The sequence below is a fragment of the Pseudomonas sp. ADAK2 TE3594 genome (assembly GCF_053628675.1).
Window position 1 is genome coordinate 4671979 of the sequence record NZ_JBRJGV010000001.1, and the last position, 57671, is coordinate 4729649.

General features: G+C 58.7%; 50 protein-coding genes (2 of these 50 only partly in view). 19 read left to right on the top strand and 31 right to left on the bottom strand.

Going from position 1 to position 57671, the window contains the following annotated elements; all coding sequences use genetic code 11:
* Both fghA and AB7M22_RS20835 read right to left on the bottom strand, forming a co-directional pair.
* Window positions 1-205, bottom strand: partial view of an S-formylglutathione hydrolase gene (fghA, locus tag AB7M22_RS20830; RefSeq protein ID WP_454187656.1) — the start only. It extends 641 nt beyond the left edge of the window; 205 of the gene's 846 nt are visible here — the first part of the coding sequence; its start codon is at window positions 203-205; the stop codon falls past the left edge of the window.
* Between the two features lie 8 nt (window positions 206-213).
* The gene (locus tag AB7M22_RS20835) at window positions 214-1326 is read right to left on the bottom strand and encodes an S-(hydroxymethyl)glutathione dehydrogenase/class III alcohol dehydrogenase (RefSeq protein ID WP_454187657.1); all 1113 of its coding nucleotides are present in this window, start codon (window positions 1324-1326) and stop codon (window positions 214-216) included.
* A gap of 106 nt (window positions 1327-1432) precedes the next feature.
* On the opposite strand from AB7M22_RS20835, the gene AB7M22_RS20840 reads away from it, so the two are divergent.
* The gene (locus AB7M22_RS20840; RefSeq protein WP_007907183.1) at window positions 1433-2329 is read left to right on the top strand and encodes a LysR substrate-binding domain-containing protein; all 897 of its coding nucleotides are present in this window, start codon (window positions 1433-1435) and stop codon (window positions 2327-2329) included.
* A 4-nt stretch (window positions 2330-2333) separates the two neighbouring features.
* Here the strand turns inward: AB7M22_RS20840 and ispD are convergent, their stop codons facing one another.
* From ispD to rpsB, 23 genes are all read right to left on the bottom strand, one after another.
* The gene (gene ispD, locus AB7M22_RS20845; protein ID WP_454187658.1) at window positions 2334-3041 is read right to left on the bottom strand and encodes a 2-C-methyl-D-erythritol 4-phosphate cytidylyltransferase; all 708 of its coding nucleotides are present in this window, start codon (window positions 3039-3041) and stop codon (window positions 2334-2336) included.
* Window positions 3038-3316, bottom strand: a complete 279-nt coding sequence (gene ftsB, locus AB7M22_RS20850) for a cell division protein FtsB (RefSeq protein WP_007907178.1) — start codon at window positions 3314-3316, stop codon at window positions 3038-3040. The genes ispD and ftsB overlap by 4 nt, the downstream gene beginning before the upstream one ends.
* A 171-nt stretch (window positions 3317-3487) precedes the next feature.
* Window positions 3488-4777 carry a phosphopyruvate hydratase gene (eno, locus tag AB7M22_RS20855; RefSeq protein ID WP_007907175.1) on the bottom strand — a complete coding sequence of 430 codons (1290 nt, stop codon included), beginning with the start codon at window positions 4775-4777 and terminating at the stop codon, window positions 3488-3490.
* A 155-nt stretch (window positions 4778-4932) separates the two neighbouring features.
* Window positions 4933-5778 carry a 3-deoxy-8-phosphooctulonate synthase gene (gene kdsA, locus AB7M22_RS20860; protein WP_007970708.1) on the bottom strand — a complete coding sequence of 282 codons (846 nt, stop codon included), beginning with the start codon at window positions 5776-5778 and terminating at the stop codon, window positions 4933-4935.
* A 5-nt stretch (window positions 5779-5783) separates the two neighbouring features.
* Window positions 5784-7415 carry a CTP synthase gene (locus AB7M22_RS20865; protein ID WP_007907172.1) on the bottom strand — a complete coding sequence of 544 codons (1632 nt, stop codon included), beginning with the start codon at window positions 7413-7415 and terminating at the stop codon, window positions 5784-5786.
* 274 nt (window positions 7416-7689) lie between these two features.
* Complete coding sequence (gene tilS, locus AB7M22_RS20870) at window positions 7690-9018, bottom strand: tRNA lysidine(34) synthetase TilS (protein ID WP_454187659.1); 1329 nt, start codon at window positions 9016-9018, stop codon at window positions 7690-7692.
* Window positions 9019-9151: 133 nt separating this feature from the next.
* On the bottom strand, window positions 9152-10099 hold the full coding sequence (locus AB7M22_RS20875; RefSeq protein ID WP_008010221.1) for an acetyl-CoA carboxylase carboxyltransferase subunit alpha: 948 nt from the start codon (window positions 10097-10099) through the stop codon (window positions 9152-9154).
* Between the two features lie 151 nt (window positions 10100-10250).
* Window positions 10251-13772, bottom strand: a complete 3522-nt coding sequence (gene dnaE / locus AB7M22_RS20880; RefSeq protein WP_008010222.1) for a DNA polymerase III subunit alpha — start codon at window positions 13770-13772, stop codon at window positions 10251-10253.
* An 82-nt stretch (window positions 13773-13854) separates the two neighbouring features.
* Window positions 13855-14496: a ribonuclease HII gene (gene rnhB / locus AB7M22_RS20885; protein WP_007907164.1), complete on the bottom strand. Its 642-nt coding sequence runs from the start codon at window positions 14494-14496 to the stop codon at window positions 13855-13857.
* Window positions 14496-15623 (bottom strand): lipid-A-disaccharide synthase, encoded by a 1128-nt coding sequence (gene lpxB, locus AB7M22_RS20890; protein WP_007907162.1) that lies wholly within the window; start codon window positions 15621-15623, stop codon window positions 14496-14498. Before lpxB ends, rnhB begins: the two co-directional genes overlap by 1 nt.
* A 2-nt stretch (window positions 15624-15625) precedes the next feature.
* Entirely contained in the window at window positions 15626-16402 is a 777-nt protein-coding gene (gene lpxA / locus AB7M22_RS20895) for an acyl-ACP--UDP-N-acetylglucosamine O-acyltransferase (RefSeq protein ID WP_454187660.1), read from the bottom strand.
* Window positions 16399-16839 (bottom strand): 3-hydroxyacyl-ACP dehydratase FabZ, encoded by a 441-nt coding sequence (fabZ, locus tag AB7M22_RS20900; protein WP_007907157.1) that lies wholly within the window; start codon window positions 16837-16839, stop codon window positions 16399-16401. The genes lpxA and fabZ overlap by 4 nt, the downstream gene beginning before the upstream one ends.
* 108 nt (window positions 16840-16947) lie before the next feature.
* On the bottom strand, window positions 16948-18003 hold the full coding sequence (gene lpxD, locus AB7M22_RS20905) for a UDP-3-O-(3-hydroxymyristoyl)glucosamine N-acyltransferase (protein WP_007907156.1): 1056 nt from the start codon (window positions 18001-18003) through the stop codon (window positions 16948-16950).
* 3 nt (window positions 18004-18006) lie between these two features.
* Window positions 18007-18510 carry an OmpH family outer membrane protein gene (locus AB7M22_RS20910; RefSeq protein ID WP_007907155.1) on the bottom strand — a complete coding sequence of 168 codons (504 nt, stop codon included), beginning with the start codon at window positions 18508-18510 and terminating at the stop codon, window positions 18007-18009.
* A 45-nt stretch (window positions 18511-18555) separates the two neighbouring features.
* Window positions 18556-20946, bottom strand: a complete 2391-nt coding sequence (bamA, locus tag AB7M22_RS20915) for an outer membrane protein assembly factor BamA (RefSeq protein ID WP_454187661.1) — start codon at window positions 20944-20946, stop codon at window positions 18556-18558.
* 72 nt (window positions 20947-21018) lie between these two features.
* Window positions 21019-22371 (bottom strand): sigma E protease regulator RseP, encoded by a 1353-nt coding sequence (gene rseP, locus AB7M22_RS20920; RefSeq protein WP_454187662.1) that lies wholly within the window; start codon window positions 22369-22371, stop codon window positions 21019-21021.
* Between the two features lie 52 nt (window positions 22372-22423).
* Entirely contained in the window at window positions 22424-23614 is a 1191-nt protein-coding gene (gene ispC, locus AB7M22_RS20925) for a 1-deoxy-D-xylulose-5-phosphate reductoisomerase (protein ID WP_008015047.1), read from the bottom strand.
* Window positions 23611-24417 (bottom strand): phosphatidate cytidylyltransferase, encoded by an 807-nt coding sequence (locus AB7M22_RS20930; protein ID WP_454187663.1) that lies wholly within the window; start codon window positions 24415-24417, stop codon window positions 23611-23613. The genes ispC and AB7M22_RS20930 overlap by 4 nt, the downstream gene beginning before the upstream one ends.
* Window positions 24417-25172, bottom strand: a complete 756-nt coding sequence (gene uppS / locus AB7M22_RS20935) for a polyprenyl diphosphate synthase (RefSeq protein WP_008015050.1) — start codon at window positions 25170-25172, stop codon at window positions 24417-24419. Before uppS ends, AB7M22_RS20930 begins: the two co-directional genes overlap by 1 nt.
* A 13-nt stretch (window positions 25173-25185) precedes the next feature.
* Complete coding sequence (gene frr, locus AB7M22_RS20940; RefSeq protein ID WP_007907979.1) at window positions 25186-25743, bottom strand: ribosome recycling factor; 558 nt, start codon at window positions 25741-25743, stop codon at window positions 25186-25188.
* Window positions 25740-26483: a UMP kinase gene (gene pyrH, locus AB7M22_RS20945; RefSeq protein ID WP_003172271.1), complete on the bottom strand. Its 744-nt coding sequence runs from the start codon at window positions 26481-26483 to the stop codon at window positions 25740-25742. Before pyrH ends, frr begins: the two co-directional genes overlap by 4 nt.
* Window positions 26484-26692: 209 nt before the next feature.
* Complete coding sequence (gene tsf, locus AB7M22_RS20950; protein ID WP_007907988.1) at window positions 26693-27556, bottom strand: translation elongation factor Ts; 864 nt, start codon at window positions 27554-27556, stop codon at window positions 26693-26695.
* Between the two features lie 192 nt (window positions 27557-27748).
* Window positions 27749-28486, bottom strand: a complete 738-nt coding sequence (rpsB, locus tag AB7M22_RS20955; protein ID WP_007907989.1) for a 30S ribosomal protein S2 — start codon at window positions 28484-28486, stop codon at window positions 27749-27751.
* A gap of 372 nt (window positions 28487-28858) precedes the next feature.
* Here rpsB and map point away from each other — a divergent pair, with 372 nt between their 5' ends.
* From map to AB7M22_RS21000, 9 genes are all read left to right on the top strand, one after another.
* Complete coding sequence (map, locus tag AB7M22_RS20960) at window positions 28859-29641, top strand: type I methionyl aminopeptidase (RefSeq protein ID WP_007907990.1); 783 nt, start codon at window positions 28859-28861, stop codon at window positions 29639-29641.
* A gap of 45 nt (window positions 29642-29686) precedes the next feature.
* On the top strand, window positions 29687-32389 hold the full coding sequence (locus AB7M22_RS20965) for a [protein-PII] uridylyltransferase (protein WP_008015051.1): 2703 nt from the start codon (window positions 29687-29689) through the stop codon (window positions 32387-32389).
* Window positions 32390-32519: 130 nt separating this feature from the next.
* On the top strand, window positions 32520-33719 hold the full coding sequence (gene dapC, locus AB7M22_RS20970) for a succinyldiaminopimelate transaminase (RefSeq protein WP_454187664.1): 1200 nt from the start codon (window positions 32520-32522) through the stop codon (window positions 33717-33719).
* A 335-nt stretch (window positions 33720-34054) separates the two neighbouring features.
* Entirely contained in the window at window positions 34055-34780 is a 726-nt protein-coding gene (locus tag AB7M22_RS20975) for a hypothetical protein (protein WP_454187665.1), read from the top strand.
* Between the two features lie 92 nt (window positions 34781-34872).
* On the top strand, window positions 34873-35613 hold the full coding sequence (locus tag AB7M22_RS20980) for a M12 family metallopeptidase (protein WP_454187666.1): 741 nt from the start codon (window positions 34873-34875) through the stop codon (window positions 35611-35613).
* A gap of 315 nt (window positions 35614-35928) precedes the next feature.
* A complete protein-coding gene (locus AB7M22_RS20985) occupies window positions 35929-36291 on the top strand; it encodes an ArsC family reductase (protein WP_007907995.1) in 363 nt (120 codons plus the stop codon).
* 33 nt (window positions 36292-36324) lie between these two features.
* Window positions 36325-37359: a 2,3,4,5-tetrahydropyridine-2,6-dicarboxylate N-succinyltransferase gene (gene dapD, locus AB7M22_RS20990; RefSeq protein WP_007908005.1), complete on the top strand. Its 1035-nt coding sequence runs from the start codon at window positions 36325-36327 to the stop codon at window positions 37357-37359.
* Window positions 37360-37529: 170 nt separating this feature from the next.
* Window positions 37530-38735, top strand: a complete 1206-nt coding sequence (locus AB7M22_RS20995; RefSeq protein ID WP_454187667.1) for an aminotransferase class V-fold PLP-dependent enzyme — start codon at window positions 37530-37532, stop codon at window positions 38733-38735.
* The gene (locus AB7M22_RS21000) at window positions 38732-39142 is read left to right on the top strand and encodes a SufE family protein (protein ID WP_454187668.1); all 411 of its coding nucleotides are present in this window, start codon (window positions 38732-38734) and stop codon (window positions 39140-39142) included. The genes AB7M22_RS20995 and AB7M22_RS21000 overlap by 4 nt, the downstream gene beginning before the upstream one ends.
* A gap of 80 nt (window positions 39143-39222) precedes the next feature.
* Here AB7M22_RS21000 and tcdA read toward each other — a convergent pair whose 3' ends face one another.
* A complete protein-coding gene (tcdA, locus tag AB7M22_RS21005; protein ID WP_454187669.1) occupies window positions 39223-40035 on the bottom strand; it encodes a tRNA cyclic N6-threonylcarbamoyladenosine(37) synthase TcdA in 813 nt (270 codons plus the stop codon).
* Window positions 40036-40322: 287 nt separating this feature from the next.
* Here tcdA and AB7M22_RS21010 point away from each other — a divergent pair, with 287 nt between their 5' ends.
* From AB7M22_RS21010 to AB7M22_RS21025, 4 genes are all read left to right on the top strand, one after another.
* Window positions 40323-42914 carry a glycosyltransferase gene (locus tag AB7M22_RS21010; RefSeq protein ID WP_007897143.1) on the top strand — a complete coding sequence of 864 codons (2592 nt, stop codon included), beginning with the start codon at window positions 40323-40325 and terminating at the stop codon, window positions 42912-42914.
* Between the two features lie 198 nt (window positions 42915-43112).
* Window positions 43113-44264, top strand: a complete 1152-nt coding sequence (gene dapE / locus AB7M22_RS21015; RefSeq protein ID WP_454187670.1) for a succinyl-diaminopimelate desuccinylase — start codon at window positions 43113-43115, stop codon at window positions 44262-44264.
* Window positions 44264-45073: a putative RNA methyltransferase gene (locus AB7M22_RS21020; RefSeq protein WP_447788527.1), complete on the top strand. Its 810-nt coding sequence runs from the start codon at window positions 44264-44266 to the stop codon at window positions 45071-45073. The genes dapE and AB7M22_RS21020 overlap by 1 nt, the downstream gene beginning before the upstream one ends.
* Window positions 45074-45157: 84 nt before the next feature.
* Window positions 45158-45535, top strand: a complete 378-nt coding sequence (locus AB7M22_RS21025; RefSeq protein ID WP_038979139.1) for a hypothetical protein — start codon at window positions 45158-45160, stop codon at window positions 45533-45535.
* A 79-nt stretch (window positions 45536-45614) separates the two neighbouring features.
* Here AB7M22_RS21025 and AB7M22_RS21030 read toward each other — a convergent pair whose 3' ends face one another.
* On the bottom strand, window positions 45615-45824 hold the full coding sequence (locus tag AB7M22_RS21030; RefSeq protein WP_010462862.1) for a cold-shock protein: 210 nt from the start codon (window positions 45822-45824) through the stop codon (window positions 45615-45617).
* 165 nt (window positions 45825-45989) lie between these two features.
* Here AB7M22_RS21030 and plsB point away from each other — a divergent pair, with 165 nt between their 5' ends.
* From plsB to AB7M22_RS21050, 4 genes are all read left to right on the top strand, one after another.
* Window positions 45990-48488 (top strand): glycerol-3-phosphate 1-O-acyltransferase PlsB, encoded by a 2499-nt coding sequence (gene plsB / locus AB7M22_RS21035; protein WP_454187671.1) that lies wholly within the window; start codon window positions 45990-45992, stop codon window positions 48486-48488.
* A gap of 97 nt (window positions 48489-48585) precedes the next feature.
* Entirely contained in the window at window positions 48586-49272 is a 687-nt protein-coding gene (locus AB7M22_RS21040; protein WP_454187672.1) for a hypothetical protein, read from the top strand.
* A 51-nt stretch (window positions 49273-49323) separates the two neighbouring features.
* Complete coding sequence (locus AB7M22_RS21045) at window positions 49324-49722, top strand: YbaY family lipoprotein (RefSeq protein ID WP_454187673.1); 399 nt, start codon at window positions 49324-49326, stop codon at window positions 49720-49722.
* A 54-nt stretch (window positions 49723-49776) separates the two neighbouring features.
* Window positions 49777-50466: a DUF4197 domain-containing protein gene (locus AB7M22_RS21050; protein WP_008015064.1), complete on the top strand. Its 690-nt coding sequence runs from the start codon at window positions 49777-49779 to the stop codon at window positions 50464-50466.
* 106 nt (window positions 50467-50572) lie between these two features.
* Here the strand turns inward: AB7M22_RS21050 and AB7M22_RS21055 are convergent, their stop codons facing one another.
* The 3 genes from AB7M22_RS21055 to AB7M22_RS21065 form a co-directional block, all read right to left on the bottom strand.
* The gene (locus AB7M22_RS21055; RefSeq protein ID WP_454187674.1) at window positions 50573-51919 is read right to left on the bottom strand and encodes a Fic family protein; all 1347 of its coding nucleotides are present in this window, start codon (window positions 51917-51919) and stop codon (window positions 50573-50575) included.
* 535 nt (window positions 51920-52454) lie between these two features.
* A complete protein-coding gene (locus AB7M22_RS21060) occupies window positions 52455-55526 on the bottom strand; it encodes an efflux RND transporter permease subunit (RefSeq protein WP_454187675.1) in 3072 nt (1023 codons plus the stop codon).
* A gap of 6 nt (window positions 55527-55532) precedes the next feature.
* On the bottom strand, window positions 55533-56633 hold the full coding sequence (locus AB7M22_RS21065) for an efflux RND transporter periplasmic adaptor subunit (protein WP_454187676.1): 1101 nt from the start codon (window positions 56631-56633) through the stop codon (window positions 55533-55535).
* A gap of 93 nt (window positions 56634-56726) precedes the next feature.
* Here AB7M22_RS21065 and AB7M22_RS21070 point away from each other — a divergent pair, with 93 nt between their 5' ends.
* Window positions 56727-57371 (top strand): TetR/AcrR family transcriptional regulator, encoded by a 645-nt coding sequence (locus AB7M22_RS21070; RefSeq protein WP_454187677.1) that lies wholly within the window; start codon window positions 56727-56729, stop codon window positions 57369-57371.
* A 135-nt stretch (window positions 57372-57506) separates the two neighbouring features.
* On the opposite strand, the gene AB7M22_RS21075 is transcribed toward AB7M22_RS21070, so the two are convergent.
* Window positions 57507-57671, bottom strand: the final stretch of a protein-coding gene (locus AB7M22_RS21075; protein WP_008012270.1) for a class I SAM-dependent methyltransferase. It continues 618 nt past the right edge of the window; the window shows 165 of its 783 coding nt (coding positions 619-783); its start codon lies beyond the right edge, outside the window; the stop codon is at window positions 57507-57509.

The window sequence follows — 57671 nt, forward strand, 5'->3', positions numbered from 1 at the left end:
TGGCGCCGGCCTTTTGCATGAAGTTCTCGTCGGTGCAGGTCAGGCCAGACAACCAGTACAGCACCGGCAGTTTGCCGCCCTGCTCTGCTTGTGGCGGCAGGTACACGGCAAACACCATGTCGCAACCGAGCACGTCGGAGCGGTGCCGGTAGCGCTTGTGCCAGCCACCGAAGCTTTTCTGGCAGGAGATATTTTCCAGGCTCATGACCGACCTCAGAAATGGATGACGCTACGGATGCTTTTGCCTTCATGCATCAGGTCAAACGCCTTGTTGATATCTTCCAGGCCCATCGTATGGGTGATGAAGGTATCCAGCGGAATCTCGCCGGTCTGGGCCATTTCAACATAGCTCGGCAACTCGGAACGCCCGCGCACACCACCGAACGCCGAGCCGCGCCAGACGCGACCGGTCACCAGTTGGAATGGACGGGTGGAGATTTCCTGACCGGCACCGGCCACGCCGATGATCACCGACTCACCCCAACCTTTGTGGCAGCACTCAAGTGCAGCACGCATCAACTGGACGTTGCCGATGCACTCGAAGGAAAAGTCGACGCCACCATCAGTCATGTCGACGATCACTTCCTGAATCGGACGATCGAAGTCTTTCGGGTTTACACAATCGGTCGCGCCCAATTGCTTGGCGATCTCGAACTTGGCCGGGTTGATGTCAATGGCGATGATCCGCCCTGCCTTGGCTTTGACCGCGCCAATCACAGCCGACAGACCGATACCGCCCAGACCGAAGATGGCGACGGTATCGCCCGGCTTGACCTTGGCGGTGTTGATTACCGCGCCGATGCCAGTGGTGACGCCACAACCCAGCAGGCAGACTTTTTCCAGTGGTGCTTCTTTCGGAATTTTGGCGACGGAGATTTCCGGCAGCACGGTGTACTCGGAGAAAGTCGAGGTGCCCATGTAGTGGAAAATTGTTTCGCCCTTGTAGGAAAAACGCGAAGTGCCATCTGGCATCAGGCCTTTACCCTGAGTCGCACGAATCGCCTGGCAGAGGTTGGTTTTGCCCGACAGGCAGAATTTGCACTTGCCACATTCCGGGGTGTACAGCGGGATCACATGGTCGCCGACCGCAACCGAAGTCACGCCCTCGCCGATCGCTTCGACCACCGCGCCACCTTCGTGCCCCAGGATCGACGGGAAGATACCTTCCGGGTCCGCGCCCGAGAGGGTGTAGGCATCGGTATGGCAGACACCGGAGGCGACTACGCGCAGCAAGACTTCACCGGCCTTGGGCATGGCGACATCGACTTCAACGATTTCGAGGGGTTTCTTGGCCTCGAAGGCAACGGCGGCGCGCGACTTGATCATGCTGACTCTCCAGTGAATAAAAACGAGACAAAGAGTGTAATACAGCGCCCAGCGATGAATAATCAGGGCAAATGCAAAATATTATTGCTGTACAGGGACAATCTTCATGTCAGAGAACCGCTGGGAAGGCATCGATGAATTCGTCGCCGTGGCCGAGTGCAGCCAATTCACCGCCGCGGCTGAGCGTCTTGGGGTGTCTTCCTCTCACATCAGTCGCCAAATCGTACGGCTGGAAGAGCGCCTGCAAACCCGTTTGCTCTATCGCAGCACCCGCCGGGTCACACTGACCGAGGCCGGGCAAACCTTTTTGCAGCATTGCCAGCGTTTGCAGGACGGTCGCGAAGAAGCCTTGCGCGCTGTCGGCGACCTGACCAGCGAACCCAAGGGCATGCTGCGCATGACCTGCGCCGTGGCCTATGGCGAACGATTCATCGTGCCACTGGTGACTCGCTTCATGGGGCTGTATCCACAACTGCGCGTCGACATCGAGCTGAGCAACCGACCGCTCGATCTGGTGCATGAAGGGCTGGACCTGGCCATCCGCCTCGGTCGCCTGCAGGATTCAAGATTGGTCGCGACGCGCCTGGCGCCACGGCGCATGTACCTGTGCGCCTCGCCGTCCTACCTGGAACGGTATGGGCGCCCACACAGCTTGTCGGAACTGAGTCGCCATAATTGCCTCATTGGCAGCTCGGATATCTGGCAGCTGGAACAGAACGGGCGGGAATTTTCCCAACGCGTACAGGGAAACTGGCGCTGCAACAGTGGGCAGGCGGTGCTGGATGCCGCGCTACAAGGGGTTGGGTTGTGTCAGTTGCCGGATTACTACGTGCTGGAACACCTGAAAAACGGCGAATTGATTTCGCTACTGGAAGCCCACCAACCGCCGAACACCGCCGTATGGGCGCTTTACCCACAGCAACGGCATCTGTCGCCGAAAGTGCGCAAGTTGGTGGATTATTTGAAGGAAGGGTTGGCTGAACGGCCGGAGTATCGGGTTTGAGATTTTAGCGGCGGTTAGCCCAACGCTGGCGCAACCATTCAAGATCTTCGGGTCGAGTGACTTTGATGTTATCGGATCGCCCTTCAATCAGGCGCGGCGCCTGGCCCGACCATTCCATGGCCGAGGCTTCATCGGTGATGACAACATCCGCCACCAGACTGTCCGCCAATGCCCGATGCAACGCGCCAAGGCGAAACATTTGCGGCGTATAGGCCTGCCAGATCACACTGCGATCCACCGTTTCCAGCACGCGCCCATGCTTGTCGACCCGCTTGAGGGTGTCGCGCGCAGGCACCGCCAATAGACCGCCAACCGGATCATCAGCCAGCTCACTGAGCAATTTATCGAGATCATCACGCGCCAGATTCGGTCGTGCAGCATCGTGAACCAACACCCAATCCTCATCGTCAGCGCCCAGCGCATGCAAATGCAGCAACGCATTGAGCACCGACCCGGAACGTTCGACGCCGCCTTCAACCCGCTGAATACGCGGATCGGCAGCACAGGCCAGGTTCGGCCAGTAAGGATCGTCGATAGCAAGACTGACCACCAACCCCTTCAGGGCAGGATGATCGAGGAAACAGCCGAGGCTGTGTTCGAGAATAGTGCGCCCGCCCAACTGCAAGTATTGCTTGGGACGGTCCGCGGCCATACGGGCACCGACGCCCGCGGCAGGAATCACGGCCCAGAAGGCCGGTAACGAATTAATCATTGGGCCAACTGGTAAAGGGTTTCACCGTCCTTGACCATGCCCAACTCATGACGAGCCCGTTCTTCAACGGTCTCCATGCCCTTTTTCAATTCGCTGACTTCGGCGTCCATCACCCGATTGCGCTCCAGCAACGCCTCGTTCTCGGCGTGTTGATCCGCAATCTGCTGCTTCAGCTCGGCGACTTGCGCCAGACTGCCATTACCCACCCACAGGCGGTACTGCAGGCCGGCCAGCAGCAAGAGCAAGACGAGGAACAACCAATTGGGACTGCGCATCGAATATCAGGTATCCAGTGAAAAAAGACAGCCATGCCAAAACTTTGAAGCTTCTGATAGCACGAAGCCTGGAAGAACCAGGCTTGTGCTCTTAAGGCATCAGATTAGTGGCAAATCCATCGCTGCTGCGATTTTTCCGACACAATCCGGTGTCTTTTTATCGTTTACCACTCAGCCGCGGAATTCGCTACGACCGTTGTACTTGGCTTTGCCATTCAACTGCTCTTCGATACGCAGCAGTTGGTTGTACTTGGAAACGCGGTCGGAACGGCACAGGGAGCCGGTCTTGATCTGGCCAGCCGCAGTGCCCACAGCCAGGTCGGCAATGGTCGAATCTTCGGTTTCGCCGGAGCGGTGCGAGATCACGGCGGTGTAACCAGCGGCCTTGGCCATCTGGATGGCTTCCAGGGTTTCGGTCAGGGTGCCGATCTGGTTGAACTTGATCAGGATCGAGTTGGCGATCTTTTTATCGATGCCTTCTTTCAGGATCTTGGTGTTGGTCACGAACAGGTCGTCGCCCACCAGCTGAGTCTTCTCGCCGATCTTGTCGGTGAGGATTTTCCAGCCAGCCCAGTCGGACTCGTCCAGACCGTCTTCGATGGAGATGATCGGGTAACGCTCGGTCAGACCTTTCAGGTAATCGGCGAAACCTTCAGCGGTGAACACCTGGCCTTCGCCGGACAGGTTGTATTTACCGTCTTCGTAGAATTCGCTGGCTGCGCAGTCCAGCGCCAGGGTCACGTCGGTGCCCAGCTTGTAACCGGCGTTGGCCACGGCTTCGGAGATCACTTTCAAAGCGTCTTCGTTGGAGGCCAGGTTCGGCGCGAAACCACCTTCATCACCAACGGCAGTGCTCAGGCCACGAGCCTTCAGTACAGCTTTAAGGTGATGGAAAATCTCGGTGCCCATACGCAGACCTTCCGAGAAAGACTTGGCGCCTACTGGCTGAACCATGAATTCCTGGATGTCGACGTTGTTATCGGCGTGCTCGCCACCGTTGATGATGTTCATCATCGGAACCGGCATCGAGTAAACACCCGGGGTGCCGTTCAGGTTAGCGATGTGAGCGTACAGCGGCAGGTCCTGGTCCTGTGCTGCTGCCTTGGCCGCGGCCAGGGAAACGGCGAGGATCGCGTTGGCGCCCAGGGTCGCTTTGTTTTCGGTGCCGTCCAGCTTGATCATCGCGTGATCCAGCGCTTTCTGGTCGCTTGGGTCTGCACCCAGCAACAGGTCGCGGATCGGACCGTTGATGTTGGCGACGGCTTTCAGAACGCCTTTGCCCAGGTAACGGCTCTTGTCGCCATCACGCAGCTCGAGCGCTTCACGCGAGCCAGTGGAAGCACCGGATGGCGCGCAAGCGCTGCCGATGATGCCGTTATCGAGAAGCACGTCTGCTTCCACAGTGGGATTGCCACGGGAGTCGAGAACTTCACGACCTTTGATGTCGACGATTTTTGCCATTGTTGTGAACACTCCAAAGTTGACGAAAACGACGCAGCTGAAGGAAATCTTTATCGTCGGCAAGTGACAGACAGGAGGCAGGCTTGCGGACGACAAGGCTCAAGCCCGAGGGCCTGAGCGTTAAACCGTGCAGTACTTTACCGGAGAATCGGGGTTTACGCGGTTTCTACCGTCGGAAAACTTTTAACCAATTCGTCCAGTGCTTTGAGCTGGGCCAGGAATGGCTCCAGTTTGTCCAGACGCAGGGCGCAAGGGCCGTCGCATTTGGCGTTATCCGGATCCGGGTGGGCTTCAAGGAACAGCCCGGCCAGCGACTGGCTCATGCCGGCCTTGGCCAGGTCGGTGACCTGGGCACGACGACCGCCAGCGGAATCGGAGCGACCGCCAGGCATTTGCAGCGCGTGGGTCACGTCGAAGAACACCGGGTATTCGAACTGCTTCATGATGCCGAAGCCAAGCATGTCGACGACCAGGTTGTTGTAGCCGAAGCTCGAACCACGCTCACAGAGGATCAACTGATCGTTACCGGCTTCTACGCACTTGTTCAGGATGTGTTTCATTTCCTGAGGCGCAAGGAACTGGGCTTTCTTGATGTTGATCACCGCACCGGTCTTGGCCATCGCGACCACGAGGTCGGTCTGGCGCGACAGGAAGGCCGGCAACTGGATGATGTCGCAGACTTCAGCGACGACCGCGGCCTGATCAGGCTCATGGACGTCGGTGATGACCGGCACACCGAAGGCTTGCTTGATGTCCTGGAAAATCCGCATGCCCTCTTCCAGGCCGGGGCCACGGTAAGAGGTCACAGAAGAACGATTCGCCTTGTCGAAACTGGCCTTGAACACGTAAGGGATACCGAGTTTCTCGGTGACCTTTACGTACTCTTCGCAGACCTGCATCGCCATGTCGCGGCTTTCCAGCACGTTCATGCCACCGAACAGCACCATTGGCTTGTCGTTGGCAATCTCGATATCGCCTACGCGGATGATCTTCTGCGCCATCAGGTTTATGCCTTCTTCTGGTGTTGGGTCAAAGCAGCTTTGACGAAGCCGCTGAACAACGGGTGACCGTCACGTGGCGTCGAGGTGAACTCAGGGTGGAACTGGCAAGCGACGAACCATGGATGATCCGGCGCTTCGACCACTTCAACCAGCGCGCCATCACCGGAACGACCGGAGATTTTCAGACCGGCCTCGATGATTTGCGGCAGCAGGTTGTTGTTCACTTCGTAGCGATGACGGTGACGCTCGACGATCACATCCTTGGCATAGCAATCGTGCACCAGGGAACCTGGCTCAAGCAGGCAATCCTGAGCGCCAAGGCGCATGGTGCCGCCCAGGTCGGACGTTTCGGTGCGGGTTTCGACTGCGCCGGTGGCATCTTCCCACTCGGTGATCAGACCCACGACCGGGTGACCGCTGGTGCGATCGAACTCGGTGGAGTTGGCGTCTTTCCAGCCCATGACGTTACGAGCGAACTCGATAACGGCCACTTGCATGCCCAGGCAGATACCCAGGTACGGAACCTTGTTTTCGCGAGCGTATTGAACGGCAGTGATCTTGCCTTCAACGCCACGCAGACCGAAGCCGCCCGGTACCAGAATCGCGTCGACGCCTTCCAGCAGCGCGGTGCCCTGGTTTTCGATGTCTTCGGAATCGATGTAGCGCAGGTTGACCTTGGTGCGGTTGCTGATGCCGGCGTGACTCATCGCTTCGATCAGCGACTTGTAGGCGTCCAGCAGTTCCATGTACTTGCCGACCATCGCGATGGTGACTTCGTGCTCCGGGTTCAGCTTGGCATCAACCACCGCTTCCCACTCGGACAGATCGGCGCTGTCGCATTGCAAGCCGAAACGCTCGACGACGAAATCATCCAGGCCCTGGGAGTGCAGGATGCCCGGGATCTTGTAGATGGTATCGGCGTCTTCCAGCGCGATCACCGCACGTTCTTCAACGTTGGTGAACTGGGCGATCTTGCGACGCGAAGAGATGTCGATCGGGTGATCGGAACGGCACACCAGCACGTCTGGCTGCAGGCCAATGGAACGCAGTTCCTTGACCGAGTGCTGAGTCGGCTTGGTTTTGGTTTCGCCGGCAGTGGCGATGTACGGCACCAGCGTCAGGTGCATCAACATCGCGCGCTTGGCGCCGACTTCGAAACGCAATTGACGGATCGCTTCGAGGAACGGTTGCGACTCGATGTCACCCACGGTGCCACCGATCTCGACCATGGCCACGTCGGCATCGCCGGCGCCCTTGATGATCCGGCGCTTGATTTCGTCGGTGATGTGCGGGATCACCTGAATGGTTGCGCCCAGGTAATCACCACGGCGCTCTTTGCGCAGGACGTGTTCGTAGACACGGCCGGTGGTGAAGTTGTTGTTCTGGGTCATGGTCGTGCGGATGAACCGCTCGTAGTGGCCCAAGTCCAGGTCGGTCTCGGCGCCGTCGTGGGTGACGAACACTTCACCGTGCTGGAACGGGCTCATGGTGCCCGGGTCAACGTTGATGTACGGGTCCAGCTTCAGCATGGTGACCTTAAGTCCCCGCGCCTCCAGGATGGCCGCCAATGAAGCCGAGGCAATGCCTTTCCCCAATGAAGAAACAACACCGCCCGTGACGAATATGTAGCGCGTCATGAAAAACCCTAGAAGTCTGCGTTAAAGCGGTCCGAGCCGCCGGGGAAAGCGAAGGAAGGCCGAAGCCCCCGATCACCTGCATTAATCACAGTGCACCTTTCAAAAAAACCGCCGCGTTGGGACAGACCGGTAGATGAAACACCGGTAGGTTGCTCGCTACACATTTTTTGGAATCGCCCAGCAAAGACTGCTTGGTAATCGGCAACTCCTGCGATTCAGGCGAATCCACAGAAGTTGTATCAAGAAGGGAGCGTAGTCTACCGGAAAGCCCCTTTCAGCTCAAACCTTGATCTTCGATCAGCGGCTGCCAATGCAAATACCAGCCACCCTGCTCACCGCCATTTAGCCCCCGCACGTTCGCCACCGCCAGCAATTGCGGGCCTCTGTAGACCAGCGGCAATCTGCCACGGGCGAAGCCCGGCACACCGCTTTCGTTGAGCAAACGCTTCAAGTCACGGTGGCCGCGATCGGGCAGGTTCATGACCTCGCCTCCCTCACGATAGCGGATCTGCAGCGGGCCAACGGGGATCTGACCGGTAAACGTGAGTACGCCATTATCCGGCAACGCCAGTGATACCGAGGGATCAGCCCAAGACACCGGAGATGGCGGAGTGCGCAGCCAGCCACCAGACAACCACCAGAGACGCCCACCCGCGCGATGCAATTCACCCGTCGCCAGCCGCCAGACCGGACGCGCATCGCCGGTCGCATCGCGCAAATTCTCCCAACCCGACCAATGGTCACTGTCCGGCAGAGTCGTCAGCGGTTTGAGCCAATGACTTAGCGCATTGCGCTGACGCGCATCAGACAGTCTTTCCAGTGGTGCCAGCTCCAGCGACGGCAAGCCCAGCCAATCGAAATCACTGACCGTGGTGGCGTGGGCCAGATCGATTTGCGCCAATTCGTCGAGCAGTCCCTGCGCTTCGCTCAGATGCGCGGCACTGCGAGCCATGGTCGCCACCGCTTGCGGCCAGCGCGCAGTCAACACGGGGAACACCTGATGACGCAGATAATTGCGCGAGAACCGGTGGTCCTGGTTCGACGGATCCTCGATCCAGCCCAACTGATGTTCAGTCGCGTAGGCCTCAAGCTCGGCGCGAGTGACGTCGAGCAAGGGTCGCAGCAGATGCCCCCGACCCAAAGGACGTTCGCTCGGCATTCCCGACAAGCCTCTCACCCCTGCCCCACGCATCAGCCGAAACAACAGGGTTTCCGCCTGATCGTCACGGTGTTGGCCCGTGAGCAGCACTTCACCAGTATCAGTCGCGGCGATGAAGGCGCCATAACGCGCATCCCGCGCCGCACGCTCAAGGCTGGCGCCGGGTTCAACCTGAACACGCACGACTTCTAGCGGCACTCCCAGCGCATCACAGACCGACTGACAATGTTCCGGCCACGCATCAGCCGCAGCCTGAAGGCCGTGGTGGACATGGATGGCGCTCAGCGTCGGCAGGGATTGGGTTTTCGCAAGGTGCGCGAGAAGGTGCAGCAGGACGGTGGAGTCGAGACCACCGGAGAACGCGATGCGCCAGGTTATGGCTGTGCGCCAAGGTTTGAGATTCAGCAGGAGTCTGGTGGGCAAATCAATCATTGGCCGACTCATAGCGTTCCCTTTACACAAAACAAATGTGGGAGCGAGCCTGCTCGCGATAGCGGCATAACAGCCAACAGATTAGTTGAATGTTAAGCCGCCATCGCGAGCAGGCTCGCTCCCACATGGGTATAGCGAGGTCAGATCAGAGACCGTAGCTCATCAGACGCTCGTAACGACGGGCCAACAGCGCCTTGTTATCGAACTTCTTCAACATCGCCAGTTGCGAGCTCAGCTCGGCGCGAATCGAGGCAGCCGCAGCGGCCGGATCACGATGAGCGCCGCCCAATGGCTCGCCGATCACCTTATCGACAATGCCCAGGCCCTTCAGACGCTCGGCAGTGATGCCCATGGCTTCAGCAGCATCCGGCGCCTTCTCGGAAGTTTTCCACAGAATCGAAGCGCAACCTTCCGGCGAAATCACCGCGTAGGTCGAGTACTGCAGCATGTTCAGCTGATCGCAGACGCCGATCGCCAATGCACCACCGGAACCACCTTCACCGATCACGGTGGCAATGATTGGGGTTTTCAGGCGAGCCATGACGCGCAGGTTCCAGGCAATTGCTTCGCTCTGGTTGCGCTCTTCGGCGTCGATGCCAGGGTAAGCACCCGGAGTGTCGATGAAGGTCAGGATCGGCATTTTGAAACGCTCGGCCATTTCCATCAGACGGCACGCCTTGCGGTAGCCTTCCGGACGCGGCATGCCGAAGTTGCGGCGAACCTTCTCGCGCACTTCGCGGCCTTTCTGGTGGCCGATGATCATCACCGGCTGGTCGTCCAGACGGGCAATGCCGCCAACGATCGCAGCGTCGTCGGAGAAGTGACGGTCGCCGTGCAGTTCGTCGAACTCGGTGAAGATGTGTTCGATGTAGTCCAGGGTATACGGACGTTTCGGGTGACGCGCCAGACGTGCGATCTGCCAGCTGGTCAGCTTGCCGAAGATGTCTTCGGTCAGCGTGCTGCTCTTGTCCTGCAGGCGGGAGATCTCATCGCCGATATTCAGCGAATTGTCATTACCGACCAAGCGCAACTCTTCGATCTTGGCTTGCAGGTCGGCGATCGGCTGTTCGAAATCTAGAAAATTCGGGTTCATAGGCGTCCGTCTTGGGTCGACCTCCAAGAGAGCTTGGGCCGGCCGGTTGTCTATTCGCGCCCTACCTTAAGGGACAGGCGCGTTCAGGTCGAGATTAAAAATTCGGGTCGGGGTCAGGCGCGTTCCAATGGTAAGGAATGGCACCTGACCGTCAACGGTATTGGAGGAAGACGTTGTCTCGCCCGAACTGGTCACGCAGGGCTTGAATCAAGGCATCCGCCGGATCGATCCGCCAGGTCTCGCCGAACTGCAACAAGGCCTTCGCATCGGGACTGGTGTACTCCATGGTGATCGGGCACGCGCCGCGGTGGCGCTTGAACAGCTCACCCAGCCAGCGTAGCTGATCGCCTTTCAAATCCTTGGTGTGCAATTTCAGGCGCAGGCTTTCGGCCAGGTTGGTGCGCGCGTCTTCCATGCTCATCACCCGCTTGACCCGCAACCGCAGGCCACCAGAGAAGTCGTCGTTGCTGACTTCGCCCTCGACCACCACCATCGCGTCGGTCTGCAACAGCGACTGCGCAGAATGGAAGGCGTCGGCGAACAGCGAGGCTTCGATCCGCCCGGAGCGGTCGTCGAGGGTGATGAAACCCATCTTGTCGCCCTTTTTGTTCTTCATCACGCGCAGGGCGATGATCATGCCCGCGACTGTCTGCGTATCGCGAGCCGGCTTCAGGTCGATGATGCGCTGACGGGCGAAACGACGAATTTCGCCTTCGTATTCGTCGATCGGGTGACCGGTCAGGTACAGGCCGAGGGTATCTTTCTCCCCTTTCAGGCGCTCCTTGAGGGTCAGTTCCTTGGCCTTGCGGTGGTTGACGTAGACATCCGCGTCTTCCTCAACGAACAGGCCGCCAAACAGGTCGGCGTGGCCACTGTCGTGGGTGCGAGCGGTTTGTTCGGCAGCCTTGATCGCCCCTTCCATCGCGTTCAACAAGACCGCGCGGTTCTGGTCGATGCTGGCTTGATAGGCTTTTGGTTCGTCATGGAAATACGGGCCCAGACGATCCAGCGCGCCGCTGCGGATCAAACCGTCCAGGGTGCGCTTGTTGATCCGTTTGAGATCGACACGGGCGCAGAAATCGAACAGATCCTTGAACGGTCCGTCCTGACGCGCCTCGGTGATCGCTTCCACCGGTCCTTCGCCCACACCCTTGATTGCGCCGAGGCCATAAATAATGCGGCCTTCGTCATTTACCGTGAACTTGAACTCCGAAGTATTCACATCCGGCGCGTCGAGACGCAGCTTCATGGTGCGAATTTCTTCGATCAAGGTCACGACCTTGTCGGTGTTGTGCATATCCGCCGACAGCACCGCAGCCATGAACGGCGCCGGGTAGTGGGCTTTCAGCCAGGCGGTCTGGTACGACACCAGGCCATACGCGGCGGAGTGGGATTTGTTGAAGCCGTAACCGGCGAATTTTTCTACCAGGTCAAAGATGTTACCCGCCAGGTCGGCGTCGATATTGTTGGTGGCGCAACCCTCAATGAAACCGCCGCGTTGCTTGGCCATTTCTTCGGGTTTTTTCTTACCCATGGCTCGACGCAGCATGTCTGCACCGCCAAGGGTGTAACCGGCCATGACCTGGGCAATCTGCATCACCTGTTCCTGATACAGGATGATGCCGTAAGTCGGCGCCAGGACGGGCTTGAGGCCTTCGTACTGGTAATCCGAGTGCGGGTACGCGAGTTCCGCGCGACCGTGCTTACGGTTGATGAAGTCGTCCACCATGCCCGATTGCAACGGGCCCGGACGGAACAGGGCCACCAGTGCGATCAAGTCTTCCAGGCAGTCGGGCTTGAGCTTTTTGATCAGCTCTTTCATGCCACGCGACTCGAGTTGGAACACCGCGGTGGTTTCGGCTTTTTGCAGCAGCGTGTAGGTCGGTTTGTCGTCCAGCGGGATAAAGGCGATATCCAGCGGCGGCTCGTTGACCTTGGCGCGATCACGGTTGATGGTTTTCAGCGCCCAGTCGATGACCGTCAGGGTCCGCAGCCCCAGGAAGTCGAACTTCACCAGACCGGCCGCCTCGACGTCGTCCTTGTCGAACTGGGTTACCAGGCCATCGCCCGCTTCGTCGCAATAAATCGGCGAGAAGTCGGTCAGCTTGGTCGGCGCGATTACCACACCACCGGCGTGCTTGCCGACGTTACGCACAACGCCTTCAAGCTTGCGCGCCATCTCCCAGATTTCCGCAGCCTCTTCATCGACCTTGATGAAGTCGCGCAGGATTTCTTCCTGCTCGTAGGCCTTTTCCAGGGTCATGCCGACTTCGAACGGAATCATCTTCGACAGACGATCCGCCAAACCGTAGGACTTGCCCTGCACCCGCGCCACGTCACGGACCACCGCTTTCGCCGCCATGGAACCGAAGGTGATGATCTGGCTAACCGCGTTACGGCCGTATTTCTCGGCCACGTAATCGATCACCCGGTCACGGCCGTCCATGCAGAAGTCGACGTCGAAGTCGGGCATGGATACCCGTTCCGGGTTAAGGAAACGTTCGAACAGCAGGTCATATTCCAGCGGATCGAGGTCGGTGATCTTCTGCACATAGGCCACCAGCGAACCGGCACCCGACCCACGCCCCGGACCTACCGGCACACCGTTGCTCTTGGCCCACTGGATAAAGTCCATCACGATCAGGAAGTAACCGGGGAAGCCCATCTGGATGATGATATCCAGCTCGAAATTCAGCCGGTCGACATAGACCTGACGCTTGGCTTCGTAGTCTTCGGTGGTGTCCTTGGGCAGCAGGACGGTGAGACGCTCTTCCAGACCGTCGAAGGAAACCTTGCGGAAGTACTCGTCGATGGTCATGCCATCGGGAATCGGGAAGTTGGGCAGGAAGTGCTTGCCCAGTTTCACGTCGATGTTGCAGCGCTTGGCGATCTCGACCGTGTTTTCCAGCGCCTCGGGCAAGTCGCTGAACAGCTCGGCCATTTCCTCGGCGCTTTTGAGGTATTGCTGATCGCTGTAATTCTTCGAACGCCGCGGATCGTCGAGGGCGCGGCCTTCACCGATGCAAACGCGGGTTTCGTGGGCGGCGAAGTCTTCCTGCTTGATGAAGCGCACGTCGTTGGTCGCGACCAGCGGCGCACCGATTTTTTCAGCCAGGGCCACAGCACCGTGCAACTGTTCTTCGTCGTTGGGGCGGTTGGTGCGCTGGATTTCCAGGTAGAAGCGATCCGGGAACACGGCCATCCATTCACGTGCCAGGTTTTCCGCTTCGGCCGGGTTGCCACTGAGCATCGCCAGGCCGATCTCGCCTTCTTTCGCAGCCGACAGCATGATCAAGCCTTCGCTGGCTTCAGCCACCCACTCGCGCTCGATGATGACAGAACCATTGCGCTGACCATCGATGAAGCCACGGGAGATCAGTTCGGTGAGGTTGCGATAACCCACGGCGTTCATCGCCAGCAGGCTGATCCGGCTCAGAGCGTTATCCGGATCCTTGTTCGACAGCCACAGGTCGGCGCCACAGATCGGCTTGATCCCGGCGCCCATGGCGGCTTTATAGAATTTGACCAGGGAACACATGTTGTTCTGGTCGGTGACCGCTACGGCAGGCATGTTCATGCCGACCAGGGTCTTGACCAGCGGCTTGATCCGCACCAGACCGTCGACCAGGGAATATTCAGTGTGCAGGCGTAGATGAACGAATGAAGCCGGCATAGTGATCCTGTCTAGAAACTAGAAACGTGAAGACAACAAGGCCCGGATTGTACCGGGCCTTGAGTAAAACATCAGCCTGCGGCTAACGCTCGATCAGGTTTTCCCGCGCTTCATACGCCAAGCGTACCGGGGCGAACGAGCGGCGATGGATTGGGGTCGGCCCCAAGCGGGCCAGCGCTTCCAGATGAACGGGTGTCGGGTAGCCTTTATGGCCTCCGATCCCGTAACCCGGATAAATCAGTTCGAATGCCGCCATTTCCCGATCACGGCTGACCTTGGCCAGAATCGATGCCGCGGCAATGGCCGGTACCTTGCCATCGCCCTGGATCACCGCTTCCGCACGCATCGAGAGCTTCGGGCAACGGTTGCCGTCGATCATCGCCAGTTTCGGCTGAATGTGCAGCCCTTCGACGGCACGCTGCATGGCCAGCATGGTGGCGTGAAGAATGTTCAGTTCGTCGATTTCTTCTACTTCAGCGCGAGCGACATACCAACTCAGGGCCTTTTCGCAGATTTCGTCGTAAAGCGCATCACGGCGAGCTTCGGTAAGCTTCTTCGAGTCGTTGAGGCCCAGGATGGGGCGGCTCGGATCGAGGATCACTGCCGCCGTCACCACGGCGCCACACAGGGGGCCGCGACCGACTTCATCGACACCCGCCACCAGATCTTCAAGCTCATCGACCAGCATAAAATCCAGGCCCAGCTGCTTGCTTGCTTTGCTCATTATGCTCTGCCAATCAGGTTCAGTACCGCGTCCGCTGCCTGATTGGAGGCGTCCAAGCGCAGGGTTCGGTGGATTTCGTCAAAGCCCCGGGTCTGCTCCTGGCCACCTTCGATCAGTGGCGACAGGGTTTGGGCCAAGGCTTCGACCGTCGCATCATCCTGCAACAACTCCGGCACCAGCAGGCGCTGGGCCAGCAGATTCGGCAAGGAGACGTAGGGACTCTTCACCATCCGTTTGAGAATCCAGAACGTCAGCGGTGCCAAGCGATAGGCGACCACCATCGGTCGCTTGTATAGCAATGCTTCCAGCGTCGCCGTCCCCGAAGCGATCAACACCGCGTCGCAAGCCGCCAGGGCCAGATGGGATTTGCCGTCGAGCAAGGTCAGCGGCAGATCGCGACCGGCCAGCAGCTCTTCAAGCTGGGCTCGGCGCTGCGGGCTCGCGCATGGCATGACGAACCGTACGCCCGGGCGCATGGCCCGCAAGCGCTGGGCGGTGTCGAGGAACAGCGCACCAAGGCGCCCGACCTCACCGCCACGGCTGCCCGGCATCAGGGCGACCAGCGGCCCATCCGGCAAGCCAAGTTCGGCCCGCGCTGCGGCGCGATCAGCCTCAAGCGGAATCGCGTCGGCCAGGGAATGCCCGACAAACCGCACCGGCACACCCTTCTCTTCATAAAATTTGGCTTCGAACGGGAACAGCGTCAGCATCAGGTCGCAACCTTCGCGAATCTTCAGCACCCGCTTCTGCCGCCAGGCCCAGACAGACGGGCTGACGTAATGTACGGTCTTGATCCCGGCCTGACGCAGCTTGAGTTCGATATTGAGGTTGAAGTCCGGGGCATCGATACCGATGAACACGTCCGGCTTCTCGGCGATCAGGTCCGCGACCAGTTTTTTGCGACGTGCCAATAGCTCACGCAAACGGCCCAGCACTTCCACCAAGCCCATGACAGAAAGGCGTTCCATCGGGAAATACGACGTCAGGCCTTCAGCCTGCATCAGCGGACCACCGACACCGATGAACTCGACTGCCGGATGCCGAGCCTTGAGCGCGCGCATGAGGCCCGCACCCAGAATGTCACCGGAAGCCTCTCCCGCCACCAGCGCAATACGCAGATTGGCCATGCTTAACGGGTGATGCCGCGGGTCGAAGACTGGATGGAGTCACGGAACACCGCGACTTCCGGGAACTGAAGCGAGGGCTCGGTCAGCTCGGCAAGCGCCTGTTCGACCGTCAGGCCCTGGCGGTAAACCACCTTGTAGGCACGACGCAAGGCGTGAATCGCGTCCTCGCTGAAACCGCGACGGCGCAGGCCTTCGAAGTTCATGCTGCGGGCTTCGGCCGGGTTGCCGAAAACCGTGACGTAGGCTGGAACGTCCTTGCCAATGGCAGTACCCATACCGGAAAAGCTGTGGGCGCCAATGTGGCAATACTGGTGAACCAGGGTAAAACCGGACAGGATCGCCCAGTCCTCGACATGCACATGGCCCGCCAACGCGGTGTTGTTGACCAGAATGCAGTGGTTGCCGATAACGCTGTCGTGACCGATGTGGGCATAGGCCATGATCAGGTTGTGATCGCCCAGGGTCGTTTCCGAACGGTCCTGAATGGTCCCGCGGTGAATCGTCACGCCTTCGCGAATGACGTTATGGTCACCGATGACCAGACGGGTTTCTTCGCCCTTGTATTTCAGATCGGGCGTGTCCTCGCCTACCGAAGAAAACTGGTAGATGCGGTTGTGCTTACCGATTCGGGTCGGGCCCTTGAGAATCACATGCGGCCCGATCACTGTCCCCTCGCCGATTTCCACACCTGCGCCGATGATCGACCAAGGGCCGACTTCGACGTCGTCGGCCAGAATGGCCGTCGGATCGATGATTGCGCGAGGGTCAATCAAACTCATAGTTTGCGTTCCGCGCAGATGATTTCAGCGGAGCAGACTGGCTTGCCATCGACCGAAGCCTGGCACTCGAACTTCCAGATCTGACGCTTGCAGCTCAGGAACTTGGCTTCCAGGATCAGCTGATCGCCTGGCAGCACAGGCTGGCGGAAGCGCAGCTTGTCGGAGCCGACGAAGTAATAAAGCGTGCCGTCGGCAGGCTTCACGTCGAGCATTTTGAAACCAAGGATCCCGGCAGCCTGAGCCATCGCTTCGATGATCAATACGCCCGGCATGATTGGATGCGCAGGGAAGTGACCATTGAAGAACGGTTCGTTGATGCTGACATTCTTGTAGGCGCGAATGCGCTTGCCTTCCACATCCAGATCCACGACCCGGTCCACCAGCAGGAACGGGTAACGGTGAGGCAGGTATTCGCGAATCTCGTTGATGTCCATCATTTCGGGGGGAAGCCTATGTAAAGATTGGGAGCGCGCGACTGACGCGCACTCCTCTAGCAAATCAAGGAGGCAGTCTAGCGGCTGTGCACACTTGATATGGAAATGGTATCAGCCATCTGATGAAGCATTACCGTCAGGGGTCACGTCCCCTACACGCTTTTCCAGCTGTCGCAGTCGTCGCGCGATGTCATCGAGCTGACGGATACGTGCCGCGCTTTTGCGCCATTCGGCTGCCGGTTGCATCGCCGTACCGGAAGAATAGGAACCCGGCTCGGTAATCGAGTGGGTCACCATGGTCATCCCGGTCAGGAAAACGTTGTCGCAAATTTCGATATGCCCCACCAGCCCTACGCCACCGGCAAGCATGCAATGCTTGCCGATTTTGGTGCTGCCGGAGATCCCCACACACGCGGCCATGGCGGTGTGGTCACCGACCTGGACGTTGTGAGCGATCTGAATCTGGTTGTCGAGCTTCACACCATTGCCGATAACGGTATCGGCCAGTGCGCCGCGATCGATAGCGGTATTTACGCCTATTTCCACGTCATCGCCGATCGAAACACCGCCGACTTGGGCGATTTTCTGCCAGACACCTTTCTCGTTGGCAAAACCGAAGCCTTCACCGCCGAGCACGGCACCGGATTGAATCACCACCCGTTTGCCGATGCGCACGTCGTGATACAGCGTGACGCGCGGGGCTAACCAGCCGCCCTCGCCGATTTCGCAGCGCGCACCGATGAAGCAATGAGCCCCAACGGTCACACCTGCGCCAATACGCGCCGCACTTTCGATCACCGCAAAAGCACCGATGCTCGCCGCCGGGTCGACCACTGCATCCGCGGCCACCACCGCTGTCGGATGAATTCCGGCAGGCGCCTTGGGCTTGGGATCGAACAGGTGGGAAACGCGCGCGTAGGCCAGGTACGGATCCGGCACCACCAATGCATCACCGGCAAAACCTTCAGCGTCAGCGGCCTTCAGCAATACAGCTGCGGCCTGACTGCCAGCCAGGTATTTACGGTATTGAGGATTTGCCAGAAAGCTCAACTGAGCTGGGCCAGCCTCTTGCAAAGTGGCTAGCCCAGTAATTTCTTTCTTCGGGTCGCCACGCAAGGTGGCGCCGAGGAACTCGGCCAACTGGCCGAGCTTTATAGTCGCTGTCATGGGTTACTTCAGCTGATTCATGCGCTCGATAACCTGGCGAGTGATGTCGTACTGAGGCTTGACATCAATCACTGCGCCACGCTCGAAGACCAGGTCAAAAGCACCTTTCTTGATGACTTCTTCCACAGCGCTGTCCAGTTTCGGCTTGAGCTGTTTCAGCATTTCACGGTCGGCAACGGCCTTGGCTTCGTTCAGTTCCTTGGACTGGAACTGGAAATCACGAGCCTTTTGCTTGAACTCAAGCTCCAGACGCTCACGTTCACCTTGTTGCATTTTGTCGCCGCCAGCCATCAGACGGTCCTGGATACCCTTGGCGCTGCTTTCCAGGCTTTTGAGCTTGGTCAGTTGCGGGCCGAATTTTTTCTCGGCATCCACGGCGTATTTTTTCGCCGCGTCGGATTCCAGCAGTGCCATCTGATAGTTCAGAACTGCGATTTTCATGTCGGCAAAAGCCGGACCTGCTACCAGTACGGTCGCCAGGAGAACCAATTGAGTCAACTTACGCACGATGCACTCCTACAAAATCCATTGTCGTTATCTTGGGTCAGACGCTTAGAACGTCTGGCCGAGGGAGAATTGGAACACTTGAGTCTCAGCGTCATCCGGTTTCTTGACCGGCATGGCCAACGCGAAGCTCAGAGGACCCAGTGCGGTAACCCAGGTCACGCCTACACCGACGGAACTGGCCATGTTGCTCAGGCTAATGTCGTTACACGCTGTTTGAGCAGTTGAACCGACATTTGCGTTCGTCGTCTTGTCGCACTTGGAGTCGAAAACGTTACCCACGTCCCAGAAAACGGAAGTGCGCAGGGAACGCTGATCCTTGACGAATGGCAGCGGGAACAGAACCTCGACACCACCCTGAATCAAAACGTTACCACCGAACGGCAGCGGGTCCTGGTCCGGGTCAGCGAGCGTACCAGTGTTACCTGTCACAGCCGCACCGCGACTTGGGGTACTGCGAGGACCGAGGGTACTGTCCTTGAAACCACGAACCGAGTTGAAACCACCAGCATAGTAGTTTTCATAGAACGGCAAGCCATCGGTCGAACCGTAGCCATCGCCATAACCCAGCTCGGTGTGAAGGCGCATGGTGTAGTTTTCAGACAATGGCTGGAACAACTGGCCACGGTAATCAAGCTTGAAGAACGACAGGTCGCTACCCGGCGTGGTGGTTTCCAGGGTCAGGCTTTGGGAATGACCACGGGTCGCCAATACGCCTTTGTTCAAAGTGGACTCGGACCAGCCGGCCGAAGCCTTGAAGTTCAGGTAGCTGTCGCCCTCGCGGTTAACGAAGTCGAAAATCTCGTCAACGGTGTACTGGCCGGTCTTGATCTTGTCCTGCTGTGCAGTCAGACCGAAGGTCAGGCGCGAAGTCTCGCTGATCGGGTAGCCGACGCTCACGCCAGCACCCAGGCTGTCTACGGCATAGCTGGCTACGTCGACGTCGAGGTCTTTGTAGTCAGTGGTGCGGTAGAAAGCGTTGTAACCCAGGCTCACACCGTCAGCAGTCCAGTAGGGGTCGACATAACCGAAGTTATAGCGGCTCTGGTATTCACTGCGGGTCAAACCGATGCTGACCTTGTTACCGGTACCCAGGAAGTTGTTCTGGGTGATCGAACCACCCAGGATCAGACCGGCACTCTGGGCGAAACCGACGCTGGCGGTAATCGAGCCGGACGCCTGCTCTTCAACGCTGTAGTTCACGTCAACCTGGTCGTCTACGCCCGGCACGGCCGGTGTCTCGACGTTGACTTCCTTGAAGAAGCCCAGACGTTCCAGGCGGGTCTTGGATTGATCGATCAGGTAAGTCGAAGCCCAACCGCCTTCCATCTGACGCATTTCACGGCGCAGCACTTCGTCTTCGGACTTGGTGTTGCCACGGAAGTTGATGCGGTTCACGTAAGCACGCTTGCCCGGATCGACAGCGAACGTGATGTCGACCGTGTGGTCGTCATCGTGAGGCTGAGGCACGCCGTTGACGTTGGCGAAGGTGTAACCCTCGTTACCCAGGCGACGGGTGATCAGTTCGGACGTGGTGGTCATCAGCTTGCGCGAGAACACCTGGCCTTTCTGAACCAGCAGCAGGGACTTGACCTGGTCTTCAGGCACTTTCAGGTCGCCGCTGAGCTTGACGTCACGAACGGTGTACTTCTCGCCTTCGTTGACGTTGACAGTGATATAGACGTGTTTCTTGTCCGGAGTGATCGACACCTGGGTCGAAGCGATATCCATATTGATATAGCCGCGATCCAGATAGTAGGAACGCAGACGCTCCAGGTCACCGGAGAGTTTTTCACGAGCGTACTTGTCATCGTTCTTGAAGAACGACAGCCAGTTGCTGGTTTTGAGTTCGAACAGGTCGATCAGGTCTTCATCAGGGAAAACCGTGTTACCCACCACGTTGATGTGCTGGATAGCTGCAACGGTGCCTTCGTTGATGTTGACCTTCAGACCCACGCGGTTGCGCGGCTGCGGCACCACTTCGGTATCGACGGTGGCCGAGTAACGGCCCTGAGCGACGTACTGACGCTGCAGCTCGTTACGCACACCTTCGAGGGTGGCGCGCTGGAAGATCTCGCCTTCGGCCAGACCGGATTGCTTGAGGCCCTTCATCAGGTCTTCAGTCGAGATCGCCTTGTTGCCTTCGATCTCGATACTGGCGACCGACGGACGCTCGACTACAGTGATGACGAGGACGTTGCCATCGCGACCCAGCTGGATATCCTGAAAGAACCCGGTTTTGAACAACGCACGAGTGGATTCCACCAGGCGACGATCATCCGCCTGTTCGCCGACGTTCAACGGCAAGGCACCAAAGACGCTACCCGCGGAGACCCGCTGGAGGCCATTGACGCGAATATCAGAGATAGTGAAGGACTCGGCGTGAACTTCGGCGATCATCAATACGGTGAGAACCGCAGTTAGCAGCAGACGTTTCATGAAGTCCTTTCTTATTCCAACTGGCAATAAAAACTGCCGCAAAATGCGGCAGATTCGCAATTCAGCGAAGCGTTACAGTCGACCCAGATCATTGACCAGAGCAAGTAACATCACCCCGACCACCAAACTGATACCGATCTGTATCCCCCAACCTTGCACCCGATCCGACAAGGGACGACCACGCGCCCACTCGATCAGATAAAACAACAAATGTCCCCCATCCAGTACAGGAATGGGCAACAAATTCAGAACCCCCAGGCTAATACTCAGATAAGCAAGGAAATTCAGGAAATCAGCGACACCCGACTGGGCAGAAGCGCCCGCCACTTTAGCAATGGTTATCGGTCCACTCAAGTTTTTTACCGAGAGCTCGCCGAACAACATTTTCTTGAGCGAGTCGAGGGTCAGTACGCTCATGGTCCAGGTGCGTCGGGCACCCTCGCCAATCGCAGCCACCGGACCGTAACTGACTTCGCGAATCATCTCTGGCGGCCAATCGACCGCTTTTACCCCGGCGCCCAGATAACCACTGGGTGACTTGCTCTCGCCGCGAGCGGCCAACGTCACAGGGACGTCGATTTGAGCACCATCGCGCTCGACGCGCAGCATGATTTTGGTATCTGGATGCATACGGACGATGTCGACTACTTGCTGCCAGTCGTCCAGCGCCTTGCCATCAAGGGCCAACAAGCGGTCACCCGTCTTCAGGCCCGCAGCCTTCGCCGGCCCTTTCGGATCAAATTCGGCCAGGACTGGAGGCAACGCCGGACGCCAAGGACGAATACCCAGCGAGCGAATCGGATCGGGCTCCTCGGCACCCTTGAGCCACTTGTCCAGCACCAGTTCACGGGGTGAGTCCACCGTGGAGCCCTGTTCGCGGACCAGCAATTGAAGGGAACCGCTCTCACCCAGGCGACGGATCAGTTGCAGGTTCACCGCGGCCCAGCCGGAGGTTGGCTCGCCATCGATGGCCATGATTTCCTGGCCCGGGCTCAAACCTGCCTTGGAGGCAATGCTGCCGGACTCGACCGCACCGATAACTGGCCGCACCTGCTCGCTGCCCAGCATTGCCAGTGCCCAGAAAAACACCATTGCCAATAGAAAGTTGGCGATCGGGCCGGCCGCGACGATGGCGATGCGCTGACGGACAGATTTGCGATTGAAGGATTGATCGACCTGATCGGCCGGGACCTCGCCTTCGCGCTCGTCGAGCATCTTTACGTAGCCACCCAATGGAATGGCGGCGATCACGAATTCAGTGCCTTTGCTGTCGTGCCAGCGCAGCAGCGGCATGCCGAAGCCCACGGAGAAACGCAGCACTTTGACCCCACAGCGACGCGCGACCCAGAAATGGCCGAACTCGTGGAAGGTGACCAGCACACCCAGCGCTACCAGGGTGCCGACAATCATATAGAGCGCGCTCATGTACTTTCTCCGCAATCCTATCAGTGCTGCATGGGGCAACGTATTGCAGCACTTATCGCCCGTGACGGCTCAACCATTGCCCGGCCAGTACCCGTGCTTTCGCATCAGCCGTAAACACTGCCTCGAGATCGTCTACCGCAACCACAGGCTCGAGGTTCAACACTTCCTCGATAATACTCGCGATTTCCAGGTAGCGAACCCGTCCGTCGAGAAAGGCCGCCACAGCCACCTCATTCGCGGCATTGAGCATGGCCGGCGCGCTGTTGCCAGCCTCGGCGGCTTGACGCGCAAGGCGCAGGCAAGGGAAACGCTCTTCATCGGGCGCCTGGAAATCCAGGCGAGCAATGGCAAACAGATCCAGCGGCGCAACACCCGAGTCAATCCGCTCCGGCCAGGCCAGGGCATTGGCAATCGGCGTGCGCATGTCCGGATTGCCCAACTGCGCCAATACTGAACCATCGATGTAGTCGACCAGCGAATGAATCACGCTCTGCGGGTGAATCACCACTTCGACCTGAGAAGGGGTAGCGTCGAACAGCCAGCAAGCCTCGATCAGCTCGAGCCCTTTGTTCATCATGCTGGCCGAATCCACCGAAATCTTGCGCCCCATGGACCAATTCGGGTGGGCACACGCTTGCTCGGGAGTAACATGCGCCAGTTCGGCCATGGGTGTCTGCCGGAACGGGCCGCCAGAGGCTGTCAGTAAAATCCGACGCACACCGACCGCGCCAAGTCCACGGGCGAAATCCTGTGGCATGCACTGGAAAATCGCGTTGTGCTCGCTGTCGATCGGCAGCAGCACCGAACCGCTTTTGCGCACCGCCTGCATGAACAGCGCACCGGACATCACCAGCGCTTCTTTATTGGCCAGAAGAATCTTCTTGCCGGCCTCGACCGCCGCCAGGGTCGGACGCAAGCCCGCTGCACCGACAATAGCCGCCATCACCGCATCGACTTCCGGATCGGAAGCGACCTGACACAGGCCCTCTTCCCCCACCAGAACGCGGGTCGACAGACCGGCCGCGTGCAAATCGTCCTGCAAGCCCCGGGCAGCGCCAGATTCCGGCACGACGGCGAAGCGCGGCGAATGACGCACGCACAGCGCCAGCAACTCACTCAAGCGAGTGAAACCGCTCAAGGCGAAAACCTGATAACGCTCGGGATGACGGGCAATGACGTCGAGGGTGCTCAGACCAATCGAACCGGTCGCTCCCAGCACGGTAATCTGTTGTGGGCGGCTCACGGTGCCGCCATCCACAGCAGCACGGCGAATACCGGAATCGCCGCCGTCAGGCTATCGATGCGGTCCAGCACGCCGCCGTGACCGGGCAGCAGATTACTGCTGTCCTTGATCCCCGACTGGCGCTTGAACATGCTTTCGGTGAGGTCGCCCACGACCGAAATGAATACGATAATTGCGGCACCGAACAGCCCCATCAACATCTGAGCGAAACTCCAGTCCCGCACAAAGCCGACGATTGCCGTGATCACCAGACTCAGCAGCAAGCCGCCGTACACGCCTTCCCAACTCTTGCCAGGGCTGACCTGCGGCGCCAGCTTGCGCTTGCCGAAGGCACGACCGGAAAAGTACGCACCGATATCAGCCCCCCAGACCAGCACCATCACCGCCATGATCAGCCAGTTACCCAAGGGCTCCTGCTTGATCAAAACCAGACCTTGCCAGGCCGGCAACAGAATCAACAAACCGATCACCAGCTTGCAGGCTGCGCTAGCCCAGTGTTCGCTGGACCGGGGATAGGTCAGCACCAGATACGTGGCCACGCCCCACCAGAGCACCGAAGCGCCCAATACCCAAGGCGCGAGCCCCGGCACGATATGCATGACAAACAGCGCCAACGCGACCACAGCCGCATAGGCAACGCGAATCGACTGAGCCGCGAAACCTGCCAGGCGCGCCCACTCCCACGCCCCGAGCGTCACCACCAGCCCGATGAACAGCGCAAAACCGGACCCTTCGAGCAGGAAAAACCCGCACAGGGCAATCGGCAGCAAGATCAGCGCCGTGATGATTCGTTGTTTAAGCATTAAACCCGGGCTCCAGCCTCGACCTGCTCGCTCGTTTTACCGAAGCGACGCTGGCGAGAAGCGAAATCGGCTAGCGCATTGCGCATGGCGTCGTGTTTGAAGTCCGGCCAGAACAGGTCGGAGAAGTACAACTCGGCATAAGCCAGTTGCCACAGCAGGAAGTTGCTGATGCGATGCTCGCCACCGGTACGGATGCACAAGTCCGGCAACGGCAGATCACCGGTCGCCAGACAGGTTTGCAACAGCTCGGGGGTAATGTCCTCCGGACGCAGATGTCCGGCCTGAACCTCTCGGGCCAGACGCTGCGCGGCTTGCGCGATATCCCACTGACCGCCATAGTTGGCGGCGATCTGCAGGACAAAGCGATTGGCACCGACAGTCATCGCCTCGGCTTCGCGCATGGCGGCCTGAAGCTCCGGATGAAAACGCGAACGGTCACCAATGATGCGCAAGCTGATGTTGTTGTCGTTGAGGCGCTTGGCCTCGCGACGCAATGCCTTGAAGAACAGATCCATCAAGGCACTGACCTCATCGGCCGGGCGCTGCCAGTTCTCGCTGGAGAAGGCGAACAGGGTCAGTACTTCAACCTTGGCCTCGGCACACACCTCGATGACCGCACGCACTGCGTCCACACCCGCTTTATGCCCGGCGACACCCGGCATAAAGCGTTTTTTCGCCCAGCGATTATTACCATCCATGATGATCGCGACATGGCGCGGCACCGCGGACGGCGCAGTCTGCTTTGTCTTATCCATTAAAACGTGACCCTTATACGGCCATCAGGTCTTTTTCTTTCTGCGCCAAATTCGCGTCGATTTCAGCCACGTACTTTTTGGTCAGATCATCAATCTCGCCAGTAGCGCGACGCTCTTCGTCTTCGCTGATTTCCTTTTCCTTGACCAGATCCTTGAGCTGGCTGTTCGCGTCACGACGGATGTTGCGCACCGCAACACGGGCATCTTCAGCGACATCGCGAGCCTGCTTGGTGAAGCCCTTGCGGGTTTCTTCGGTCAGGGCCGGCATGGAAATCAGCAGCAACTCACCCAGGTTGGTCGGGTTGAGGTTCAGACCAGCACTGCCGATGGCTTTGTCGACGGCACCCAGCATGTTGCGCTCAAAGGCAACCACTTGCAGGGTACGGGCGTCTTTAACAGTGATGTTCGCCACTTGCTTGATCGGAGTGTCGGAGCCGTAGTACGGAACCATCACGCCTTCCAGAATGCTCGGGTGCGCCTGGCCCGTACGAATACGGCCGAAATTGTGCGCCAGCGATTCCACGGATTTTTTCATGCGCTCTTGAGCGTCTTTCTTGATTTCGTTGATCATTGTTGGCCTTCCTCGATCAGGGTCCCTTCAGCGCCGCCGTGTACGATGTTCAGCAGGGCGCCGGGCTTGTTCATGTTAAATACGCGCAACGGCATCTTGTGGTCGCGACACAGGCAAATGGCCGTCAGATCCATCACACCCAGCTTGCGATCCAGTACTTCATCGTAGGTCAGATGATCGAACTTCTCGGCATGCGGGTCTTTGAATGGATCAGCTGTGTAAACGCCATCGACCTTGGTTGCCTTGAGCACGACGTCAGCGTCGATTTCGATTGCACGCAAGCAGGCTGCCGAATCCGTGGTGAAGAACGGATTACCAGTACCGGCCGCAAAAATCACGACTTCCTTGGCGTTCAGGTGGCGCATGGCTTTGCGGCGATCGTAGTGATCGGTCACGCCAACCATGGAAATGGCCGACATCACGATGGCCGAGATATTGGCACGTTCCAGCGCATCGCGCATGGCCAAGGCGTTCATCACAGTGGCCAGCATGCCCATGTGGTCGCCAGTCACCCGATCCATGCCCGCCGCGCTGAGCGCCGCGCCGCGGAACAGGTTGCCGCCACCGATCACCAGACCGACCTGAACACCGATGCCGACCAGTTGGCCAACTTCCAGCGCCATGCGATCCAGAACTTTCGGATCGATCCCGAACTCTTCCGAGCCCATCAGGGCCTCGCCGCTAAGCTTGAGTAGAATGCGTTTATAGCGAGCCTGATAACCACTGCCCTGCTGAGCCATTGCGAATCTCTCCTGCGGCGTATTTTAAAAATTCTTTGCGGGCTGTTTGCAGCCTGCGTTCACTCTAGCTTGACGCTATCACAGCGCCATCGGAACACGGCTTTGTAAGCCAGTTCCGACGAGAAGCCAAATAAATTGGCATCCCCATCTGAAAAGAGGCTGCGCGCGTGAGCGGGCAGCCTCTTCAGGGCGACAGTTAAAAAACCGTCTTATTGCTTGGCAGCAGCCAGCTGGGCAGCAACTTCTTCAGCGAAGTTGTCGACCGGCTTCTCGATGCCTTCGCCTACTTTGAAGTAGGTGAAGGAAACGATTTCAGCACCAGCTTTCTTGGCCAGCTCGCCCACCTTGATTTCAGGGTTCTTGACGAACGCCTGCTCAACCAGGCTCGCTTCAGCCAGGAACTTGCTGATACGGCCTTTGACCATGTTTTCAACGATGTTTTCTGGCTTGCCAGCGATCTTGTCAGCGTTGAGGGTCAGGAACACGCCCTTCTCACGCTCAACCGCTTCAGCGGAAACTTCCGATGGCAGCAGGAATTCAGGGTTGGTGGCCGCTACGTGCATAGCGATGTCTTTGGCCAATTCAACAGTGCCGCCTTTCAGGACAACTGCAACACCGATCTTGTTGCCGTGCAGGTAACCACCAACAACGTCACCTTCAACGCGTACCAGACGACGGATGTTGACGTTTTCGCCAACCTTGCCGACCAGAATCAGGCGATCGGCTTCTTGAGCTTCGATCAGCGGAGCAACGTCAGTCAGTTTGTCAGCGAACGCTTTTTCAACGCTTGCAGCAACAAATGCCTTGAAGTCGTCCTGCAGAGCCAGGAAGTCGGTCTGCGAGTTCACTTCCAGCAGAACGGCGGATTTGCCGTCTTCCTTCAGAGCGATCGCGCCTTCAGCAGCCACGTTGCCAGCTTTCTTGGCAGCCTTGATGGCGCCCGAAGCACGCATGTCATCAATGGCTTTTTCGATGTCGCCGCCAGCCTTGGTCAAGGCCTTTTTGCAATCCATCATGCCTTCGCCGGTACGCTCGCGCAGTTCTTTGACCAACGCTGCAGTAATCTCTGCCATTTTCAAATTCCTCTTGGATAGGTTTTCAACCATTCCACCCGATCGAACGGGCGTTCAATTCTTCCCGAACCACCCTTGTTAGCCGCTGCACGTTACAGATGCTGTAGCTGCGCTGCCGACAAATGGTTTTCGAGGTGGCAAAAAGGGGGCCAAGCCCCCTTTTTGCTTACTGAGTCAACGCCAGGGCGTCAGTTACTCAGCTGCAGCTGCCGGAGCTTCTTCAACGAACTGCTCGGTGCCGCCAGCAACGTGGTTGCGACCGCGGATAACAGCGTCAGCCATCGAACCCATGTACAGCTGGATAGCGCGGATTGCGTCATCGTTGCCTGGGATGATGTAGTCAACGCCTTCCGGGCTACTGTTGGTATCGACTACGCCGATAACCGGGATGCCCAGCTTGTTGGCTTCGGTGATCGCGATGCGCTCGTGATCAACGTCGATAACGAACAGAGCGTCTGGCAGACCGCCCATGTCCTTGATACCACCCAGGGAACGATCCAGCTTCTCAAGATCGCGAGTGCGCATCAGCGCTTCTTTCTTGGTCAGCTTGGCGAAAGTACCGTCTTCGGCTTGCACTTCAAGGTCACGCAGACGCTTGATGGAAGCACGGATGGTTTTGAAGTTGGTCAGCATGCCGCCCAACCAGCGGTGATCGACGTACGGCGAACCGCAACGTGCTGCTTCTTCAGCAACGATCTTGCCAGCGGAACGCTTGGTGCCGACGAACAGAATCTTGTTTTTGCCCTGGGCCAGACGCTCTACGAAAGTCAGAGCTTCGTTGAACATTGGCAGGGTTTTTTCAAGGTTGATAATGTGGATCTTGTTACGCGCGCCGAAAATGTATTTACCCATTTTCGGGTTCCAGTAACGGGTCTGGTGACCGAAGTGCACACCGGCCTTCAGCATATCGCGCATGTTGACTTGGGACATGATAGTTCCTTAATAAGTCGGGTTTGGCCTCCACGTATCCCAATGACCAACCAGCAGCATCAGCTGAAGGCACCCAGGTCATCGTGTCGACACGTGTGTGGATTTAAGCTTTTCAGGGTATCCCCGGAAAGCGGCGCATTTTATACCATAAGGCAGAAAAAAACGGAACCCGAATTCTGAAAACCTGGGGAATGCTTTTGGCCCCGCCTTGGAATCCCCCCAGAATGCGCCATCCTATAGAGTGAAGCGATGCACAGAGGCTCAGATTTGCGCTGATCGTCTGGTAGAATCGCGTTTTTCAGGGCCGCGATGATTGTTCGCGCAATGCCCATTTCGTTTTAGAAGGCGCCATTGAGCGCAGAGAGAGCCTGTATGACCGTCACCCTCAAAACCCCAGAGGACATCGCAAAAATGCGGATCGCCGGCAAATTGGCCGCCGATGTGCTGGAAATGATTGCCGATTATGTCAAACCGGGTGTCACCACCGAAGAGCTGGACCGCATCTGCCACGACTATATCGTCAATGAGCAGAAAGCCATCCCTGCCCCGCTCAACTACAAGGGCTTCCCGAAGTCGATCTGCACCTCGATCAACCACGTGGTCTGCCACGGCATCCCGAACGAAAAACCGTTGAAGGATGGCGACACGCTGAACATCGACGTCACCGTGATCAAGGACGGTTACCACGGCGACACCAGCCGCATGTTCCACGTAGGTTCCGTTCCGGTCTGGGCCGAGCGTCTGTCCCAGGTGACTCAGGAATGCATGTACAAGGCCATCGAACTGGTCAAACCCGGCTGCCGCCTGGGCGATATCGGTGAAGTGATCCAGAAGCACGCGGAAAAGAACGGCTTCTCGGTGGTTCGCGAGTTTTGCGGTCATGGCATCGGCAAGGTGTTCCACGAAGAACCGCAGATCCTGCACTACGGCCGCGCCGGCACCGGCATGGAACTGAAAGCCGGCATGACCTTCACCATCGAGCCGATGATCAACCAGGGCAAGGCCGACACCAAGGTGTTGGGCGACGGCTGGACCGCCATCACCAAGGATCGCAAGCTGTCGGCACAATGGGAACACACCCTGCTGGTGACCGAAACCGGTTACGAGATCTTCACCCTGCGCAGCGACGATACCATCGCGCGCGTTTCGGCCTGATCCCGCTCGCTCCGTTCCCAGCCTTATAGAAAGGAAAGCCAATCGATGCCGCAGGTGGATCCCGAACTCTTCGACCGCGGCCAGTTCCAGGCTGAACTGGCCCTGAAGGCAAGCCCTATTGCTGCTTTCAAGAAGGCGATCCGCCAAGCCCGCGAGGTGCTCGACGAGCGGTTTCGCAGTGGCCGGGATATTCGCCGGCTGATCGAGGATCGCGCCTGGTTTATCGACAACATCCTGCAACAAGCCTGGGAACAGTTTAACTGGAGCGAAGATGCCGATATCGCCCTGGTAGCGGTCGGCGGCTACGGTCGCGGCGAGCTACACCCCTATTCCGACATCGATCTGCTGATTTTGCTGGACAGCGCCGATCACGAAATTTTTCGGGATTCCATCGAACGTTTTCTGACGTTGCTGTGGGACATCGGCCTGGAAGTCGGCCAGAGCGTTCGTTCGGTGGACGAATGCGCCGTCGAGGCCCGTGCCGACCTGACGGTCGTCACCAATCTGATGGAAAGCCGCACCATTTGCGGCCCCGAGCGGCTGCGCCAGCGCATGCTGGATGTCACCAGCACCGCGCACATGTGGCCGAGCAAGGAGTTCTTCCTGGCCAAGCGCGCCGAGCAAAAGGCTCGTCACCACAAATACAACGACACTGAATACAACCTGGAACCCAACGTCAAAGGCTCCCCCGGTGGCCTTCGGGATATTCAGACGATTCTCTGGGTGGCCCGTCGCGAATACGGCACCCTGAACCTGCGGGCCCTGGCGGGCGAAGGCTTCCTGGTGGAGAGCGAAAACGCCCTGCTGGCCTCCTCCCAGGAGTTTCTGTGGAAGGTACGTTATGCCCTGCACATGCTCGCCGGCCGTTCCGAAGACCGCCTGCTGTTCGATCACCAGCGCTCGATTGCCGGGCTGCTGGGTTTCGCAGGCAACGATGCCAAGCAAGCCATCGAAAACTTCATGCAGCAGTACTACCGGGTGGTCATGAGCATTGCCCAGCTCAGCGACCTGATCATCCAGCACTTCGAAGAAGTGATCCTGGCGCCCGAAGACGAAGCACCACCACAACCGATCAATTCGCGGTTCCAGCTGCATGACGGCTACATCGAGGCGCGTAGCGACAACGTGTTCCGCCGTACGCCATTCGCCATGCTCGAGATCTTTGTGCTGATGGCCCAGCAACCGGAGATCAAAGGCGTACGCGCCGATACCATCCGCCTGCTGCGCGAGAATCGTCATCTGATCGATGACGACTTCCGCAACGATATTCGTAATACCAGCCTGTTCATCGAGCTCTTCAAGTGCAAGATCGGCATCCACCGCAATCTGCGGCGGATGAACCGTTACGGCATCCTTGGGCGCTATCTGCCGGAGTTCGGTTTCATTGTCGGGCAGATGCAGCATGACCTGTTTCACATCTATACGGTCGACGCGCATACCCTGAACCTGATCAAGCACCTGCGTAAGCTGCAGTACACCCAGGTGTCGGAAAAATTCCCGCTGGCCAGCAAGCTCATGGCCAAACTGCCCAAACCCGAACTGATTTACCTGGCCGGTCTGTACCACGACATCGGCAAGGGCCGGCATGGCGATCATTCGGAAATCGGCGCCGTGGATGCCGAAGCCTTTTGCCAGCGCCACCAGTTGCCGATCTGGGACAGCCGCCTGATCGTGTGGCTGGTGCAGAATCATCTGGTGATGTCGACCACGGCCCAGCGCAAGGACCTGTCCGACCCGCATGTGATCCACGATTTCGCGCAGACCGTCGGCGATGAAACCCGCCTCGATTATCTGTACGTGCTGACCGTTGCAGACATCAACGCAACCAACCCGACGCTGTGGAACTCCTGGCGCGCGAGCCTGTTGCGTCAGCTCTACACGGAGACCAAGCGCGCCTTGCGTCGTGGCCTGGAAAACCCGGTGGATCGCGAAGAGCAGATCCGCCAGACCCAAAGCGCGGCGCTGGACATCCTGGTACGCGGCGGCAACGATCCGGACGATGTCGAGCAGCTCTGGGCGCAATTGGGCGATGACTATTTCCTGCGCCACACCGCCGGCGACGTGGCCTGGCACACTGATGCGATTTTGCAGCAGCCGGCCGACGGCGGCCCGCTGGTGCTGATCAAGGAAACCACCCAGCGCGAGTTCGAGGGCGGTACGCAGATCTTCATCTATGCACCGGACCAGCACGACTTTTTCGCCGTGACCGTAGCGGCGATGGACCAGCTCAACCTGAACATTCACGACGCCCGGGTCATCACCTCGAGCAGCCAGTTCACTCTCGACACCTATATCGTGCTCGACACCGATGGCGACTCGATCGGTGACAACCCGGCACGGGTCAAACAGATCCGCGAAGGCCTGACCGAAGCCCTGCGCAATCCGGACGACTATCCGACGATCATTCAGCGTCGGGTGCCGCGCCAGCTCAAGCATTTCGCGTTTGCGCCACAGGTGACGATCCACAACGATGCCCAGCGTCCGGTGACCGTGCTGGAGCTCAGTGCGCCTGACCGCCCTGGGCTGCTGGCGCGGATCGGCACGATCTTCCTCGAGTTCGATCTGTCGCTGCAGAACGCCAAGATCGCTACTTTGGGCGAGCGCGTGGAAGACGTGTTTTTCATTACCGATGCGAACAATCAGCCGCTATCCGACCCGTTGCTGTGCAGCCGTTTGCAGGATGCAATCGTCGAACAGCTGAGCGTCAGTCAGGAACCCGATATCAAACTTTCGCGCATCAGCATCTGAATTAATAACTTTCCCCCTGTGGGTATGGACTTCCTGTGGACAGGCGGCTTGTTGTGGCAAGGGGTCTTGCCCCCTCACCACAACAAGCCCCCTGCACCACATTAGCCCTCCCACATTGAACGAGGCCCCCATGAACAACGCTCTGAACCAGTTGCAGCCCTACCCGTTCGAAAAGCTCCGCGCCCTGCTCGGCAGCGTCACGCCAAACCCGGACAAACGCGCCATTGCGTTATCCATCGGCGAACCGAAGCACCGTTCGCCGAGCTTCGTCGCCGAAGCGCTGGCGAGCAATCTGGATCAGATGGCCGTGTACCCGACCACCCTCGGCATCCCGGCCTTGCGTGAAGCCATCGCCGCCTGGTGCGAACGCCGCTTCAGCGTCCCGAACGGCTGGCTCGACCCGGCGCGCAACGTGCTGCCGGTCAATGGCACTCGCGAAGCGCTGTTCGCGTTCACCCAGACCGTAGTCAACCGTGGCGAAGACGCGCTGGTGGTCAGCCCGAATCCGTTCTATCAGATCTACGAAGGCGCGGCGTTCCTTGCTGGAGCCAAGCCGCATTACCTGCCGTGCCTGGATGAAAACGGCTTCAACCCGGATTTCGACGCTGTTTCGCCGGACATCTGGAAGCGCTGCCAGATCCTGTTCCTGTGCTCGCCGGGCAACCCGACCGGCGCCCTGATCCCGGTCGATACCCTGAAAAAGCTGATCGCCCTGGCCGACGAATACGACTTCGTGATCGCCGCGGACGAATGCTACAGCGAACTGTACTTCGACGAACAAACCCCACCAGCCGGCCTGCTCAGCGCCTGTGTGGAACTGGGCCGCAAGGACTTCAAACGCTGCGTGGTTTTCCACAGCCTGTCCAAGCGCTCCAACCTGCCAGGCCTGCGCTCCGGCTTCGTGGCGGGCGACGCCGACATTCTCAAGGGCTTCCTGCTGTACCGCACCTATCACGGCTGCGCGATGCCGGTTCAGACCCAACTGGCCAGCGTGGCCGCGTGGAACGATGAAGTGCATGTACGGGCCAACCGCGCGCTGTATCGCGAGAAATACGATGCGGTGCTGGAGATTCTCAGCCCAGTGATGGATGTACAGCGCCCGGACGGTGGTTTCTACCTGTGGCCAAATGTGAATGGTGATGACGCAGCGTTCTGCCGTGACCTGTTCGAACAGGAACACGTGACCGTGGTGCCGGGCTCCTACCTGTCCCGCGAAGTCGATGGCATCAACCCCGGCGCCGGGCGCGTGCGCATGGCGCTGGTAGCGCCGCTGGCTGAATGTGTAGAAGCGGCCGAACGCATCCGCGCGTTCATTACCCGACGCAAGTAACTATTCCCGTCCCGCCCGCGCTGTGCAATGCAGTGCGGGTGGTTCATAACAAAAAGTTAAAACTTTCTATTCCCATACAACCCGCACTAATTAAGCGTCTTTTAACGCCCCCCTGACTCCCTCATTCGCAAGCATCAACTCTGCCATCCGACCAACGCTCGATATCTAACTTACCCCCACTAAAACAACTACCACCGTTACAACAGCATACACTCACTGCATTTACCAACACTTCACCCGTCGCTAGCATTCAAAAACGCCGCACTTATTTTCCAGACCAAGAAAAACAGGAAGTCGGCGCAACTATTAAAACTTCTTAAGCAGAGTAACAGATTATGCAAATCATCCAGGCATGCACAGGAATCTTGAGTGTTGACGCACAGCATTCCCGAGACACCGCAATCACCGAGAACCCCGACAACGAAACGAGCACATCTCATCCAGAGAGCAAAAGTCACAACCGATTCTGGGCACAAAACCGAACGCTGGATATCTCTATAACCAGCAACTTCCCTAGTTTCAAGGAACTGATTAAAGAATCCATTTTGACCTGGGCCCCGCACATCAATCTGACCCTGCGCTTTGTCGAGGGAAATGAAGGCGTCATTCGAATCACTGACACTCCCGACGCGCTCGAACGCAACGGACATTGGTCGGCCCTAGGCACCGATGCGCTTCTGATTCCCTCTCACGTGCCGACGATGCAAATTCACCGTCGACTACGTGAGAGCGCTCCTGGGCCGACGATCCTGCATATGTTCGGACACGCGCTTGGACTGGAGCACGCGCATCAGCACCCGGACGCGAATATTGATTGGAATCTCCCCAACCTTTACAAAGGCTATGGCGAAATCGGCTATTCGCAAAATCAGGTTTTGGAATACATTCTTCCCAAGCAGAGAAGTGCCTACACGCAACTCGTCCCTTACGACAAATTTTCGATCATGCACTTCCCATTCCCAAGGGAAGTCATTTTTAACGATATCGAATACGGCTACTGCGGCGAACTGTCCGACGGCGACATCAAAGCAATCAGTGCGATCTATCCAGTCGCCTCTTGATTCATTGACCTACTGCAACATTCATATTTAGCCATCCATTTTTCTGCTCAACCATTGATTCGAGCATGAAAAACATCCCCATAAGAGCCCCCATGACACTTATTAATATTTGCGCTGGCGTTCCCGGCGTAGACCCACAACTTTCGTATCAAACCGCTGCCAGTGAAGATCGGGCAAACACAGGAAGCACTGGCGGACGATCCAAAAGAAGCATTGGCAATCATTCTAAATTCTGGGCCCAACGTCGAACTATCGATGTTGCCTTTCTAAGTTCCAACCTGGAGTTCATAGCGTTTGCCAAAGAAGAGATCAGCGATTGGACACCCCACATCAACCTCACCATCAGGTTCGTCGAGGGCACCCAAGGCGATATCAGGATCTCCGACAGTACCGAACTGACAGGACACTGGTCATACATTGGTACCGACGCGCTGACTGCGCCAGCAGACAAACCGACCCTGCACATTGATCTCACGACCATGGAAATGCCGTGGCATGTGGCCATGTTGCATGAATTCGGTCATGCCCTTGGCCTGGAACACGAGCATCAACACCCTGAGGCCAACATCGATTGGAACACGCCTAAGGTGTATGAGGCCTTTGAAAATGCCGGGCACTCAAAAGACACTATCTATCGCAACATCTTTAGAACACTGGAACTCACGGACAAGCAAATCAGCCCCTACGACAAGAAATCCATCATGCATTACCACTTCCCTGCCGAGCTGATATGGGATGGAACCGACTACCCTATGAACAAGAAACTGTCTGAAAAAGACATCAGTTTCATCAGCTCTATCTACCCGCGAAACACTGACCCGATACCGAGCTGAGCCGGCTGGATCGACCTCACCTACATCAAGCTCACCACTACTTCTCGCAGCACGTCATCACCCATCGGGTGATGACGACTGAGGCTGTACCAGGCCAGGCGTTGCGTCCGTAGCGCTTTCAAGCGCACACAATCGACAGCATTGAAGTGCCATATTAGCCGCCTAGACTGCAGGCTGGACCGTTGCACCAATGCCGCATGAAACAGCGAATAACCAAGACGAAAAGACAAACCCGACCACAGCCGACGCGAAACCGTTCGGTCATGGCATAATCCGTCACCTTTTATTTTCAGCACCTGCAAAGGGGGCAATTCCTTGACCGCTTCAAGCAAAACGTTGCACCTTTTCGGCATCAAAGCCTGCGACACCATGAAAAAGGCGCGCACCTGGCTCGATGAACACGCTGTCAGCTATGACTTTCATGATTACAAAACGGTCGGAATCGACCGTGAACACCTGAGCCAATGGTGCGACGAGCACGGCTGGCAAGTGGTGTTGAACCGTGCAGGCACGACCTTTCGCAAGCTCGACGACGAACGCAAAGCCGATCTCGACCAGCGCAAAGCCATCGAACTGATGCTCGCACAACCTTCGATGATCAAGCGCCCGGTGCTCGATCTCGGTGACCGAACCCTGATTGGCTTCAAGCCAGATATCTACGCGGCAGCGCTCAAGTAAGGCAGCCCGTTCCATTTTGTTAGAGGTATCAACATGTCCACTACCCTGTTCAGCCTGGCCTTTGGTGTCGGCACTCAAAACCGTCAAGGCGCATGGCTGGAAGTGTTTTACGCGCAGCCACTGCTCAACCCGTCGGCCGAACTGGTCGCCGCCATTGCGCCGGTTCTGGGCTACACCGAAGGCAATCAGGCCATCGCCTTCAGCACCGCTCAGGCGTCCCAACTGGCCGAAGCGCTGAAAAGCGTCGACGCTGCACAAGCGGCACTGCTGACCCGTCTGGCCGAGAGCCACAAGCCGCTGGTCGCCACGCTGCTGGCCGAAGATGCACAGCTGAGCTCCACGCCTGAGGCTTACCTCAAGCTGCACCTGCTGTCCCATCGCCTGGTCAAGCCGCACGGCCTGAACCTGGCCGGGATCTTCCCGTTGCTGCCGAACGTGGCCTGGACCAGCCAGGGCGCGATCGACCTGGCCGAACTGGCCGAGCATCAACTGGAAGCCCGTCTGCGCGGCGAGTTGCTGGAAGTGTTCTCGGTGGACAAGTTCCCGAAAATGACCGACTACGTGGTACCGGCCGGCGTGCGTATCGCTGACGCGGCACGTATTCGCCTGGGCGCTTACGTGGGCGAAGGCACCACCGTCATGCACGAAGGTTTCGTCAACTTCAACGCCGGAACCGAAGGCCCGGGCATGATCGAAGGCCGTGTGTCGGCGGGCGTTTTCGTTGGCAAGGGTTCGGACCTGGGCGGCGGCTGCTCGACGATGGGCACCCTGTCGGGTGGCGGCAATATCGTGATCAAGGTCGGCGAAGGCTGTCTGATCGGTGCCAACGCCGGTATCGGTATCCCGTTGGGCGATCGCAACACCGTTGAGTCGGGCCTGTACGTGACCGCTGGTACTAAAGTGGCGCTGCTGGACGAAAACAACAAACTGGTCAAAGTCGTGAAGGCGCGTGAACTGGCCGGTCAACCTGACCTGCTGTTCCGTCGCAATTCGGAGACCGGTGCCGTGGAATGCAAAACCCACAAATCGGCCATCGAATTGAACGAAGCGCTGCACGCTCACAACTAAGCAGAGCGTCAAACGATCACCTGAACTTGTAGGAGCGAGGCTTGCCCGCGAAGCTTTTGGCGCCAGTAATGACGCCTTCGCGAGCAAGCTTCGCTCCTACACAGGTCCGGCGTAGACCCGACCATCAGGTCAGGCGTACACCCCGCCCATGTTCACCAGGGCCCGATAGCATGATGATTCCCTCTCCCTGGCGCGCCGATTTTCCGGCCATCGCCGCCCTGCAACGGCAAGACCAGACTTATCTGGACAACGCCGCCACCACGCAAAAACCTCAAGCCCTGCTGGATGCCCTGGCGCATTACTACGCCAACGGCGCGGCCAACGTGCATCGGGCGCAACACTTGCCCGGCGCCCATGCCACCCAGGCGTTCGAAGACAGCCGCAGCAAAGTCGCGCAATGGCTCAATGCCGGCGATTGCGGGCAGATCATCTTTACCCACGGCGCGACGTCCGCGCTGAACCTCCTGGCCTATGGCCTGGAACACGTATTCAATCCGGGCGATGAAATTGTCATCAGCGCTCTGGAGCATCACGCCAACCTGTTGCCGTGGCAGCAACTGGCCCACCGTCGCGACTTGAAACTGGTCATTCTGCCGCTGAATGTCGACGGCTTGATTGACCTTGAAGCCGCCGCTCGCCTGATCGGTCCGCGTACCCGTTTGCTGGCGGTCAGTCAGCTGTCCAACGTGCTCGGCGCCTGGCAGCCTTTGCCCGCGTTACTGGCGATGGCCAAAGCGCACAACGCGCTGACCGTGGTCGACGGCGCTCAAGGCGTGGTCCATGGTCGGCATGACGTGCAAGCATTGGGCTGCGACTTCTATGTGTTTTCCAGCCACAAGCTCTACGGCCCGGATGGCCTGGGTGCGCTGTTCGGTCGTCATGAAGCGCTGCAGCAACTGCGTCCGTGGCAGTTCGGCGGCGAAATGGTGCTGGATGCCAACTACCACGACGCACGCTTTCGTCCTGCGCCGCTGGGGTTCGAGGCTGGTACGCCACCGATTTCCAGCGTGATTGGCCTGGGGGCGACCCTGGATTATCTGGCCGGGCTGGATCAGGACGCCGTGTCCGCCCATGAAGCGGCGCTGCACGACTATTTGCTCAAAGGCCTTGAAGCGCGCAACGGCATTCGTCTGCTGGGCAAGCCGCAACTGGCACTGGCCAGTTTTGTCGTCGAGGGTGTGCATAACGCTGATCTGGCGCATTTGCTGACCGAACAGGGAATCGCCGTACGCGCCGGTCATCATTGCGCCATGCCGTTGCTCAAAAGCTTTGAACTGGCCGGGGCGATTCGGGTGTCGTTGGCGTTGTACAACGACTCCGAAGATCTTGAGCGCTTTTTTGAAGCACTGGATCAGGCCCTGGAGTTGTTGCGATGACCTTGCCCGCCGATGCCATCACCGCGCTGGATACTTTTCAGAAGGCTGCGAGCTGGGAGCAGCGGGCGCGGTTGCTGATGCAATGGGGTGACCGTCTGCCGCCGTTGAGCGATGTGGATAAAGTCGAGGCCAACCGCGTGCATGGCTGTGAAAGCCAGGTCTGGCTGGTCGGTGCGCTGCAGGACGGTCATTGGCAATTCAGCGCCAGCAGCGATGCGCGCTTGATTCGCGGGTTGGTGGCGCTGCTGCTGGCACGGGTCAACGGGTTGTCCGCAGTTGAGTTGCAGCGGGTGGATTTGGCGGATTGGTTCAATCAGCTGGGGCTGGGTCGCCAGTTGTCCCAGTCCCGCAGTAATGGCCTGAATGCCGTGTTACAGAAGATGCGGGAGTTGTCTACGCCCCCGTAGGAGCGAGGCTTGCCCGCGAAGGCGTTTTATCTGTCACACCGCCTTCGCGGGCAAGCCTCGCTCCTACAAGGGATGGTGTTTCAAACCTCCGGCTTGATGCGATCGGCGGGGCGCCGCACACCCGCCACAATCTTATCCACAGCCTTGGTCGCCGCGACCATGCCGAATGTCGCCGTCACCATCATCACCGCGCCAAAGCCCCCGGCGCAGTCGAGCTTCACGCCATCACCGACAAAACTCTTCTGCAAACAAATGCTGCCGTCCGGTTTCGGGTAGCGCAGTTGCTCGGTGGAAAACACGCACGGGACGCTGTAGTGGCGGGTCACGGTGCGGGAGAAACCATAATCGCGGCGTAACGTGGAGCGCACTTTCGAGGCCAACGGATCGTTGAATGTGCGGTTCAGGTCGCAGACCTGGATCAGTGTCGGGTCAATCTGCCCGCCCGCGCCGCCGGTGGTGATGATCTGGATCTTGCGACGCTTGCACCAGGCAATCAGCGCGGCTTTGGCGTTGACGCTGTCGATGCAGTCAATCACGCAATCGATGTTCGGCGTGATGTACTCGGCCATGGTTTCACGGGTGACGAAATCCGCCACTGCGTGCACCGTGCAGTCCGGGTTGATCCCGCGCAAGCGCTCGGCCATCACCTCGACCTTGGGCTTGCCGACGGTGCTGTCCAGCGCATGCAGTTGACGGTTGACGTTGCTGGCACAAACATCGTCCAGGTCGAACAGCGAAATTTCGCCCACGCCACACCGGGCGACAGCTTCCGCCGCCCAAGAACCGACGCCACCGACGCCGACGATCGCCACATGGGCCGCGCGCAAGCGCTCAAGGCCTTCGATGCCATACAAGCGGGCAATGCCAGCAAACCGCGGATCTTCTGTACTCATGACCATTACCCCAAAAACCGGCGCGCATTATAGGGCTGTCGGCGGCCAAGAGCATCTTTGGGCTATGAACGGCGGTCTCGATTGCTTCAACTGACTACAAATTTATTGGAATTGGGTTATACCGCCCCGGTCAAAGAACTTAAGTCGACTTGGATTGCCCAACGTCCGGCATTTCCCTGTCCGCTGTACGGTCAGTGAACGCCCAGTGTAGGATGCGCGCCCCCGCCCCTTGGCAGCCGGCCGCCGACCGTTCCTTCGTTCAGTAGCCCCTGGAACCTGAAATAGCTATGTCATCGCGTAAATTTGGACTCAACCTGGTCGTGGTTCTAGCAATCGCCGCCTTGTTCACCGGTTTCTGGGCGCTGGTCAATCGCCCGGTCACCGCCCCCAACTGGCCTGAGCAGATCTCCGGCTTTTCGTACTCGCCGTTTCAACAAGGCCAGTACCCGCAAAAAGCCCAGTACCCGACCGACGATGAAATGCGTCGCGACCTGGAGATCATGAGCAAGCTGACGGACAACATCCGGACCTACTCGGTCGACGGCACGCTGGAGAACATCCCCAAACTGGCGGAAGAATTCGGCCTGCGGGTAACCTTGGGTATCTGGATCAGCCCGGACGAAGAGCGCAATGAGCGCGAGATCACCCGCGCCATCGAAATCGCCAATTCCTCGCGCAGCGTAGTTCGCGTGATTGTCGGTAACGAGGCGATCTTCCGTAAGGAAATCACCGCGGCGGAGCTTAGCCTGATCCTGGATCGCGTCCGCGCGGCCGTAAAGGTTCCGGTCACCACCTCTGAGCAGTGGCACGTCTGGGAAGAAAACCCGAGCCTGGCCAAGCACGTCGACCTGATCGCGGCTCACGTCCTGCCCTACTGGGAGTTCGTTCCGGTGGACAAGGCCGGCCAGTTCGTTCTCGACCGCGCCCGTGATCTGAAAAAGATGTTCCCGAAAAAACCGCTGCTGCTCTCCGAGGTCGGCTGGCCGAGCAATGGCCGCATGCGCGGTGGCGCCGATGCGTCGCCGGCGGACCAGGCGATTTACCTGCGCACGTTGGTCAACAAGCTCAACCGCCAAGGCTTCAACTACTTCGTGATCGAAGCGTTCGACCAACCGTGGAAAGCCAGCGACGAAGGTTCGGTGGGCGCGTACTGGGGCGTGTTCAACGCCGCACGCCAGCAGAAATTCAACTTCGAAGGCCCGGTCGTCGCGATCCCGCAATGGCGCGTATTGGCTATCGGCTCCGTAGTGCTGGCACTGCTGTCCCTGACCCTGCTGATGATTGACGGCTCGGCCCTGCGTCAACGCGGCCGCACCTTCCTGACCTTTATCGCGTTCCTCTGTGGTTCGGTATTGGTGTGGATCGGTTATGACTACAGCCAGCAATACAGCACCTGGTTCAGCCTGACGGTGGGCTTCTTGCTCGCCCTCGGTGCACTCGGGGTGTTTATCGTTCTGCTGACCGAAGCCCACGAACTGGCCGAAGCGGTCTGGACCCACAAACGCCGGCGCGAATTCCTGCCCGTGGTGGGTGATTCGGACTACCGACCGAAAGTGTCGATTCACGTCCCTTGCTACAACGAGCCGCCGGAGATGGTCAAACAGACCCTCAACGCCCTGGCCAACCTCGACTATCCGGACTTCGAAGTCCTGATCATCGACAACAACACCAAAGACCCGGCGGTCTGGGAACCGGTGCGCGATTATTGCGAAACCCTCGGCCCGCGCTTCAAGTTCTTCCACGTGGCACCGTTGGCCGGTTTCAAGGGTGGCGCGCTGAATTACCTGATTCCGCACACCGCCAAGGACGCCGAAGTGATTGCCGTGATCGACTCGGACTACTGCGTCGACCCGAATTGGCTCAAGCACATGGTGCCGCACTTCGCCGACCCGAAAATCGCCGTGGTGCAGTCGCCACAGGATTACCGCGACCAGAACGAAAGCACCTTCAAGAAGCTCTGCTACGCGGAATACAAAGGCTTCTTCCACATCGGCATGGTCACCCGCAACGACCGTGACGCGATCATCCAGCACGGCACCATGACCATGACCCGGCGCTCGGTGCTCGAGGAACTGGGCTGGGCCGACTGGTGCATCTGTGAAGACGCCGAGTTGGGTCTGCGCGTGTTCGAAAAAGGCCTGTCGGCGGCGTATTACCACGACAGCTACGGCAAAGGGCTGATGCCCGATACCTTTATCGACTTCAAGAAACAGCGTTTCCGCTGGGCCTACGGAGCGATTCAGATCATCAAGCGTCACACCGCCAGCCTGCTGCGCGGCAAGGACACCGAACTGACCCGTGGCCAGCGTTACCACTTCCTCGCGGGCTGGTTGCCGTGGGTGGCGGACGGCATGAACATCTTCTTCACCGTCGGCGCGCTGTTGTGGTCGGCAGCGATGATCATCGTGCCGCAACGGGTCGATCCGCCGTTGTTGATTTTCGCGATCCCGCCATTGGCGCTGTTCGTGTTCAAGGTCGGCAAGATCATCTTCCTGTACCGCCGTGCGGTCGGGGTCAACCTCAAGGATGCGTTCTGCGCGGCATTGGCAGGGCTGGCGTTGTCGCACACCATCGCCAAAGCGGTGTTGTACGGTTTCTTCACCAGCAGCATTCCGTTCTTCCGTACCCCGAAAAATGCCGATAACCACGGCTTCTGGGTAGCCATTTCGGAAGCGCGTGAAGAGATGTTCATCATGCTGCTGTTGTGGGGCGCGGCGCTGGGGATCTTCCTGGTGCAGGGCCTGCCGAGCAACGACATGCGCTTCTGGGTGACCATGTTGCTGGTGCAGTCGCTGCCATACCTGGCGGCGCTGATCATGGCGTTCCTGTCGTCGCTGCCCAAACCGGTAGCTGAAGCCACGACCGCACCGGCTGTCTAAATCAGTACAGATGCACTAAACGGCGGCCAATGGCCGCCGTTTTGCTTTAAGATAACCGCCATTTTGCGCGCCTGCCTCAATTCCTGTAGGAGCGAGGCTTGCCCGCGAATGAAGCGACTCGGTGTAACAGATGCACCTCATTATCGTTCTTCGCGGGCAAGCCTCGCTCCTACAAATAAAAGCTCCGGAGTTTTTCCCATGACGGCCCACGCCGACCTTTCGCCGACCCTCCAACTCGCCATCGACCTGATCCGCCGTCCGTCCGTGACGCCGGTCGACGCCGATTGCCAGAAGCAGATGATGCAGCGCCTGGGCGATGCCGGTTTCACACTGGAACCGATGCGCATCGAAGATGTGGATAACTTCTGGGCAACTCACGGTAAACACGAAGGCCCGGTGCTGTGCTTCGCCGGCCACACCGACGTGGTTCCGACCGGTCCGGTAACCGCCTGGCAGATCGATCCGTTCAACGCGGTGATCGACGAACACGGCATGCTCTGCGGCCGTGGCGCGGCCGACATGAAAGGCAGCCTCGCCTCCATGACCGTGGCAGCAGAACGTTTCGTCACCGATTACCCGGATCACAAGGGCAAGGTCGCGTTCCTGATCACCAGCGACGAAGAAGGCCCGGCGCACCACGGCACCAAAGCTGTGATCGAGCGCCTCGTCGCCCGTAAAGAGCGTCTGGACTGGTGCATCGTCGGCGAACCGTCGAGCACTACCCTGGTGGGTGACGTGGTCAAGAACGGCCGTCGCGGTTCCCTCGGCGCCAAATTGACCGTGCGCGGTGTGCAGGGTCACGTGGCCTATCCGCACCTGGCGAAGAACCCGATCCACCTCGCCGCCCCGGCGCTGGCCGAACTCGCCGCCGAGCACTGGGACCACGGCAACGATTTCTTCCCGCCGACCAGTTTCCAGATTTCCAACGTCAATTCCGGCACTGGCGCGACCAACGTGATCCCGGGTGATCTGGTGGCGGTGTTCAACTTCCGATTCTCCACCGAATCCACCGTCGAAGGCCTGCAAAAACGCGTCGCCGATATTCTCGACAAGCATGGTCTGGACTGGCACATCGACTGGGCGCTGTCCGGCCTGCCGTTCCTCACCGAACCGGGCGCCCTGCTCGACGCGGTGTCGGCGAGCATCAAGGACATCACCGGTCGCGAGACCAAGGCGTCCACCAGCGGCGGTACTTCCGACGGGCGCTTCATCGCGACCATGGGTACTCAGGTTGTCGAACTGGGCCCGGTCAACGCGACGATTCACCAGGTCAACGAGCGTGTGCTGGCGGCCGACCTCGACGTGCTGACCGAGATCTACTACCAGACCCTGATCAAGTTGCTCGCCTGATGCTTGCGTGTCCGATCTGCAGCGAACCGCTGAACGCGGTGGACAACGGCGTGGCCTGCCCCGCCGGGCATCGTTTCGACCGTGCGCGGCAGGGTTATCTGAACCTGTTGCCGGTGCAGCACAAAAACAGCCGTGACCCTGGGGATAACCTGGCGATGGTCGAAGCCCGTCGCGACTTTTTGAATGCCGGCCATTACGCGCCGGTGGCCAAGCGTCTGGCGGAACTGGCGGCGCAGTACGCGCCCCAGCGCTGGCTGGACATCGGTTGTGGCGAGGGTTACTACACCGCGCAAATTGCCGAAGCCTTGCCCAACGCCGATGGCTATGCGCTGGACATTTCCCGGGAAGCGGTCAAACGCGCCTGCAAACGCAACCCTGCGCTGACCTGGTTGATCGCCAGCATGGCGCGGGTGCCGTTGGCCTCAGGCAGCTGCCAGTTTCTCGCCAGTGTTTTCAGCCCGCTGGACTGGGAGGAAGCCAAACGCCTGCTCAGCCCCGGCGGCGGCTTGATGAAAGTCGGGCCGACCAGCGGACATCTGATGGAATTGCGCGAGCGGCTATACGACGAAGTGCGCGAGTACACCGACGACAAGCACTTGGCGCTGGTGCCGGAAGGCATGGCGCTGCAACACAGCGAAACCCTGGAATTCAAACTGACGCTGGTTAATGGTCAGGATCGCGCGAACCTGTTGGCCATGACACCCCACGGCTGGCGCGCCAGTGCCGAACGCCGGGCAGCGGTCATCGAACAGGCCGAGCCGTTCGAGGTCACCGTGTCGATGCGCTACGATTATTTTGTTCTTCAATAAACCCTTGAATTTTGGTCTTGAGCAAACAGCTTGAGGCCGGCTAAATCCGCGAATGGATTTTTCAGACCCGCAGTGAGGACATCCATGCGCCAACCCGATATCGAGATTTACCTGAAAGACGCCGACGTCGACTACAAGGCCATCGCGGCCTGGCTCGGCGCGGCTTTAGGCCCCTGCACCGACTGGGTTCAGAAAGGTCAGACCTACAAGTGCAAGGCCGGCAATGTGCCGGTCACCTGGCTGCCGAAAGCCGTCGGCAAATGGAACAGCCTGTACCTGGAAAGCGACCAGACCCCATGGGAAGACGACATCGCCTGCGCCCGCGCGGCCTTTGCCGCGCTGAACGTCGAAGTACGTTGCGCGCCGGGTAGCTGGGTCGAGGAAGAAGGTGAAGAGACGGCCGATCGCTGGATGCGGATCAGTGTTGATGGTGAAGAAGAGATCACCTGGAAAACCGCTTAAATCCCGTACAACGCGGATCAAATGTGGGAGCGGGCTTGCTCGCTCCCACATTGGTGTTGTGTGATGTGAAGAGTAGGGTTTACAGACCCACCACATCCTCAGCCTGCAAGCCCTTCTCCCCGGTCACCACCGCATACTCGACCTGCTGACCTTCAGCCAGGGAGCGATGCCCCTCGCCGCGAATCGCGCGGTAGTGCACGAACACGTCCACCCCGTCCTCACGCTGAATGAAGCCATAACCCTTGGCGTCGTTGAACCACTTCACATTGCCGGTTTCGCGCGTAGCCATGTCAGTACCCCCCTTGTTTTTATTTTGAACGGCCGAGTATATGACAGACGCCAAAACTCTCAACTCAAGTTTACTTCGCTGCTTTTTTGCCGATTTTCGACGAATACGGCACACTATCGCCCGCCCGAGCGATTGCTTGGTTTTTTCCACTCACGCAGAAGCCGTATGACCCGCTCCCCGTTCCGCCGTCTTGTGTTTGGCACCCTGCGCCGACTGCTGTACCTCTGGGTTCGCTCGGAGACGATCAACCAGTCGTCGTTCACCCTTGACCTCGACCGCAGCCGGCCGGTGTTCTACGTCCTGCAAAATCCTTCACTGACCGACCTCGCCGTGGTCGATACCGAATGCAGCAAGGCCGGCCTGCCGCGCCCGGTGTTGCCGGTATCGGTGGGTGCGCTGGTGGAACCCGCTGCATTCTTTTACCTGACACCGGAGCCCGATTGGCTCGGCCGTCAGGACAAACGCGGTGCGCCACCGACCCTGACCCGTCTGGTCAGCGCCCTGAGCCAGAACGCCGCCGAAGACGCGCAGATCATTCCAGTCAGCGTGTTCTGGGGCCAATCGCCGGACAGCGAGTCGAGCCCGTGGAAACTGCTGTTCGCCGACAGCTGGGCTGTTACCGGGCGTTTGCGTCGGCTGCTGAGCATCGTCGTGCTGGGGCGCAAGACCCGGGTGCAGTTCTCGGCGCCGATTCATCTGCGTGAACTGATCGATCACAACAAAGGCCACGAGCGCACTGTGCGCATGGCCCAGCGGATCCTGCGGGTGCACTTTCGCAACCTGAAAGCCGCGGTGATCGGCCCGGACATTTCCCACCGCCGTAACCTGGTCAAAGGCCTGCTCAATCAGCCATTGGTCAAACAGGCGATCCTCGACGAAGCCGAGCGCGAGAACATCTCGCCGGAAAAAGCCAAGGCCCAGGCCTTGCGCTACGGTAACGAGATCGCCTCGGACTACACCTACACCGCGATCCGCTTTCTGGAAGTGGTGCTGAGCTGGTTCTGGAACAAGATCTACGACGGCATCAAGGTCAACCACATCGAAGGTGTGCAGAAAGTCGCCCAGGGTCACGAAGTGATCTACGTGCCGTGCCATCGCAGCCACATCGACTACCTGCTGCTCTCCTATTTGCTGTTCCGCAACGGCCTGACCCCGCCGCACATTGCCGCCGGGATCAACCTCAACATGCCGGTGATCGGTAGCCTGCTACGGCGTGGCGGCGCGTTCTTCATGCGCCGCACCTTCAAGGGCAACCCGCTCTATACCTCGGTGTTCAACGAATACCTGCACACGCTGTTCACCAAAGGCTTCCCGGTCGAGTACTTCGTCGAGGGCGGCCGTTCGCGCACCGGGCGCATGCTGCAACCGAAAACCGGGATGCTCGCGATCACTCTGCGCAGCTTCCTGCGTTCGTCGCGCATGCCGATCGTCTTCGTGCCGGTGTACATCGGTTATGAGCGTGTGCTGGAAGGCCGCACCTACCTCGGCGAATTGCGTGGCGCGAGCAAGAAGAAAGAATCGATTTTCGACATTTTCAAAGTCATCGGCGCGCTCAAACAGCGCTTCGGTCAGGTCGCGGTCAACTTCGGTGAGCCGATCAAACTGGCGGAGTTCCTCGACAGCGAACAGCCAGACTGGCGCCAACAGGAGCTCGGGCCACAGTTCAAACCGGCCTGGCTCAACGAAACCACCAACCGCCTCGGCGAGAAAGTCGCACAGCATTTGAATGAAGCGGCAGCGATCAACCCGGTGAATCTGGTGGCCCTGGCGTTGCTGTCCACCAGCCGTCTGGCCCTGGACGATCGCGCCATGGCGCGGGTACTCGATCTGTATCTGGCACTGTTGCGCAAGGTTCCCTACTCCTCGCACACTACCCTGCCGGAGGGCGATGGTCGGGCGTTGATCGAGCACGTGAAGGACATGGACCTGCTGTCCGAGCAAAGCGATGCGCTGGGCAAGATTCTGTACCTGGACGAACAGAACGCCATCCTGATGACCTACTACCGCAACAACGTACTGCACATCTTCGCGTTGCCGTCGTTGCTGGCGAGTTTCTTCCAGAGCACCTCGCGCATGAGCCGCGAGCAGATCCTGCGCTACACACGCGCGCTGTATCCGTACCTGCAATCGGAGCTGTTCATTCGCTGGTCGATGGACGAACTCGATGCCGTTATCGATCAATGGCTCGAAGCCTTCGTCGAACAAGGCCTGCTGCGTTTCGAGAAAGACGTGTACCTGCGTCCGGCACCGAGCTCACGGCATTTCGTGCTGCTGACGCTGCTGTCGAAAAGCATCGCCCAGACCTTGCAGCGCTTCTACATGACCGTTTCCTTGCTGCTCAACAACGGCCAGAACAGCATCAGCGCCGAAGAACTGGAAGATCTGTGCACGGTCATGGCCCAGCGCCTGTCGATCCTCCACGGCCTGAACGCCCCGGAGTTCTTCGACAAGAGCCTGTTCCGTCACTTCATCCAGACGATGCTGGACCTCGACGTGCTGCGCCGCGACGAAGCCGGCAAGTTGAGCTATCACAAGCTGCTCGGCGAATTGGCCGAAGGCGCGGCCAAACGGGTATTGCCCGCGGAGATTCGTTTGTCGATCCGTCAGGTGGCGTTGCATCGCAGTGAAGATGCGGCAGAAACCGGTGCACTTACCGAAGTCTGAAACTTGCAGATAACTAACCGGAACGCACGGATGTTTTCCGGTTACTTGATTCATGAATTAATAGGCTCTTTTAACCGATCACGATAAGGACATCGCGATGAGCCTCTTAAATGATACGACTCCGCACATCACTGTAACTTTCAGCCTACCTCCAGACTTTGTCGCCGCCGATGATAGCGAGCGCGAAACCGTTATCAGCGTACGGACTGCCAACTCAACGCCGCCGATAAAAGTGCTGGACTGGCACCACCCTTCAATTGCCGATGGCCAATGGGATTTTTCATTCCCACACCTCTACAGCAACATCGGCGTCAAGTATCAGATCAACATCCAGATGTTCCACAATCGACAGGCGTTACTGCTGGAACAGGATTACTTCGTTATCGTGAATCGGCTGCCCCATCGCCAGACCCTGCATTTGAGCCCGATCGGGCTGTTGTATATCGAAGCTCAAGAGCCTGCGGCCTTCGCGACAGAACAGGCCGTGACTATCAGTCTGCATGAAAACGAGCAACCTGAAGTTCAACTGGTTCGCGTCAGCCACAATGAACAAACCGCCACTTCGTTTTACCTGAAGTACGATCCGGATAGCGTGTTACCCGGCAAACGTTACGCACTGACCGGCATCGAAAATCGTTATCACCAACGTATTAGCGTGTCTCCAAGTCAGGTCGAACTTGCGCCGGCATCGTACTTGCCACGTTCAAGTCGGTTACAGATGTTTTACCAGTGGCTGACCCGGCCATTACGTTTGTTCACGGACGATTTTGGCAAAATCCGCTAAATTCCTTTGAGCGCCTGGCTTCTTCCGGCGCTTATGTCATAGAGGCTCCGAATGAAAAAACTCCCTCTCGTCCTGCTGACTACCCTGCTCGGTGCCTGCCAGTCGACACAACCGACCGCCAACGCCAGCCTCGACGGCGAAGTGTTCTACTTGCAACGCATCGCCCTGCCACCGAGTGCAACCTTGAGCGTCAGTTTGCAAGATGTGTCCCTGGCCGACGCACCCGCGGTAGTGCTCGACGAGCAGAAAGGTCCGGTCAAAGGCCAGGTGCCGTTGCCGTTCCATTTGAGCTACGATCCGGCGCAGGTCAAACCCGGCCACCGCTACTCGGTCAGCGCGCGCATCGAAGTCAATGGCGAACTGATGTTCATCACCACTGAAAATCACGCCGTGCAACTGGACGGCAAAGATCGGCAACCCCTGAAAATCCGCGTCGACGCGGCCCGTTAATTCTATTTTCTGAACCTTTTTTTCTGAGCCTTTTTTCTAAATAAGGAAGCCGCCATGCTCCGCCCTACCCTTCGCTTCGCCGGCCTGTGCGCAGGCTTGATGATCTGCGCCAACGCCCTGGCAGGGTCTCTCAGTGACCTGTCGCAACAAGACGCCAGCGCAGGTCTCAAGGACGCTCTGACCCAAGGCGCGCAACTGGCCGTTAAACAACTCGGCACACCCGGCGGCTTCAGCAACAACCCTGACGTGAAGATCGAATTGCCGGGCAAGCTGGGTAAAGTCGCCAAGAAAATGAAACAGTTCGGCATGGGCGATCAAGTCGATCAACTGGAAACCAGTATGAACAAAGCGGCTGAAACGGCCGTGACACAGGCTCAGCCGATTCTGGTGGATGCGGTGAAGAAGATGACCGTGGAAGATGCCAAGGGGATCCTCAGCGGCGGCAAGGACTCGGCGACTCAGTACCTGAGCAAAACCAGCCGCGAGCAGATCCGCATCAAGTTCCTGCCGATCGTCAAACAAGCCACCGACCAGGTCGGTTTGGCCCAGCAGTACAACGCATTCGCCGGACAAGCCGCGACCTTGGGCGCGCTGGATGCGAAAAATGCCAACATCGAAAGCTACGTGACCGAGCAGGCGTTGAACGGTTTGTTCGAGATGATTGGCAAACAGGAAGAAACCATTCGCCAGAACCCTGCGGCGGCGGCGACCAGTTTGGCTAAGAAGGTGTTTGGTACGCTCTAAACCTCAACGCCTGTGGGAGCGAGCCTGCTCGCGATAGCGGTGTGTCAGCCACAGTTGATGTCGACTGACACGGCCTTATCGCGAGCAGGCTCGCTCCCACAAAAGATCAGACCGCCGACGCTGCCCGCAAGAAGAACACCCATTCGCGCCCCATCTTCCTTTTCTCGAATACCTTCAACTCAACCAACCCGTTCAGGGTGGCCGACGCGGTGTTGTAAGAGCAACTCAGATTCTCCTTCACATTGTCCGCCGTGAACTCCTTGGCCATTCCACTCTTGGCCACTTGGTATACGGTTCGCTGTTTCTCGGTGAGCTGATCGAAAAAACCTGACGCCAGCAGCCATCGATCAAAGCTTTCGGTATAGGCCAGGCTTTTCCGATAAGCCTCGGTAAAGGCGCTGACTGCCCGGAAGACGACTGAACACTGGAAATCGATGAAATAGGTCAGGTCCAGATCATCGGCTTCGGTATTCAGATATGAGCGCCCATATTTCACCGGCGCGTTGCGCAGCAACAGGCTGATCGCGATGTAGCGAAAGGCCGAGAAGTCATTCTTGAACATGAACCAGTAAAACAGTGCCCGCGCGACCCGACCGTTGCCATCGCGAAAAGGATGCTCATAGCCCAGCGCAAAATGCAGCGCGATACCTTTGATCAATGGATGAAGGTAATCCACTCGATCGGGATCGTCGTGAGACTGATTGACCCACTTCGACAACACCTGCAATCGTGACGCGAGCCCCGCCGCGGAGGGCGGCATATGAACGGTATTACCCTCGCCGTCCTGCACCACCACGTCATCGTTGACCCTGAAAGCACCCGGTGAATATTGCAGGTCATCGATACCTTCGACGCCAACACGATGCATCGCCGTGATCAACTCGACGTTCAAGGGTTCATAACGCTTTTCCCAGGCGAAGTTCATCATCTTGTAGTTGCCGATGACCATCCGCTCATCCGGCGTACGCGGCAGGCGCTTGCGCTTAAGCATGTCCTTGGCCACCCGGGTGGTGGTTGCCGCGCCTTCGAGCTGGCTGCTGCTGATCGCTTCGTCTTCGATCAGATCGTTGAGCAGATAGCTGAAATGCGCGCGCTCGCCGATCTGGCCCGTCATGTACTCCAACGCGGCCGTTGTGGCTTTCCGGTCGACGGCAGAAATAGCTTTCTGTGCCAATGGAGTCAGCACAAATTGGCCCCATTGAATGGGCTCGCCCAATGGCAAAAGGCTGGAATACTGCGCGGTCCGGGCTTTCTTGACCAAGGCCCAGCACAGATTCGAATCCAGCCCCGGCGCCCAGCGGTAGCGCAACTCATCGAACGGAAGATAGCGCCCCTGATCGTCCAGAGGCTTGAGCAGTGCGAGATAGTCCGAGAGGCGTTCCTTGTGGGGCGACTGCCCCAACAGATCGAACACCGGGTCGGATCTGCCCTTCAGCATGGGCGGTTTTTTCATTATCGGTGGCTCAGAAACTCACGAAATTGAGTCTTGAGTACAACAGCGCACCTACGTTGATTCAATATCAGACGGATCTGAAATATGTGTAGGAGCTTGGACCGCCTTCGCGGGCAAGCCTCGCTCCTACAAAAAGCCATCGGCATACACCCGCCCCTCCCCACTCAACAGGCCGAGCGTTAGCTCGCCTGCAGCTTTTGATCTTGATCCACCCGCCCCTTCGGGAGGCTGAGTGGAGGTGTTCATCTGGGGATTGGCGCGCAGCGCCGTTCGACGCAGTCGAACCCATCGCATGTAGGTTGAAGCGAAGCCAACCGTAGGGCGATGCCCCCAGATGGATACCGGAGCGAAGGAACGCCGAGCCTCAGCGAGGGGCCGGACGCTTGGGGCGAGACCTTTTGGTTCCTTTTGGGGCGTTTGCCAAAAGGGACTCGCCGTAAGGGCGAACCCCTAAGCCGCCGTTACCGCAGCAACGGATATGCCCCCCCCACCAACCAAGAGCATGGTCGGCCCGAAGGCCGCCAAGACCAAACAATCACACAGACTCTTTACGGACCCTGAACCAAGCCGCATACAGCGCAGGCAAAAACAGCAACGTCAACGCCGTCGCCACAATCAGCCCGCCCATGATCGCCACCGCCATCGGCCCGAAAAACACACTGCGAGACAATGGAATCATCGCCAACACCGCCGCCAACGCCGTCAGCACAATCGGCCGAAAACGCCGCACCGTCGCCTCGATAATCGCCTGCCAAGGCTTAAGCCCGGCAGCGATATCCTGCTCAATCTGATCCACCAGAATCACCGAGTTACGCATGATCATCCCGGACAAGGCGATCGTTCCAAGCATCGCCACAAAACCGAACGGCTGGCGGAACACCATCAGAAACAGCGTCACACCAATCAGCCCCAGTGGCGCCGTCAGAAACACCATCACCGTGCGTGAGAAACTGCGCAGTTGCAGCATCAGCAACGTCAGCACCACCACAATGAACAACGGCACGCCGGCCTTCACCGAGTTCTGCCCGCGAGCCGAGTCTTCCACCGTACCGCCGACGTCCAGCAGATAGCCGTCTGGCAGCTCGGCACGAATCGGATCGAGGGTCGGCATGATTTGCTGCACCAGCGTCGCCGGTTGTTCCTTGCCGTAGATGTCGGCGCGAACCGTCACGTTGGGCAGGCGGTTACGGTGCCAGATGATCCCTTCTTCAAAGCCGTACTCCAGCGTCGCAATCTGCGACAGCGCCACGCTGCGACCATTGTCGGTCGGCACGGCCAGGCTTGGCAGCAACGCCAATTCAGTGCGCTCATGCACCGTGCCGCGCAGCAGGATCTCGATCAATTCATTGTCTTCGCGGTACTGGCTGACGCTGGCACCGGTCAGCGAACTTCGCAGGAAACTCGAGAGGTTTGCCGTGCTCACGCCCAGCGCCCGGGCGCGGTCCTGATCGACGTTCAGGTAAACGACTTTGCTCGGCTCTTCCCAGTCCAGATGCACGTTGGCCACGTGTGGGTTCTCGCGAACCTTGGCCGCGACTTTACGGGCCAATGCGCGGACTTCCTCGATGTGCTCACCAGTGACCCGGAACTGCACCGGATAGCCAACCGGTGGGCCGTTCTCCAGCCGTGTAACCCGCGAGCGCAGCGCCGGGAATTGTTCGTTGAGGGTTTCAATCAGCCAGGTGCGCAGGGTTTCGCGGTCCTCGATGGTTTTGGCCAGGACGACAAACTGGGCAAAGCTCGCTGCCGGAAGTTGCTGATCCAGCGGCAGGTAGAAACGCGGCGAACCGGTGCCGACATAAGCCACGTAGTTGTCGATCCCGGCGTGATCCTTGAGCAGGCCTTCGAGGCGTTTGACCTCCTCGGCGGTGTTACTCAGGGAGGCACCTTCGGCCAGCTTCAGATCGACCATCAACTCCAGCCGCCCCGAAGCAGGGAAGAACTGCTGCGGCACGAAACGGAACAGCACCACTGAGGCGACGAACATCACGATGGTCAGGACGATCACCGTTTTGCGCCGGCGCACGCACCACTCCACCAGCCGTCTGACGCGCTGATAGAACGGCGTGCCATAAGGGTCGGGTTGGCCGTCGCCGGTGCCGTGTTTGGCGGCGTGAATTTTCGCCAGGTCTGGCAGGAGTTTTTCCCCCAGATAAGGCACAAAGACCACGGCGGCAACCCACGACGCCAACAGCGCGATGGTCACCACCTGGAAGATCGAGCGGGTGTATTCGCCGGTGCCCGATTGCGCGGTGGCAATTGGCAGGAAACCGGCAGCGGTGATCAACGTACCGGTGAGCATCGGAAACGCGGTGCTGGTCCAGGCATAGCTGGCGGCTTTGACCCGGTCGAAGCCCTGCTCCATTTTGATCGCCATCATTTCCACGGCGATGATCGCGTCGTCCACCAGCAACCCCAGCGCCAGTACCAGCGCGCCGAGGGAAATCTTGTGCAGGCCGATGCCTAAGTAATACATGCAGGCGAACGTCATCGCCAACACCAGCGGAATCGCCAGCGCTACGACCATGCCGGTGCGTACACCGAGCGAGAAGAAACTCACCAGCAACACAATCGCCAGCGCCTCCACCAGCACCTGGACGAACTCGCCGACACCGGTTTTCACCGCGGCGGGTTGATCGGACACCTTGCGCAGCTGCATGCCAGCCGGCAGGGTTTTCTGGATCCGGGCGAATTCGACTTCCAGCGCTTTGCCCAGAATCAGAATGTCGCCACCGCTTTTCATGGCCACGGCCAGGCCGATGGCGTCTTCAGCCATGAAGCGCATGCGCGGCGCCGGTGGATCGTTGAAGCCACGACGAACGTTCGCCACATCGCCGATGCGGAACGTGCGATCACCGACCCGGATCGGGAAGTTCTTGATCTCTTCGACCGTCTGAAAATTCCCCGAAACCCGTAGCTGCAAACGCTCGCTGGTGGTTTCGAAGAAACCTGCGTTGGACATCGCGTTCTGCTCTTCAAGCGCCTGCTGCACCGTCGCCAATGGCAACCCGAGGGTGGCCAGTTTGACGTTGGACAGTTCGATCCAGATCTTCTCGTCCTGCAGCCCGATCAGATCGACCTTGCCCACATCCTTGACCCGTTGCAGCTGAATCTGGATTCGGTCGGCGTAGTCCTTGAGCACCGCGTAATCAAAACCTTCGCCAGTCAGGGCGTAAATGTTGCCAAAGGTGGTGCCGAATTCATCGTTGAAAAACGGGCCCTGGATGCCCGGTGGCAGGGTCTGACGGATGTCGCCGATCTTCTTGCGGACCTGATACCAGAGGTCCGGGATTTCCACCGAATGCATGGAATCCCGCGCCATGAACGTCACTTGGGACTCGCCCGGGCGGGAGAACGAGGTGATCCGTTCGTACTCGCCGGTTTCCATCAGTTTCTTTTCAATACGCTCGGTAACCTGGCGCGACACTTCCTCAGCCGTGGCCCCCGGCCAGTTGGTGCGAATCACCATGGCTTTGAAGGTGAACGGCGGGTCTTCACTTTGGCCCAGCTTGGTGTAGGACAACGCGCCGACGACGGCCAGCAAGAGCATCAGAAACAGTACGATCTGGCGGTTACGCAGCGCCCATTCGGAAAGATTGAAACCCATCGGGGATTACTCCTTGTGCGCCAGATTGACCACACGGTTGGAGCGATCCACCGGGCGTACTTGCTGCCCGTCGTGAAGCACATGAACACCGGCCGCCACCACCCAGTCGCTGGCGTTCAGGCCTTCAAGCACCGGCACGGTTTTCTCGCCGAATGCACCGACCCGCACCGGGGCTTTCTTCAGGGTGTTGTTGGCGCCGACCACCCACACATAAGTGGCACCGTTTTCCGCAGTGACCGCCGACAACGGCACCGACAACGACACCGCATCGGCGGTCTGGATGTACACCCGGGCACTCTGGCCCAGTTCGGCGGGAACCTTGCCAGCGGTAAATGCAATGCGAGCGGCGAAGGTGCGCGATTTCGGGTCGGCCGCAGGCGACAACTCACGGATGCGTCCGGGGAAACGTTGATCGGGTTGGGTCCAGAGTTCCACCGAGACCGGTTGGCCGACCTTGAAGCGACCAAAACTCTGCTCCGGCAGGCTGATCAACACTTCGCGTTCGCCATCGGTGGCGAGGGTAAACACGGTTTGCCCGGCCGCCACCACTTGCCCGACTTCAACCGCACGTTTGGCCACCACGCCATCCTGCGGCGCGCGCAGCACCGCATAACTGGCCTGATTGGTCGATACGTTGAATTCGGCTTTGATTTGCTTGAGGCGTGCTTCGCCGGAGCGATAGAGGTTTTCCGCATTGTCGTACTGCGAACGGCTGACCATCTGCCGCTCCATCAGGGTCTTGTAGCGATCACGCTCGGTGCGCACCAGGTTCAGGTTGGCTTCTGCGGCCGCGACTTGGGCACGGGTGGCTTCCAGTTGCAGGCGCACGTCCTGAGGATCCAGTTCCGCCAAGGGTTGATCAGCCTTGACCCGCTGGCCTTCCTCGACCAGTCGTCGGCTGACTTTGCCGCCAATGCGGAAGGCCAGATCTGGTTCATAGCGCGCGCGGACTTCACCGGGATAACTTTCCATGGCCTGAGCCGAGGGCTCTGGCTGTACGACCATGGCCGGGCGGACGGTGACTTGAGGCGCCTCTTCATGGCCACACGCAGACAATAAAAAAGCCAGACTGACCGGCAATGCGAGGGGCAAGGCATAGCGGAACATGGTGAAGGACCTTTCGCTAATGGTGCTTTGAATAATTATACTGACCAGTATGTTATTAATAGCAAACTCACCAGTCCAGTATTAAAGCGAAGAATGTCTAACAATCTTTCAACACCCAGTGGTCCGGGCCGCCCCAAGGATCTTGCCAAGCGCCAGGCAATCCTCGATGCGGCGAAAATCCTGTTTCTGAGTAAGGGTTACGCCAATACCAGCATGGATGCCGTGGCGACCGAGGCCGGCGTGTCGAAGCTGACGGTCTACAGCCATTTCAACGACAAGGAGACACTGTTCTCCGCCGCCGTGGTGGCCAAGTGCGAAGAGCAACTGCCACCGCTGTTTTTTGAATTGCCGGACGGCATTGCGGTGGAATCCGTGCTGCTGAACATCGCGCGCGGCTTTCATCAACTGATCAACAGCGACGAATCGGTGAACCTGCATCGGCTGATGATGACGCTGGGCAGCCAGGACCCGAAACTCTCGCTGATCTTCTTCGAAGCCGGACCAGAGCGCATGTTGCATGGCATGGAGCGGTTGCTGACCAAGGTCGATCAGAGCGGCGTGTTGAGCATCGATAAACCGCGCAATGCGGCAGAGCATTTCTTTTGCCTGCTCAAGGGCGCGGGGAATTTCCGGCTGCTGTATGGCTGTGGCGAGCCGGTGACCGGGGATGCGGCTGAAGCCCATGTGCGGGAAGTGGTGGGGTTGTTTATGCGGGCTTATCGGCCGGAGTCGGTCTGATCGATTTGTAGTGTCTGGGCCGACGCCATCGCGGGCAAGCCCGCTCCCACAGTGGATTTAGGGTAATCACACATTTTGTGTCCACCACAAATCTAATGTGGGAGCGAGCCTGCTCGCGATGGGGGCGACACGGTCTCAGGGCTTGAGCGCTTTCTTCGGATAAATGTCATACCGGCTAGATTTGCCATCCAGCGCATGACTCGGCTTCGGCCCGTCAATGCACGGTGCCTTGCGCGGGCGCTTGACCACCACCCGGTGACTGGCCAGGGCCAATGCCGCTTCGAGCAATGCCGGCGCATC

Bases quoted from the DNA above. Each gene is read 5' to 3' on its own strand.
- AB7M22_RS20995 (WP_454187667.1), top strand. From the start codon at position 37,530: ATGATGATTCCCTCTCCCTGGCGCGCCGATTTTCCGGCCATCGCCGCC.
- AB7M22_RS21020 (WP_447788527.1), top strand. From the start codon at position 44,264: ATGCTTGCGTGTCCGATCTGCAGCGAACCGCTGAACGCGGTGGACAAC.
- ftsB (WP_007907178.1), bottom strand. From the start codon at position 3,316: ATGCGCAGTCCCAATTGGTTGTTCCTCGTCTTGCTCTTGCTGCTGGCC.
- AB7M22_RS20965 (WP_008015051.1), top strand. From the start codon at position 29,687: ATGCCGCAGGTGGATCCCGAACTCTTCGACCGCGGCCAGTTCCAGGCT.
- AB7M22_RS20980 (WP_454187666.1), top strand. From the start codon at position 34,873: ATGACACTTATTAATATTTGCGCTGGCGTTCCCGGCGTAGACCCACAA.
- AB7M22_RS21000 (WP_454187668.1), top strand. From the start codon at position 38,732: ATGACCTTGCCCGCCGATGCCATCACCGCGCTGGATACTTTTCAGAAG.
- lpxA (WP_454187660.1), bottom strand. From the start codon at position 16,402: ATGAGTTTGATTGACCCTCGCGCAATCATCGATCCGACGGCCATTCTG.
- AB7M22_RS21040 (WP_454187672.1), top strand. From the start codon at position 48,586: ATGAGCCTCTTAAATGATACGACTCCGCACATCACTGTAACTTTCAGC.
- uppS (WP_008015050.1), bottom strand. From the start codon at position 25,172: ATGGATAAGACAAAGCAGACTGCGCCGTCCGCGGTGCCGCGCCATGTC.
- map (WP_007907990.1), top strand. From the start codon at position 28,859: ATGACCGTCACCCTCAAAACCCCAGAGGACATCGCAAAAATGCGGATC.
- AB7M22_RS21045 (WP_454187673.1), top strand. From the start codon at position 49,324: ATGAAAAAACTCCCTCTCGTCCTGCTGACTACCCTGCTCGGTGCCTGC.
- eno (WP_007907175.1), bottom strand. From the start codon at position 4,777: ATGGCAAAAATCGTCGACATCAAAGGTCGTGAAGTTCTCGACTCCCGT.
- tcdA (WP_454187669.1), bottom strand. From the start codon at position 40,035: ATGAGTACAGAAGATCCGCGGTTTGCTGGCATTGCCCGCTTGTATGGC.
- tsf (WP_007907988.1), bottom strand. From the start codon at position 27,556: ATGGCAGAGATTACTGCAGCGTTGGTCAAAGAACTGCGCGAGCGTACC.
- rpsB (WP_007907989.1), bottom strand. From the start codon at position 28,486: ATGTCCCAAGTCAACATGCGCGATATGCTGAAGGCCGGTGTGCACTTC.
- tilS (WP_454187659.1), bottom strand. From the start codon at position 9,018: ATGAGTCGGCCAATGATTGATTTGCCCACCAGACTCCTGCTGAATCTC.
- AB7M22_RS21010 (WP_007897143.1), top strand. From the start codon at position 40,323: ATGTCATCGCGTAAATTTGGACTCAACCTGGTCGTGGTTCTAGCAATC.
- AB7M22_RS20930 (WP_454187663.1), bottom strand. From the start codon at position 24,417: ATGCTTAAACAACGAATCATCACGGCGCTGATCTTGCTGCCGATTGCC.
- plsB (WP_454187671.1), top strand. From the start codon at position 45,990: ATGACCCGCTCCCCGTTCCGCCGTCTTGTGTTTGGCACCCTGCGCCGA.
- AB7M22_RS21060 (WP_454187675.1), bottom strand. From the start codon at position 55,526: ATGGGTTTCAATCTTTCCGAATGGGCGCTGCGTAACCGCCAGATCGTA.
- lpxD (WP_007907156.1), bottom strand. From the start codon at position 18,003: ATGACAGCGACTATAAAGCTCGGCCAGTTGGCCGAGTTCCTCGGCGCC.
- AB7M22_RS20835 (WP_454187657.1), bottom strand. From the start codon at position 1,326: ATGATCAAGTCGCGCGCCGCCGTTGCCTTCGAGGCCAAGAAACCCCTC.
- AB7M22_RS20875 (WP_008010221.1), bottom strand. From the start codon at position 10,099: ATGAACCCGAATTTTCTAGATTTCGAACAGCCGATCGCCGACCTGCAA.
- fabZ (WP_007907157.1), bottom strand. From the start codon at position 16,839: ATGATGGACATCAACGAGATTCGCGAATACCTGCCTCACCGTTACCCG.
- dnaE (WP_008010222.1), bottom strand. From the start codon at position 13,772: ATGCCGGCTTCATTCGTTCATCTACGCCTGCACACTGAATATTCCCTG.
- AB7M22_RS21025 (WP_038979139.1), top strand. From the start codon at position 45,158: ATGCGCCAACCCGATATCGAGATTTACCTGAAAGACGCCGACGTCGAC.
- AB7M22_RS21030 (WP_010462862.1), bottom strand. From the start codon at position 45,824: ATGGCTACGCGCGAAACCGGCAATGTGAAGTGGTTCAACGACGCCAAG.
- rnhB (WP_007907164.1), bottom strand. From the start codon at position 14,496: ATGAGCAAAGCAAGCAAGCAGCTGGGCCTGGATTTTATGCTGGTCGAT.
- bamA (WP_454187661.1), bottom strand. From the start codon at position 20,946: ATGAAACGTCTGCTGCTAACTGCGGTTCTCACCGTATTGATGATCGCC.
- dapD (WP_007908005.1), top strand. From the start codon at position 36,325: ATGTCCACTACCCTGTTCAGCCTGGCCTTTGGTGTCGGCACTCAAAAC.
- AB7M22_RS21050 (WP_008015064.1), top strand. From the start codon at position 49,777: ATGCTCCGCCCTACCCTTCGCTTCGCCGGCCTGTGCGCAGGCTTGATG.
- AB7M22_RS20975 (WP_454187665.1), top strand. From the start codon at position 34,055: ATGCAAATCATCCAGGCATGCACAGGAATCTTGAGTGTTGACGCACAG.
- lpxB (WP_007907162.1), bottom strand. From the start codon at position 15,623: ATGGCCAATCTGCGTATTGCGCTGGTGGCGGGAGAGGCTTCCGGTGAC.
- AB7M22_RS21070 (WP_454187677.1), top strand. From the start codon at position 56,727: ATGTCTAACAATCTTTCAACACCCAGTGGTCCGGGCCGCCCCAAGGAT.
- AB7M22_RS20865 (WP_007907172.1), bottom strand. From the start codon at position 7,415: ATGACGCGCTACATATTCGTCACGGGCGGTGTTGTTTCTTCATTGGGG.
- dapE (WP_454187670.1), top strand. From the start codon at position 43,113: ATGACGGCCCACGCCGACCTTTCGCCGACCCTCCAACTCGCCATCGAC.
- kdsA (WP_007970708.1), bottom strand. From the start codon at position 5,778: ATGGCGCAGAAGATCATCCGCGTAGGCGATATCGAGATTGCCAACGAC.
- pyrH (WP_003172271.1), bottom strand. From the start codon at position 26,483: ATGGCTCAGCAGGGCAGTGGTTATCAGGCTCGCTATAAACGCATTCTA.
- dapC (WP_454187664.1), top strand. From the start codon at position 32,520: ATGAACAACGCTCTGAACCAGTTGCAGCCCTACCCGTTCGAAAAGCTC.
- ispD (WP_454187658.1), bottom strand. From the start codon at position 3,041: ATGATTAATTCGTTACCGGCCTTCTGGGCCGTGATTCCTGCCGCGGGC.
- rseP (WP_454187662.1), bottom strand. From the start codon at position 22,371: ATGAGCGCGCTCTATATGATTGTCGGCACCCTGGTAGCGCTGGGTGTG.
- AB7M22_RS21065 (WP_454187676.1), bottom strand. From the start codon at position 56,633: ATGTTCCGCTATGCCTTGCCCCTCGCATTGCCGGTCAGTCTGGCTTTT.
- AB7M22_RS21055 (WP_454187674.1), bottom strand. From the start codon at position 51,919: ATGAAAAAACCGCCCATGCTGAAGGGCAGATCCGACCCGGTGTTCGAT.
- AB7M22_RS20840 (WP_007907183.1), top strand. From the start codon at position 1,433: ATGTCAGAGAACCGCTGGGAAGGCATCGATGAATTCGTCGCCGTGGCC.
- frr (WP_007907979.1), bottom strand. From the start codon at position 25,743: ATGATCAACGAAATCAAGAAAGACGCTCAAGAGCGCATGAAAAAATCC.